At 57.6% G+C, this 56,876-nt stretch carries 55 protein-coding genes (2 of these 55 running past the window's edge); 15 read left to right on the top strand and 40 right to left on the bottom strand.

The window, feature by feature from the left end; all coding sequences use genetic code 11:
* Positions 1-476, bottom strand: the 5' portion of a protein-coding gene (locus ACMGG1_RS06525) for a YfbU family protein (RefSeq protein ID WP_020827855.1). The gene continues 19 nt to the left of window position 1, outside the view; 476 of the gene's 495 nt are visible here — the first part of the coding sequence; the start codon lies at positions 474-476; its stop codon lies beyond the left edge, outside the window.
* 146 nt (positions 477-622) lie between these two features.
* Positions 623-1,078, bottom strand: coding sequence for a terminus macrodomain insulation protein YfbV (yfbV, locus tag ACMGG1_RS06520; protein ID WP_020827856.1), 456 nt, complete (start codon positions 1,076-1,078; stop codon positions 623-625).
* Between the two features lie 354 nt (positions 1,079-1,432).
* Here yfbV and ackA point away from each other — a divergent pair, with 354 nt between their 5' ends.
* Both ackA and pta read left to right on the top strand, forming a co-directional pair.
* On the top strand, positions 1,433-2,635 hold the full coding sequence (gene ackA / locus ACMGG1_RS06515; RefSeq protein ID WP_020827857.1) for an acetate kinase: 1,203 nt from the start codon (positions 1,433-1,435) through the stop codon (positions 2,633-2,635).
* A gap of 74 nt (positions 2,636-2,709) precedes the next feature.
* Entirely contained in the window at positions 2,710-4,872 is a 2,163-nt protein-coding gene (pta, locus tag ACMGG1_RS06510) for a phosphate acetyltransferase (protein WP_414161231.1), read from the top strand.
* Between the two features lie 66 nt (positions 4,873-4,938).
* Here the strand turns inward: pta and yfcD are convergent, their stop codons facing one another.
* Both yfcD and yfcE read right to left on the bottom strand, forming a co-directional pair.
* Positions 4,939-5,496, bottom strand: coding sequence for an NUDIX hydrolase YfcD (gene yfcD / locus ACMGG1_RS06505; protein WP_414161230.1), 558 nt, complete (start codon positions 5,494-5,496; stop codon positions 4,939-4,941).
* Between the two features lie 90 nt (positions 5,497-5,586).
* Positions 5,587-6,138, bottom strand: a complete 552-nt coding sequence (gene yfcE, locus ACMGG1_RS06500; RefSeq protein WP_020827860.1) for a phosphodiesterase — start codon at positions 6,136-6,138, stop codon at positions 5,587-5,589.
* Between the two features lie 259 nt (positions 6,139-6,397).
* On the opposite strand from yfcE, the gene yfcG reads away from it, so the two are divergent.
* The 3 genes from yfcG to ACMGG1_RS06485 all read left to right on the top strand — a co-directional run bounded on the left by yfcG (position 6,398) and on the right by ACMGG1_RS06485 (position 8,446).
* A complete protein-coding gene (gene yfcG / locus ACMGG1_RS06495) occupies positions 6,398-7,027 on the top strand; it encodes a GSH-dependent disulfide bond oxidoreductase (RefSeq protein ID WP_020827861.1) in 630 nt (209 codons plus the stop codon).
* A 104-nt stretch (positions 7,028-7,131) separates the two neighbouring features.
* Positions 7,132-7,503 carry a dihydroneopterin triphosphate 2'-epimerase gene (folX, locus tag ACMGG1_RS06490; RefSeq protein WP_012146035.1) on the top strand — a complete coding sequence of 124 codons (372 nt, stop codon included), beginning with the start codon at positions 7,132-7,134 and terminating at the stop codon, positions 7,501-7,503.
* Between the two features lie 28 nt (positions 7,504-7,531).
* Positions 7,532-8,446 carry a TIGR01777 family oxidoreductase gene (locus tag ACMGG1_RS06485; RefSeq protein ID WP_046373050.1) on the top strand — a complete coding sequence of 305 codons (915 nt, stop codon included), beginning with the start codon at positions 7,532-7,534 and terminating at the stop codon, positions 8,444-8,446.
* 44 nt (positions 8,447-8,490) lie between these two features.
* Here ACMGG1_RS06485 and hisP read toward each other — a convergent pair whose 3' ends face one another.
* The 15 genes from hisP to ACMGG1_RS06410 all read right to left on the bottom strand — a co-directional run bounded on the left by hisP (position 8,491) and on the right by ACMGG1_RS06410 (position 22,928).
* Entirely contained in the window at positions 8,491-9,264 is a 774-nt protein-coding gene (gene hisP, locus ACMGG1_RS06480) for a histidine ABC transporter ATP-binding protein HisP (RefSeq protein WP_020827863.1), read from the bottom strand.
* Between the two features lie 18 nt (positions 9,265-9,282).
* Positions 9,283-9,987, bottom strand: coding sequence for an ABC transporter permease (locus ACMGG1_RS06475; RefSeq protein WP_020827864.1), 705 nt, complete (start codon positions 9,985-9,987; stop codon positions 9,283-9,285).
* The gene (locus ACMGG1_RS06470; protein WP_020827865.1) at positions 9,984-10,670 is read right to left on the bottom strand and encodes a histidine ABC transporter permease HisQ; all 687 of its coding nucleotides are present in this window, start codon (positions 10,668-10,670) and stop codon (positions 9,984-9,986) included. The genes ACMGG1_RS06475 and ACMGG1_RS06470 overlap by 4 nt, the downstream gene beginning before the upstream one ends.
* A gap of 85 nt (positions 10,671-10,755) precedes the next feature.
* Positions 10,756-11,538, bottom strand: coding sequence for a histidine ABC transporter substrate-binding protein HisJ (hisJ, locus tag ACMGG1_RS06465; RefSeq protein WP_020827866.1), 783 nt, complete (start codon positions 11,536-11,538; stop codon positions 10,756-10,758).
* A gap of 302 nt (positions 11,539-11,840) precedes the next feature.
* The gene (locus tag ACMGG1_RS06460; protein WP_130016460.1) at positions 11,841-12,413 is read right to left on the bottom strand and encodes a UbiX family flavin prenyltransferase; all 573 of its coding nucleotides are present in this window, start codon (positions 12,411-12,413) and stop codon (positions 11,841-11,843) included.
* 131 nt (positions 12,414-12,544) lie between these two features.
* Complete coding sequence (gene purF / locus ACMGG1_RS06455; RefSeq protein WP_020827868.1) at positions 12,545-14,062, bottom strand: amidophosphoribosyltransferase; 1,518 nt, start codon at positions 14,060-14,062, stop codon at positions 12,545-12,547.
* Positions 14,063-14,083: 21 nt separating this feature from the next.
* On the bottom strand, positions 14,084-14,584 hold the full coding sequence (cvpA, locus tag ACMGG1_RS06450; RefSeq protein WP_020827869.1) for a colicin V production protein: 501 nt from the start codon (positions 14,582-14,584) through the stop codon (positions 14,084-14,086).
* A gap of 232 nt (positions 14,585-14,816) precedes the next feature.
* Positions 14,817-15,581 carry a cell division protein DedD gene (gene dedD, locus ACMGG1_RS06445; RefSeq protein ID WP_122079910.1) on the bottom strand — a complete coding sequence of 255 codons (765 nt, stop codon included), beginning with the start codon at positions 15,579-15,581 and terminating at the stop codon, positions 14,817-14,819.
* Positions 15,582-16,847 (bottom strand): bifunctional tetrahydrofolate synthase/dihydrofolate synthase, encoded by a 1,266-nt coding sequence (gene folC / locus ACMGG1_RS06440; RefSeq protein ID WP_020827871.1) that lies wholly within the window; start codon positions 16,845-16,847, stop codon positions 15,582-15,584.
* 207 nt (positions 16,848-17,054) lie between these two features.
* Positions 17,055-17,963 carry an acetyl-CoA carboxylase, carboxyltransferase subunit beta gene (gene accD / locus ACMGG1_RS06435; protein WP_020827872.1) on the bottom strand — a complete coding sequence of 303 codons (909 nt, stop codon included), beginning with the start codon at positions 17,961-17,963 and terminating at the stop codon, positions 17,055-17,057.
* Between the two features lie 233 nt (positions 17,964-18,196).
* Positions 18,197-18,859, bottom strand: coding sequence for a DedA family protein (locus tag ACMGG1_RS06430; RefSeq protein ID WP_020827873.1), 663 nt, complete (start codon positions 18,857-18,859; stop codon positions 18,197-18,199).
* A 75-nt stretch (positions 18,860-18,934) separates the two neighbouring features.
* Positions 18,935-19,756, bottom strand: coding sequence for a tRNA pseudouridine(38-40) synthase TruA (gene truA, locus ACMGG1_RS06425; RefSeq protein ID WP_130016458.1), 822 nt, complete (start codon positions 19,754-19,756; stop codon positions 18,935-18,937).
* Positions 19,756-20,766, bottom strand: coding sequence for an aspartate-semialdehyde dehydrogenase (locus ACMGG1_RS06420; RefSeq protein ID WP_046373047.1), 1,011 nt, complete (start codon positions 20,764-20,766; stop codon positions 19,756-19,758). Before ACMGG1_RS06420 ends, truA begins: the two co-directional genes overlap by 1 nt.
* Before the next feature lie 89 nt (positions 20,767-20,855).
* On the bottom strand, positions 20,856-21,977 hold the full coding sequence (gene pdxB / locus ACMGG1_RS06415) for a 4-phosphoerythronate dehydrogenase PdxB (RefSeq protein WP_046373046.1): 1,122 nt from the start codon (positions 21,975-21,977) through the stop codon (positions 20,856-20,858).
* A gap of 177 nt (positions 21,978-22,154) precedes the next feature.
* Positions 22,155-22,928, bottom strand: a complete 774-nt coding sequence (locus ACMGG1_RS06410) for an AraC family transcriptional regulator (protein ID WP_149572623.1) — start codon at positions 22,926-22,928, stop codon at positions 22,155-22,157.
* Positions 22,929-23,045: 117 nt separating this feature from the next.
* Between ACMGG1_RS06410 and ACMGG1_RS06405 the strand changes: the two genes are divergently transcribed.
* On the top strand, positions 23,046-23,948 hold the full coding sequence (locus ACMGG1_RS06405) for a DMT family transporter (RefSeq protein ID WP_020827878.1): 903 nt from the start codon (positions 23,046-23,048) through the stop codon (positions 23,946-23,948).
* Here ACMGG1_RS06405 and ACMGG1_RS06400 read toward each other — a convergent pair.
* The 3 genes from ACMGG1_RS06400 to ACMGG1_RS06390 form a co-directional block, all read right to left on the bottom strand.
* Positions 23,945-25,363 (bottom strand): sensor histidine kinase, encoded by a 1,419-nt coding sequence (locus ACMGG1_RS06400; protein WP_122079914.1) that lies wholly within the window; start codon positions 25,361-25,363, stop codon positions 23,945-23,947. The genes ACMGG1_RS06405 and ACMGG1_RS06400 overlap by 4 nt on opposite strands.
* Positions 25,350-26,024 (bottom strand): transcriptional regulator TctD, encoded by a 675-nt coding sequence (tctD, locus tag ACMGG1_RS06395; protein WP_122079915.1) that lies wholly within the window; start codon positions 26,022-26,024, stop codon positions 25,350-25,352. The genes ACMGG1_RS06400 and tctD overlap by 14 nt, the downstream gene beginning before the upstream one ends.
* Positions 26,025-26,244: 220 nt before the next feature.
* On the bottom strand, positions 26,245-26,571 hold the full coding sequence (locus tag ACMGG1_RS06390) for a hypothetical protein (RefSeq protein WP_414161229.1): 327 nt from the start codon (positions 26,569-26,571) through the stop codon (positions 26,245-26,247).
* 299 nt (positions 26,572-26,870) lie between these two features.
* Between ACMGG1_RS06390 and ACMGG1_RS06385 the strand changes: the two genes are divergently transcribed.
* Genes ACMGG1_RS06385 through ACMGG1_RS06375 form a run of 3 tightly spaced genes read left to right on the top strand, consistent with a single transcriptional unit; the run spans position 26,871 to position 29,825 of the window.
* On the top strand, positions 26,871-27,851 hold the full coding sequence (locus ACMGG1_RS06385) for a Bug family tripartite tricarboxylate transporter substrate binding protein (protein WP_020827882.1): 981 nt from the start codon (positions 26,871-26,873) through the stop codon (positions 27,849-27,851).
* A 13-nt stretch (positions 27,852-27,864) separates the two neighbouring features.
* Positions 27,865-28,296, top strand: coding sequence for a tripartite tricarboxylate transporter TctB family protein (locus tag ACMGG1_RS06380; RefSeq protein ID WP_020827883.1), 432 nt, complete (start codon positions 27,865-27,867; stop codon positions 28,294-28,296).
* Positions 28,297-28,307: 11 nt separating this feature from the next.
* Positions 28,308-29,825, top strand: coding sequence for a tripartite tricarboxylate transporter permease (locus ACMGG1_RS06375; RefSeq protein ID WP_273854362.1), 1,518 nt, complete (start codon positions 28,308-28,310; stop codon positions 29,823-29,825).
* Between the two features lie 35 nt (positions 29,826-29,860).
* Here the strand turns inward: ACMGG1_RS06375 and ACMGG1_RS06370 are convergent, their stop codons facing one another.
* Entirely contained in the window at positions 29,861-30,490 is a 630-nt protein-coding gene (locus ACMGG1_RS06370) for a CatB-related O-acetyltransferase (RefSeq protein WP_128864618.1), read from the bottom strand.
* 155 nt (positions 30,491-30,645) lie between these two features.
* The gene (locus tag ACMGG1_RS06365) at positions 30,646-31,641 is read right to left on the bottom strand and encodes a DMT family transporter (RefSeq protein ID WP_122079919.1); all 996 of its coding nucleotides are present in this window, start codon (positions 31,639-31,641) and stop codon (positions 30,646-30,648) included.
* Positions 31,642-31,810: 169 nt separating this feature from the next.
* On the opposite strand from ACMGG1_RS06365, the gene ACMGG1_RS06360 reads away from it, so the two are divergent.
* Positions 31,811-33,268 (top strand): PLP-dependent aminotransferase family protein, encoded by a 1,458-nt coding sequence (locus ACMGG1_RS06360; RefSeq protein WP_122080656.1) that lies wholly within the window; start codon positions 31,811-31,813, stop codon positions 33,266-33,268.
* A gap of 8 nt (positions 33,269-33,276) precedes the next feature.
* Here ACMGG1_RS06360 and ACMGG1_RS06355 read toward each other — a convergent pair whose 3' ends face one another.
* From ACMGG1_RS06355 to ACMGG1_RS06340, 4 genes are read right to left on the bottom strand one after another with little or no spacing between them, the layout of a single operon-like run.
* The gene (locus ACMGG1_RS06355; protein WP_128864619.1) at positions 33,277-33,777 is read right to left on the bottom strand and encodes a protein disulfide oxidoreductase; all 501 of its coding nucleotides are present in this window, start codon (positions 33,775-33,777) and stop codon (positions 33,277-33,279) included.
* Positions 33,770-34,486 carry a DsbA family protein gene (locus ACMGG1_RS06350; protein WP_116690054.1) on the bottom strand — a complete coding sequence of 239 codons (717 nt, stop codon included), beginning with the start codon at positions 34,484-34,486 and terminating at the stop codon, positions 33,770-33,772. The genes ACMGG1_RS06355 and ACMGG1_RS06350 overlap by 8 nt, the downstream gene beginning before the upstream one ends.
* On the bottom strand, positions 34,483-36,519 hold the full coding sequence (locus tag ACMGG1_RS06345) for a protein-disulfide reductase DsbD family protein (RefSeq protein ID WP_414161228.1): 2,037 nt from the start codon (positions 36,517-36,519) through the stop codon (positions 34,483-34,485). The genes ACMGG1_RS06350 and ACMGG1_RS06345 overlap by 4 nt, the downstream gene beginning before the upstream one ends.
* 49 nt (positions 36,520-36,568) lie before the next feature.
* Positions 36,569-36,934: a copper resistance protein gene (locus tag ACMGG1_RS06340; protein ID WP_217331668.1), complete on the bottom strand. Its 366-nt coding sequence runs from the start codon at positions 36,932-36,934 to the stop codon at positions 36,569-36,571.
* A 305-nt stretch (positions 36,935-37,239) separates the two neighbouring features.
* Here ACMGG1_RS06340 and flk point away from each other — a divergent pair, with 305 nt between their 5' ends.
* A complete protein-coding gene (flk, locus tag ACMGG1_RS06335; RefSeq protein ID WP_046373034.1) occupies positions 37,240-38,268 on the top strand; it encodes a flagella biosynthesis regulator Flk in 1,029 nt (342 codons plus the stop codon).
* 95 nt (positions 38,269-38,363) lie between these two features.
* Here flk and ACMGG1_RS06330 read toward each other — a convergent pair whose 3' ends face one another.
* Positions 38,364-38,819, bottom strand: a complete 456-nt coding sequence (locus tag ACMGG1_RS06330; RefSeq protein ID WP_129983429.1) for a rhodanese-like domain-containing protein — start codon at positions 38,817-38,819, stop codon at positions 38,364-38,366.
* Between the two features lie 93 nt (positions 38,820-38,912).
* Here ACMGG1_RS06330 and ACMGG1_RS06325 point away from each other — a divergent pair, with 93 nt between their 5' ends.
* On the top strand, positions 38,913-40,346 hold the full coding sequence (locus ACMGG1_RS06325; RefSeq protein ID WP_414161227.1) for a PLP-dependent aminotransferase family protein: 1,434 nt from the start codon (positions 38,913-38,915) through the stop codon (positions 40,344-40,346).
* A gap of 32 nt (positions 40,347-40,378) precedes the next feature.
* Here the strand turns inward: ACMGG1_RS06325 and ACMGG1_RS06320 are convergent, their stop codons facing one another.
* Positions 40,379-41,275 (bottom strand): endonuclease/exonuclease/phosphatase family protein, encoded by an 897-nt coding sequence (locus ACMGG1_RS06320; protein ID WP_020827894.1) that lies wholly within the window; start codon positions 41,273-41,275, stop codon positions 40,379-40,381.
* 214 nt (positions 41,276-41,489) lie between these two features.
* Here ACMGG1_RS06320 and pepT point away from each other — a divergent pair, with 214 nt between their 5' ends.
* Entirely contained in the window at positions 41,490-42,722 is a 1,233-nt protein-coding gene (gene pepT / locus ACMGG1_RS06315; RefSeq protein WP_414161226.1) for a peptidase T, read from the top strand.
* A gap of 43 nt (positions 42,723-42,765) precedes the next feature.
* Here pepT and ACMGG1_RS06310 read toward each other — a convergent pair whose 3' ends face one another.
* Entirely contained in the window at positions 42,766-43,878 is a 1,113-nt protein-coding gene (locus tag ACMGG1_RS06310; RefSeq protein WP_046373030.1) for an SLC13 family permease, read from the bottom strand.
* A gap of 157 nt (positions 43,879-44,035) precedes the next feature.
* Between ACMGG1_RS06310 and apbE the strand changes: the two genes are divergently transcribed.
* Positions 44,036-45,067: an FAD:protein FMN transferase ApbE gene (gene apbE / locus ACMGG1_RS06305; RefSeq protein ID WP_046373029.1), complete on the top strand. Its 1,032-nt coding sequence runs from the start codon at positions 44,036-44,038 to the stop codon at positions 45,065-45,067.
* Between the two features lie 46 nt (positions 45,068-45,113).
* Here apbE and ACMGG1_RS06300 read toward each other — a convergent pair whose 3' ends face one another.
* The 7 genes from ACMGG1_RS06300 to fabB form a co-directional block, all read right to left on the bottom strand.
* The gene (locus ACMGG1_RS06300; RefSeq protein WP_414161225.1) at positions 45,114-48,233 is read right to left on the bottom strand and encodes an efflux RND transporter permease subunit; all 3,120 of its coding nucleotides are present in this window, start codon (positions 48,231-48,233) and stop codon (positions 45,114-45,116) included.
* The gene (locus ACMGG1_RS06295) at positions 48,230-49,681 is read right to left on the bottom strand and encodes an efflux RND transporter periplasmic adaptor subunit (protein ID WP_414161224.1); all 1,452 of its coding nucleotides are present in this window, start codon (positions 49,679-49,681) and stop codon (positions 48,230-48,232) included. The genes ACMGG1_RS06300 and ACMGG1_RS06295 overlap by 4 nt, the downstream gene beginning before the upstream one ends.
* Positions 49,678-50,937 (bottom strand): TolC family protein, encoded by a 1,260-nt coding sequence (locus tag ACMGG1_RS06290; RefSeq protein ID WP_201896170.1) that lies wholly within the window; start codon positions 50,935-50,937, stop codon positions 49,678-49,680. The genes ACMGG1_RS06295 and ACMGG1_RS06290 overlap by 4 nt, the downstream gene beginning before the upstream one ends.
* Positions 50,938-50,947: 10 nt before the next feature.
* A complete protein-coding gene (locus ACMGG1_RS06285) occupies positions 50,948-51,271 on the bottom strand; it encodes a copper-binding protein (protein WP_020827901.1) in 324 nt (107 codons plus the stop codon).
* 68 nt (positions 51,272-51,339) lie between these two features.
* A complete protein-coding gene (locus ACMGG1_RS06280) occupies positions 51,340-51,762 on the bottom strand; it encodes a hypothetical protein (protein WP_201896169.1) in 423 nt (140 codons plus the stop codon).
* Between the two features lie 204 nt (positions 51,763-51,966).
* On the bottom strand, positions 51,967-52,188 hold the full coding sequence (locus ACMGG1_RS06275) for a membrane protein (protein ID WP_020827903.1): 222 nt from the start codon (positions 52,186-52,188) through the stop codon (positions 51,967-51,969).
* A 210-nt stretch (positions 52,189-52,398) separates the two neighbouring features.
* The gene (gene fabB / locus ACMGG1_RS06270; RefSeq protein ID WP_020827904.1) at positions 52,399-53,613 is read right to left on the bottom strand and encodes a beta-ketoacyl-ACP synthase I; all 1,215 of its coding nucleotides are present in this window, start codon (positions 53,611-53,613) and stop codon (positions 52,399-52,401) included.
* A 170-nt stretch (positions 53,614-53,783) separates the two neighbouring features.
* On the opposite strand from fabB, the gene mnmC reads away from it, so the two are divergent.
* Positions 53,784-55,808 (top strand): bifunctional tRNA (5-methylaminomethyl-2-thiouridine)(34)-methyltransferase MnmD/FAD-dependent 5-carboxymethylaminomethyl-2-thiouridine(34) oxidoreductase MnmC, encoded by a 2,025-nt coding sequence (mnmC, locus tag ACMGG1_RS06265; RefSeq protein ID WP_414161223.1) that lies wholly within the window; start codon positions 53,784-53,786, stop codon positions 55,806-55,808.
* A gap of 46 nt (positions 55,809-55,854) precedes the next feature.
* Here mnmC and ACMGG1_RS06260 read toward each other — a convergent pair whose 3' ends face one another.
* Complete coding sequence (locus ACMGG1_RS06260; protein WP_020827906.1) at positions 55,855-56,136, bottom strand: YfcL family protein; 282 nt, start codon at positions 56,134-56,136, stop codon at positions 55,855-55,857.
* Between the two features lie 285 nt (positions 56,137-56,421).
* On the bottom strand, positions 56,422-56,876 hold the 3' portion of the coding sequence (locus ACMGG1_RS06255) for an elongation factor P hydroxylase (protein WP_020827907.1). It continues 103 nt past the right edge of the window; only the last 455 of its 558 coding nucleotides appear in the window; its start codon lies beyond the right edge, outside the window; the stop codon is at positions 56,422-56,424.

Raw genomic sequence — 56,876 nt, 5'->3', positions numbered from 1 at the left:
GCTATCTCAACGGCGCTCAAGTGATACTGGCGTGGGCATGACAGCCAGATAGCCAGCATACGCTGGTACTTTTCCCACATTTTGGTTTGGGCGTTGAAGCCGTGGCTGCCGGAATCGAAATGAGTATAGCGCCCCTCGGTGTTAACCAGGAAACGCACGTAGCTCAGATGGCGCGCCTCGGTCGCGGCGTCAAAGCCGAGAAACGCCAGGCGGCGGGCTTCAATACCTTGTTTGTCTTTCAGATTGTCCCAGGAAACCTGCAGCGCGTGGTGCATTTCCATCACGTTGATAATGGTGCGGCACACGTCTTCGCTCATTTCGCCGAAGTCGCGATCCAGCTCGCGCATCTGCAGGCCAAAACCGCGCTCGATAATGGTCTGCAAGCGACGGTAACGTTCGGCGTTATCCGGGTCCAGCAGGGTCATCATCTTGTATTGGTTCGACAGGATCAGGCGTTGGGCGTGGGTCATTTCCATTATAATTTCCTCGATAAATTACTCATGGCGAAAGCATCGCACAGCGCAATATCACAGGAAATCACAACTCGCCGGTTCTTTGATTTGAACGGGGGTTATTGGCCAGAACGCTAAAATGGCCGCCGGCAATACGGCCATTTTTAGTGTTAAAGGTCATCCAGGAAGGTTTTATCCAGCTGCTTGAAGGCGCGCTTCAGCAGGTCTGCCAGCGACTGGTAGGTTGGCGTGCCTTCTACCGGCGCGACGGCCTGACCGGCTTCCGTCAGCTTGTTGCGTACCTCATGGAACCACTGCAGCAGCGTGGGCGGCAACGGGGTAACCGAACGGCGGCCCAACCACCACAGACCCTGCATCGGCATGCTGCAGGCAAACAGTGCGGTGGCGATCGCCGGGCCCAGTTGGCCCCCCAGGGCAATCTGCCAGGTCAGGGTAAACACCGCCAGCGGCGGCATAAAGCGGACGGCAAAGCGGGTGGCACTCGCAACGCGATTCTCCGGAAAGACCGGAGCCAGACGTTTGTCTGACGGCCAGGTTTTCATGTAATGCTGCCCGCGCTGGAAGACCTGAAACCAGCTTACGGAACCGGACGGTTTGCTCGTCATCGCGTACCTCAACGTCACAAAGAAAAATAAGGACACGGCCAACACATACTAAAAAATTTGAAGCTTTAAATTTATTTTGTGTTTGCCTCGGGCTATCGGTATCCTAGGCCGGCCTTTTGGCCGGTAGAAGATGACAATAATTCTGTCAACTTTTAGCCCTATAAAAATCAAGATTATTTAAACCGCAGAGAAATCATCGGTTTTTTCATCGTCATGTGGTTTGTGCAATTCACATGATGTTAATCATAAATGTCAACGGCATTATGCGCTACGCTTGTTGTCTGATTGACGATTAATTCACCACGTGTTTTGGTATTTCCTTTAACAACACGAACTATTTAAGTAGGTACTTCCATGTCGAGTAAGCTAGTACTGGTCCTGAACTGCGGCAGTTCTTCCCTGAAGTTCGCTATCATCGATGCTGTCAACGGTGAAGAACACCTCTCCGGCCTGGCCGAATGTTTCCACCTGCCTGAGGCTCGCCTCAAGTGGAAGATGGACGGCGCCAAACACGAAGCGGCTCTGGGTGCCGGCGCTGCGCACAGCGAAGCACTGAACTACATTGTTAATACTATTCTGGCACAAAAACCGGAGCTTTCTGCACAGCTGACCGCTATCGGTCACCGCATTGTGCACGGCGGCGAGAAGTTCACTTCTTCTGCCGTAATCAATGACGAAGTCTTGCAGGGTATCAAAGATTCGGTGCCATTTGCACCACTGCATAACCCAGCGCACCTGATCGGTATCGCTGAGGCATTGAAATCCTTCCCTAAACTGGCGGATAAAAACGTTGCCGTGTTCGACACCGCGTTCCACCAGACCATGCCGGAAGAATCCTACCTGTACGCCCTGCCGTACAGCCTGTACCGCGACCACAGCGTTCGTCGCTATGGCGCACACGGCACCAGCCACTTCTACGTAACTCAAGAAGCTGCGAAAGTGCTGAACAAGCCGGTTGAAGAAGTTAACCTGATCACCTGCCACCTGGGCAACGGCGGTTCCGTAACCGCAGTGCGCAACGGCAAATGCGTTGACACTTCTATGGGTCTGACCCCGCTGGAAGGCCTGGTCATGGGCACCCGCAGCGGTGACATCGATCCGGCGATCATCTTCCACCTGCACGACTCTCTGGGCATGAGCGTTGATCAAATCAACAAAATGCTGACCAAAGAATCCGGCCTGCTGGGCCTGACCGAAGTCACCAGCGACTGCCGTTACGTTGAAGACAACTACGCAACCAAAGCCGATGCAAAACGCGCTATGGACGTATTCTGCCACCGTCTGGCCAAGTACATCGGCGCTTACAGCGCACTGATGGACGGCCGTCTGGACGCGGTGATCTTCACCGGCGGCATCGGCGAAAACGCCGGTATGGTGCGTGAGCTGACCCTGGACAAACTGGGCCTGCTGGGCTTCGAGATTGACCACGAACGCAACATGGCCGCTCGCTTCGGTAAATCCGGCGCCATCACCAAAGACGGCAGCCGCCTGGCGCTGGTTATCCCGACCAACGAAGAGTTGGTCATCGCGCAAGACGCATCCCGTCTGACCGCGTAACGCTCTCCGACACCGTCAGCCCAGGCTGACGGTGCTGTTTTAGCCTCATGTTAATTCGTGAAGAGGACTATTCTGTGTCACGTACAATTATGTTGATCCCCACCGGCACCAGCGTCGGCCTGACCAGCGTCAGCCTGGGTGTCATCCGCTCCATGGAGCAAAAAGGCGTTAGCCTGAGCGTGTTCAAACCTATCGCTCAACCACGCACCGGCGGCGACTCGCTCGACCAGACCACCACCATCATCCGCAGCAGCAACTCCACCATCACGGCGGCCGAACCGCTGCGCATGAGCTACGTTGAAGGCCTGCTGAGCTCCAACCAGCAAGACGTGCTGATGGAAGAGATCGTGGCGCGCTATCACGAGAACACCAAAGACGCGGAAGTGGTGCTGATCGAAGGCCTGGTGCCGACCCGTAAACACCAGTTCGCCAACGCGCTCAACTATGAAATCGCCAAGACCCTGAATGCGGAAATCGTATTTGTACTGGCACTGGGCAATGATTCCCCGGCTCAGTTGAAAGAGCGCATCGAGCTGGCTCGCAGCAGCTTCGGCGGCAGCAAGAACAAAAACATCACCGGCGTGATCATCAACAAGCTGAACGCCCCGGTTGACGAGCAGGGCCGCACCCGTCCTGACCTGTCCGAGATCTTCGACGACTCCACCAAGGCCAGCGTAACCAACGTTGACCCGGCGCAACTGTTCGCCAACAGCCCGCTGCCGGTGCTGGGCTGCGTGCCGTGGAGCTTCGACCTGATCGCGACCCGCGCTATCGACATGGCCCGTCACCTGAAGGCCACCGTGGTCAATGAAGGCGACATCATGACCCGTCGCGTGAAGTCTGTAACCTTCTGTGCGCGCAGCATTCCGCACATGCTGGAACACTTCCGTCCGGGTTCACTGCTGGTCACCTCGGCAGACCGTCCTGACGTGCTGGTTTCTGCCTGTCTGGCCGCGATGAACGGCGTGGAAATCGGCGCAGTGCTGCTGACCGGCGGCTACGCTATCGACGAGCCAATCAGAAAGCTGTGTGAACGTGCGTTCCAAACCGGCCTGCCGGTCTTTATGGTCGAAACCAACACCTGGCAGACCTCGCTGAGCCTGCAAAGCTTCAACCTCGAAGTGCCGGCGGACGACCACCAGCGCATCGAGAAAGTGCAGAACTACGTGGCCAGCCACATCAACGCCGAATGGATCGAGTCACTGACTGCGACCTCCGAGCGTTCGCGTCGCCTGTCTCCACCGGCGTTCCGCTATGAGCTGACCGAGCTGGCACGTAAAGCCAGCAAACGCATCGTGCTGCCGGAAGGCGACGAGCCGCGTACCGTGAAAGCGGCGGCTATCTGCGCCGAACGTGGTATCGCTGAGTGCGTGCTGTTGGGTAACCCGGAAGAGATCCAGCGCGTTGCCGCTGCGCAGGGCGTTGAGCTCGGCAAAGGCATCGAGATTGTTGATCCGGTCGCCGTGCGCGAGCAGTACGTTCCACGTCTGGTTGAGCTGCGTAAGAGCAAGGGCATGACCGAAGTGGTTGCGCGCGAGCAACTGGAAGATAACGTGGTTCTCGGCACCCTGATGCTGGAGAAAGGCGAAGTCGACGGCCTGGTTTCAGGCGCTGTTCACACCACCGCCAACACCATCCGTCCACCGTTGCAGTTGATCAAAACGGCACCGGGCAGCTCGCTGGTGTCCTCCGTGTTCTTCATGCTGCTGCCTGACCAGGTTCTGGTATACGGCGACTGTGCGATCAACCCGGACCCAACCGCAGAACAGCTGTCTGAAATCGCGATCCAGTCGGCAGATTCCGCTGCGGCCTTCGGTATCGAACCACGCGTTGCCATGATCTCCTACTCCACCGGTAACTCCGGCGCGGGTAGCGACGTTGAGAAAGTGCGTGAAGCAACCCGTCTGGCGCAGGAAAAACGTCCTGACCTGATCATCGACGGCCCACTGCAGTACGACGCCGCCATCATGGCCGACGTCGCCAAGTCCAAAGCGCCAAACTCTCCGGTTGCAGGCCAGGCTACCGTGTTCATCTTCCCAGACCTGAACACCGGTAACACCACCTACAAAGCGGTACAGCGTTCTGCTGACCTGGTGTCCATCGGGCCAATGCTGCAAGGCATGCGCAAGCCGGTGAACGACCTGTCACGTGGCGCACTGGTAGACGACATCGTTTATACCGTCGCCCTGACCGCCATTCAGTCTTCCCAGGCTGATGCAGCAGCAGTCAAAGCCTGATAATCCCCGAATTATCAGATAAAAAAAACCGGTCAATTGACCGGTTTTTTTATTTGCACGAACGCATCAGGCATTTTCATCGCTATCGCGCAACGGCTTGCCATAGGCCTGTTCGTTGTTGCGCGTCAGCCACAGCGACAGCGCTTTTAACGAGTCCGGTGTGAATTCGTCGCAGCGGGCGGTGATTTCTTCCGGCGTCAGCCAGCTAACCTCAACCACTTCTTCTTCCTGCAGTGCAAAGGGGCCATGCGAGACGCAGCTGAACAGCGCACCCCACACCCGGCACTGCTCTTCTTCAAAGTAGAACAGCCCGTGCTCGGCAAAAGGCACGCCGGCAATGCCCAGTTCCTCTTCCGCCTCGCGGCGAGCGGAGTCAAGCACGTTCTCCCCGCTTTGCACTACGCCACCGGCAGTGGCGTCCAGCCAACCCGGATAGAAATCTTTAATGTCGGTGCGACGCTGCACCAGAATTTTTCCCATTCCATCATGCACCACAATATAGGTAGCACGATGACGCAGCCGTTGAACACGCATCTGTTGGCGACTGGATTGAGCAATCACTTCATTTTGCTCGTTGACGATATCAACCCACTCGGTATCTGCAGCCTGACCCTGTTCCGCCATCCTCTAAAACCTTCTATTTTGGCGCGATGCATCCCGCGCACTGGTTAATCAATGAGTGTTTTTCAAAGATTTTTATTGTGTGTGTATAAATTAGTGCGTTAATGCCACCTCTGCAACAGCCTTGCCGCCGTCCAAAGTGACCACACTTAAAATGCCGTCCTCCAGTATGCCATAGCTGGCGGGAAAGCCCCCTTTCGGAATGCTGACCGACCCTGGATTAAAGCAGTAAATTTCGCCCTGCCGTTCCGCCTGCGGTAAATGGCTGTGCCCATAGACCAGCACATCACCGGCAGATAACGGCGGCAGTGCGGAAGGATGATAAAGGTGTCCGTGGGTTAAAAACAATCGTCTTTTTTGCAATAGCACCTGCTGCCAAGACGCGGTGATGGGAAATGACAATAACATCTGATCAACTTCACTGTCACAGTTGCCGCGAACGGCGATGATCTTGTCGCTATAGCGATTCAATTGTTCAGCAACCTGCGCCGGTTGATAGCCCGCTGGCAGCGCATTTCGCGGCCCGTGATTCAGCAAATCACCCAGCAGGATCAGCCAGTCGGCACCGCTTTGCTCAAAACGTTCCAGCACGCTTTCGGTGGCGGGTAGCGAACCGTGTATATCGGAGGCGAATATCAGCTTCATAACCTTTCCTTTGGCAGGGAAATAACGGCTATTTTATCGCAGTGGCCAGCGACGGCAAGGCTGCCGAGGAAGCGATTCCTGAAGACCCGGAATTGTGATGCATGTTGTAGAGATAGCATCAGACGAATCTCACATAGCCTGCTATTCTTAGCTGCTATTGTGGGTAACCCTATAGAAAGATCTCTGATATACCTTTGTGCGCGGCGAAGACCGCAACAACGTGTAATGACTTACAGATCACCTTACCGCAGGAGGCAACATGATTGACCTGTATTACGCGCCTACTCCCAATGGTCACAAAATTACCCTGTTTCTGGAGGAGGTTGGCTTACCCTACCGTATCCATCGCGTAAATATCAGCGCCGGCGACCAGTTCAAGCCGGATTTTCTGAGCATTTCACCCAACAACAAAATTCCGGCCATCGTCGACCAGCAGCCGGTTGATGGCGGTGCGCCGATCAGCCTGTTCGAATCCGGCGAAATCCTGCTGTATCTGGCGGAGAAAACCGGCAAATTGCTGAGCAAAGGCCTGCGCGAGCGTGCCGCTACGCTACAGTGGTTGTTCTGGCAAGTCGCGGGCTTTGGGCCGATGCTCGGGCAAAACCATCACTTTAACCATTACGCGCCGCAGCCGGTGCCCTACGCCATCGAACGCTACCATCTGGAAACCAAGCGTCTGTATGCCGTGTTGGAAGCCGAGCTGCAAAAGCACCCGTACCTGGGCGGCGACAACTACAGCATCGCTGATATTGCGACTTACCCCTGGGTGGTGTCTCACCCACGCCAGCGCATCGATCTGGCGGATTACCCGGCGGTACGCAACTGGTTTGAACGCATCAGCAACCGTCCCGCTACCGCACGCGCCTACAAGCTGGCCGAACAGGGCTAAATTTCCCGCTCCCCGACCCGCGGGGAGTTTCCTTTAGCTCGTTATCTTTTCCTTACTTTCCGTGTATTCTGAGCGGCAATAATCAGACCTGTGGAGATCTTCTGATGTCATTCAGTCAACCCGACGCCATTATTCGTATAAAAAACCTGCGGTTGCGTACTTTCATCGGTATCAAGGAAGAAGAAATTAACAATCGTCAGGACATCCTGATTAACGTAGTGATCCACTACCCGGCGGATAAAGCGCGCGACAGTGAAAATATCGACGACGCGCTCAATTACCGCACCATCACCAAAGCCATCATCCGCCATGTGGAAGATAACCGCTTCGCCCTGCTGGAAAAATTAACTCAGGATGTGCTCGATATCGTGAAACAACATGCCTGGGTAACCTATGCTGAAGTAGAGATAGATAAACTACTGGCCCTGCGCTACGCCGACTCGGTTTCGATGACCATGAGCTATCGCCGGGCCTGAAAACCACCTGTTTCAGGGAGAATCGACCATGCGGATCCTGATCACCGGCGCCACAGGATTGATAGGGAGCAGCCTGACGCGACGGCTGTTGGGCCTTTCTCACCAAGTCACGGTGCTGAGCCGTAACGTGCCCCGCGCTCGTGAGCGCTTCGGTGAACAGGTCAGCTACTGGTCAACGTTGCAGGATCAGCCTTCGCTCGATGGCTTTGACGCCGTGATCAACCTGGCCGGCGAGCCGATCGCCGACAAGCGCTGGAGTAAGGCGCAGAAAGAACGCCTGTGCCACAGCCGTTGGGATCTGACCGAGCAGTTGGTGAAATTGATTAACGCCGGCAGTACCCCGCCCAGCGTGCTGATTTCAGGTTCCGCGACCGGTTATTACGGCGATCAGGGCCAGGCGGTAGTCACCGAAGACGAAGCGCCGCATGACGAGTTCACCCATCAATTGTGTCAACGTTGGGAATCGTTGGCGTTGCAGGCGCAAAGCGATGCCACCCGCGTCTGCCTGCTGCGTACCGGCGTAGTGCTGGCGGCAAAAGGCGGCGCGCTGGCGAAGATGTTGCCGCCGTTCCGCTTCGGACTGGGCGGGCCCATCGGCAGTGGCCGTCAATACCTGCCGTGGATCCATCTGGACGACATGGTCAATGGCATTATCTATTTGCTGGAGCACCAGACCCTGCAAGGCCCTTTCAATATGGTTGCCCCCTACCCGGTCCACAACGAGCAGTTTGCCGCTCAGTTGGCCAACGTGCTCGATCGGCCGGCATTTTTGCGCGTACCGGCATTCGCCATGCATTTATTGATGGGGGAAGCGGCAGTGTTGGTCTTGGGTGGGCAACGTGCGGTGCCGAAACGGCTGGAAGAGGCAGGCTTCAGCTTCCGCTTTCTGGAGCTGGAGCAGGCGCTGGATGATGTGATCAATCAGCGGGACCCAGTCCGCTGAGGAAGAATATATCGGGGCCAGAAAAATCCGGCCCCGACAATCGATTATTTTAATGCGCCGGAAAGAAACTGCTGCAAACGCGGGCTTTTCGGATTGCCAAACAGTTCGGCCGGTGGCCCCTGCTCTTCAATCAGCCCTTTGTGCAGGAAAATCACGTGGCTGGACACGTGGCGAGCAAACTCCATCTCGTGCGTCACCACCACCATGGTTTTCCCCTCTTCCGCCAACTTTTGCATGATGCGCAGCACTTCCCCTACCAGCTCCGGATCCAGCGCCGACGTCGGTTCATCAAACAGTAAAACTTCCGGCTCCATCGCCAATGCCCGGGCGATCGACACGCGCTGCTGCTGCCCGCCGGACAGGTGCACCGGGTATTTGCCGCGGGCACGCTCATCGATGCCGACCTTATCCAGATAGCGTATCGCGCGCTCACGCGCCTCGGTCTTGCTCAACCCCAGCACCTGCACTGGCGCTTCCATCACGTTCTCCAGCACCGTCATGTGGCTCCACAGGTTGAAGTGCTGGAACACCATGGTCAGGCGGGTACGCAGCAGCTGCAGCTGTTTCTTGTCGAACACCTTAAGCTGCCCGTCCTTGTCGCGCACCATGCGGATATCTTCATTGTTCAGGCTAATGGACCCTTCACTCGGCTTTTCCAGGAAGTTAATGCAGCGTAAAAAGGTACTTTTACCGGACCCGGAAGAACCGATGATGCTAATCACATCCCCTGCGTTGGCCGCCAGCGATACGCCTTTCAACACTTCGTGTTCGCCATAGCGCTTATGCAGTTCGGTGACGGCTAATTTATTCTCAGACATAGTGTGTTCCCGTCATTATCAGTGATTAACGTGTGCCATCCAGCGCTTTTCCGCCTTGCGGAACAGGCTGATTAACCCGTAGGAGATGATCAGATACAGTACCGCCGCAATGCCGAAGGCATAAAACGGTTGATAGGTCGCCGCATTGATGTCTCGCGCTATCTTCAGCAGATCCGGCACGGTGGCGGTAAACGCCAGCGCGGTAGAGTGCAGCATCAGGATCACTTCGTTGCTGTAGGCAGGCAACGCGGTGCGCAGCGCGGAAGGTAAAATGATGCAGCGATACATTTTAAAGCGTGAGAAACCATAGGCATTGGCTGCCTCGATTTCACCGTGCGGTACCGCGCGAATAGCCCCGGCGAAAATCTCGGTGGTATAGGCGCAGGTGTTCAGCGTCAGCGCCAAAATGGTGCAGTTGAGCCCGCTGCGGAAGAAGGCGTTGAGGAAGTCCGTACCGCGCACGATTTCCAGGCTGTACATGCCGGAGTAGAACACCAGCAATTGCACATACAACGGCGTGCCGCGGAATATGTAGGTATACAGCCATACCGGGAAGCGCACCCAGCTGATGGAGGAAACGCGCGCCACCGCCATTGGGATCGCCAGCAAACCGCCCATCACCACCGAGGAGATCAGCAACCACAGCGTGACCGCCACGCCGGTAAAGCGATAACCGTCGCTCCACAACAACGACTGCCAATACTGTTGCAAAATTTCGATCATAGCTCAGCCCTCCGGACGCCGAGGGAATAACGCCGTTCAAGCCACAACAGCACGCCATTGGACACGGTGGTAAAGACCAGATAAACCACCCCGGCCACGATCGCGAAAAAGAACGGCTGATAGGTGCCTTTACCGGCCAACTGGGTGGCCTTCACCACGTCGTTCAGGCCTAGAATCGACACCAGCGCCGTCGCCTTGAGGATCACCTGCCAGTTATTGCCGATGCCAGGCAGGGCAAAACGCATCATGGCAGGGAACAGAATGCGGCGGAATATTTGCGAACCGGAAAAACCGTAGGCGGTGGCCGCTTCTATCTGCCCTTTCGGCACCGCCAAAAAGGCCCCACGGAAAGTCTCAGTGAAATAGGCACCGTAGATAAACCCAAGGGTGATGATCCCCGCGCTGAGCGGATCAATATCGATTTGCGAAAAACCAAGCAGTTCGGTGATGTTGTTAAGTGCAATTTGCAGGCCGTAGAAAATCAGCAGCATCAGTACCAGATCGGGTACGCCACGGATCAGCGTGGTATAAGCGCCAAACAGCGTGGAAAGCAGGCGGTTATGGGAAAGCTTGCCACCGGCGCCGATCAAACCAATCACCACCGCCAGCAGTACGGAACTGAGGGCCAGCTCCAGCGTCACCAGAGCGCCCTCAAATATCAATTGGGAGTAGCCTTGCAGCATTTACTTCACCCTGTCGTCATAGGATCCCGAACCATCGGGGCCGGCAGACCGGCCCCGTAGTCACAACATGGAAGGGTATGCGGCATTAACCGCCGTAGACGTCAAAGTCGAAGTATTTCTTCGCAAACTTGTCGTAGGTGCCGTCTTTGCGCATTTCGGCAAAGGCCTTATCCAGCGCCGCCTTGAGCTCGGTATCGGTCTTGCGCAGGCCCATGCCGGTGCCTACGCCAAAGAATTTGTCATCCTTCACCGATTCACCGGCGAAAGCGTAATCCTTGCCTGGAGGTTGTTTCAGGAAGCCATCACTCCCTGCGACTTCATCCTGGAAGGCGGCATCGATACGGCCTGATGCCAGGTCGGCGTAGACCAAATCCTGGTTCTGATAAGGCACAACGGTGATGCCCTTCGGCTGCCACATGGCGTTGGCATAGGCTTCCTGGGTGGTGCCCTGCAGCACGCCGACGCTCTTGCCTTTCAGCGCATCCACGGTAGGCAACAGTTTCGACCCTTTCGGCGCGATCAGGCGGGCGTTAGCGGCATACAGCTTGTCGGTAAAGGCAATTTCCTGCTGGCGTTTTTCGGTGATCGACAAAGAAGAGATGATGGCGTCAATTTTCTTCGCCTTCAGGGAAGGGATCAGCGCGTCAAAATCGCTTTCCACAAAGGTACATTGGGTATTTATGCGTTTGCACAGCTCTTTGGCCAGATCGATATCAAAGCCGACCAGCTCACCTTTGGCATTTTTGGACTCAAAGGGTGCATAGGTCGGATCGGTACCTATCTTCAAGGTCGATGGTACGGCGGCAAATGCGCTGCTTGCCGCGCTTAAAGCCAAGACTAAAGGAAGAACCTTAACCAGCTTTTTCATAAATTACCCTCAAATTGATTTTTTCGATGCCACTGCGGGCATTATTTTTCCACCAAATCAATTTGCAGTAATCGTGCCACATTGGTTGCTGTCGGCGGAGGGAACGGCTCCGACCTTCACAAAACTGTTTCCTGGGACGATAACCGCAAAATTAAATCGGCCTGGCTGGGCCGCGCCACGGGCAATGGAGAAATACCAGCGCCTTGAAACAGTGAACGTGATGAAGTGGGATCATTATGGTGCAGGTGCCGCCCTAATTCAGTGCGGTGTTGCACAAATGTGCCAAATTGGAGAGAAATTTGTTAATTGGCACCTTGCCAGCGGGAAAATAAATCTTTGGGTAATTCAATATCGAACTGATCGACCACCCGGTTCACCGTTTGGTCGATGATGTCTTCTACGCTTTCGGGGCGGTGATAAAACGCCGGCACCGGCGGCATAATGATGGCTCCCATTTCTGCCGCTTGAGTCATCAGGCGCAGGTGGCCCACGTGCAGCGGAGTTTCACGCACGCACAGCACCAGCCGGCGACGCTCTTTCAGCACCACGTCAGCGGCGCGCGTCAGCAGACCATCGCTGTAGCTGTTGGCGATACCGGACAACGTTTTGATTGAGCAAGGTAAAATCACCATCCCGATAGTTTTGAACGATCCGGAAGAGATACTGGCGCCAATATCGCGCGAGTCATGTACCACATCGGCCAGCGCCTGCACTTCGCGCAGGCTGAGCGCGGTTTCCAGCGACAGCGTTTGTCGCGCTGCATTACTCATCACCAAATGGGTTTCCACCTCTGCGACGTCACGCAATACCTGCAGCAGGCGCACGCCGTAGATAGCGCCGCTGGCGCCGGAAATACCGATGATGATTCGTTTCATAAAGCTGGCCTCTGCCACGGAAAAAATAGGATCAGGCAGACTTTGCCGCAATGGCGCTATATAAGCAAGTCAGGCGGGAATAATGCACCGCAGCGACCGCCGCGGCGCACCATTTTGGTCAGTGCGAAGGCTTAACCTTCGTTGTGCATTTCCAGATTTTCCGCTTCGGTCTGGCTACGCATTTCTTTGGCGTCGTCATTGCGCAGCGATTCCAGATACTCGAGGTAGCTCTGGTCGACGTCTTTGGTGACGTAGATACCGTTGAATACCGAGCATTCGAACTGGCTGATGTCCGGGTTCTCTTCACGCACCGCTTCAATCAGATCGTCCAGATTCTGGAAGATCAAACCGTCGGCGCCGATGATCTGGCGGATTTCATCCACTTCACGGCCGTGGGCAATCAGTTCGTTGGCGCTTGGCATGTCGATGCCGTACACGTTGGGGAAACGAATCTCCGGCGCTGCGGAAGCCAGATAAACACGCTTCGCCCCGGCGTCACGCGCCATTTCCACGATCTGTTCAGACGTGGTGCCACGCACGATGGAATCGTCCACCAGCAGCACGTTCTTGTCGCGGAATTCGGCGCGGTTGGCATTCAGCTTGCGGCGTACCGATTGGCGACGCGCCTGCTGGCCCGGCATGATGAAGGTGCGGCCGACGTAGCGGTTCTTCACAAAGCCCTGACGATACGGCTTGTCCAGGATACGGGCGATTTCCAACGCGATATCACAGGAGGTTTCCGGGATCGGGATCACCACGTCGATGTCCAAATCTTCCCATTCGCGGGCAATTTTCTCACCCAGCTTCTGCCCCATGCGCACGCGGGCGCTGTAGACCGAAATCTTGTCCATAAAGGAGTCTGGACGGGCGAAGTAAACGTATTCGAACAGGCACGGGTTGGTTTTTGGGTTCTCTGCACACTGACGAGTGAACAGTTGGCCCTTGTCGGTGATGTACACCGCTTCCCCAGGCGCCACATCGCGCAGGAACTCGAAGCCCAGCGTATCCAACGCCACGCTCTCGGAAGCCACCATATACTCGTTGCGGCCGTCTTCAAGCGTGCGTTTGCCAATCACCAGCGGGCGGATGCCGTTAGGGTCACGGAACGCCAGCAGGCCATGGCCGATGATCATCGCGACGCAGGCGTAAGCGCCGCGCAGCTGCTGATGCATGGCGGCAACGGCGGTGAAAACGTTGTCGGACTCCAGCGGATAGTGTTGGAAACGGTCCAGCTCGCTGGCCAGCACGTTCAGCAAAATCTCGGAATCGGAGGTGGTGTTGACATGGCGGCGACCGCTTTCAAACAGCGTTTGACGCAGTTCATGGGCGTTGGTCAGGTTGCCGTTGTGTGCCAGCGTAATGCCGAACGGTGAGTTTACATAGAAAGGTTGAGCCTCTGAGGCACTGGAGCTGCCAGCCGTCGGGTAGCGCACATGGCCAATACCCATGTTGCCCTGCAAGCGCTGCATATGGCGTGCCTCGAACACATCCTTCACCAGACCGTTTGCCTTACGCAGACGGAACCCGTTATGGGCATCGATGGTGACGATGCCTGCGGCATCCTGGCCACGGTGCTGTAGCACCGTCAACGCATCATAAATCGACTGGTTTACCGGCATAAAACCGGCGATACCGACAATACCGCACATGTTGTCTTTTCCTCATCAGCGCTACCGCCCCGGTAAATGGGTCGGTAAGAAACTCGACGTGCTCTGCAGGTAGTCAAAGAACCACCTGATGATGTAACTGAACTGGGGAATAAGCTGCGACTGTTTCCAGTCTGCGCTTTGTGAAAAGCCGGTAAAGGTATCCAGGAAAAACAGTATCGCCGAAACAATTAACACGCCGCGCAGTGCGCCGAAACAGACGCCCAGTACCCGGTCGGTGCCTGATAACCCGGTTTTCTCTACCAGTGAGCTAATCACATAGTTAACAATAGCTCCTACGATCAGGGTCGCGATAAACAAGATGGCAATCGCGATGCCGTTTCGCACCAGTTCATCTTCAAAACGAGTGAAGTAGACCGCAAGGTAAGAGTAGAAATGGCTGGCAACAAAAAACGCACATCCCCATGTCACAAGTGACAATGCTTCGCGAACAAACCCTCGGATCAGGCTAACCAGAGCCGAAAATCCAATCACCGCTATAATGACGTAATCAATCCAGACCATGAACTATTCCAATGATGAATCGCCCCTGCATCCAATTCGCGGCGAATTCTAACAGAAAAAGAAAACGTTTGCGTAGGGGTTTTCCTACCACGTTACAAATAAAAAGCGGCGATAAAAAAATTCCCAATCGCCGCGCCTACATAGGCCATTTCAGCTACGAAAGGCACAGTTTTTTTAATGATTATACCGTCATCTTTCGGTTCCGGGGCACAGCATGCTGTGCCCCCTGCGCTTAACGTACGCCGTACGGCTTCACCTGACCGCTCAAGCCGCTGATAGAATTCAGCGCGGGCAGCGAAGACTGCAGTTTCTGTTTCGAGGCGTCTGGCCCGACATAAATCCGGGTGATCTGCCCCTGTACCGGCGTTGACGGCACGGTAAAGGCACGATAGCCGGACAGCCTCAGCGACGCCACCACCTCATTGACCTTGGCGGCGTTCTTCAGCGCCCCGAGCTGCACCACATATGCCTGCCCTGCCGGCGCTTTCTCTTCCGCCGGTTTCTGCACGGGTGCAGGTTCAGGCTTCGGTGTCGGCGTAGGCTCCGGTTTCGGCTCTGGCTTAGGTTCAGGTTTCACCACCGGCTTCACTTCCACCGGTTTCGGCTGCTGCACCGGTTTCGGTTTCACTTCCACCGGCTTGGCTTCAACCGGTTTCGGTTTCGGCTGCTGTACCGGTCGGGTTTCAACCGGCGGCGGCGTAACCTGGGTCGGCTGCTGAGCCGGCTGGCGGATGGCCTGTTGCGTCGCCGCTTCATTGGCGGCCTGCTGCTCCACCATCGCGCCCGCGCCTTCCGGCGGTTGGGCCGGCAGCGTCTGGCTTACCGGCGGCACCACGTCGTTTTCTTCCACATCACCGGCCTTCGGCACCAAAGGGATGGCGGCGAACTCGTCCTCATAATGTTTCTTTTTACCGTCCAGCAGCCCTGGCAGGATAATCACCCCCAGCGCAACCAAAATGACGGTACCGACCAATCGGTTTTGAAATTTACTTGCCACTCACACTCCCCGCATCTCGTCTAACGCCGCCATTACCTGTGCAACGGTGTGGAACGATCCACAGACGATCACAATATCCTGAATATCAGCGTCCTGCATAGCCTGACGCCAGGCAGTTTCGACATCGGCGAACTGCCGCGGTTCCGTCAAATGTTGCGCCAACTGCTCGGCGCTGGCACCGCGCGGCCCTTCCAGCGGCGCACAATACCACTCATCGACCTGCTCACTCAGACAGGCCAGCGTACCGGCGATGTCTTTGTCCGACAGCATGCCCACCACCGCGCGCACTTTACCGCCATTGCGCGGCAGCGTCGCCAGACGCCCGGCCAGATAACCGGCTGCGTGTGGGTTATGCGCGACATCGAGGATCAACATCGGATCGCGGCGCACAATCTGGAAGCGCCCAGGCAACGTCGCCTGCTGCAGACCGGCGAAGATCGCACGTTCATCGATTTCCAGCGCAGAAAAATGCAGCGCCGCCAACGCCGTCGCGGCATTCGCCAGCGGCACATTTGGCATCGGCAAGTCGGTCAGCAAGGTGCCACCGCCCTCCCACTGCCAGCGTTCGCCCTGTTCGCTGAAGGTCCAGGCGTCGCCGCGACGATACAGCTGCGCCCCCAGCGTATCCGCCACCTGCTGAATGGTCGCCGGCATATCCGGTTCCCCCACCACCGCAGGTTTACCACCACGGAAAATACCGGCCTTTTCGCGGCCAATGCTTTCGCGATCGCTGCCCAGCCAGTCGGTATGATCCAGCGCGATGCTGGTTACCACCGCCACGCTCGGATCGACGATATTGGTTGCGTCCAGGCGGCCGCCCAGGCCCACTTCCAGGATCACCACGTCAAGCTTAGCCTGTTTGAACAGCTGCAACGCCGACAGGGTGCCAAATTCGAAGTAAGTCAGTGAGGTTTCGCCCCGGCCCGCTTCAATGGCGGCAAACGAACGGCTGTGTTCGGCCTCGCTCAGCTCATCGCCTTGAATGCGCACACGCTCGGTGTAGCGCACCAGGTGCGGCGAGCTATAAACGCCGACGCGCAGACCGGCCGCCATCAAAATGGCTTCCAGGGTGCGGCAGGTGGTGCCTTTGCCGTTGGTACCGGCAACGGTGAACACCGTCGGTGCAGGGGTGAGTAAATCAAGATGCGCTGCAACGCGCTGTACGCGTTCCAGGCCGAGTTCGATCGCCTGGCTGTGCAGACGCTCAAGATAGAAAAGCCACGAGCTCAATGGCGACGTGGCTTGGGGAATTTGGTGGTTTTGCATGAGTCCCGTCACTGAACTTGGGTTCATTAATCCATCAGGGCACCACCCTCACCGCGGTAAAGGCGATGCTCTGCATGATACCCGTTGTCTTCCAAGCGTCGGAATGGACCACTACGCTCAATCTACAAGGGTATTTCAACCGTCACTTAGCCACAAAATGACGGTTGAAACCCGCGAGACCTGCGCCGCGCGGGTGACTTATCAGCCTCAGGCGTCGGCCTGACTTTCCTGCCCGGCCACCGGCGCTACCTCATCGAAATGCGGCTGCGGCTGGTTGGTCAGCTTGGAAAGGATACTCGCCAAGGTCTGGCGCATTTCCGGGCGACGCACGATCATGTCGATCGCGCCTTTCTCAATCAGGAACTCACTGCGCTGGAAGCCCGGCGGCAGTTTTTCACGCACCGTCTGCTCGATGACGCGTGGGCCGGCAAAGCCGATCAGCGCCTTCGGCTCGGCGATATTGATATCGCCCAGCATGGCCAGACTGGCGGAAACGCCCCCCATGGTCGGGTCGGTCAGCACCGAAATGTACGGCAGACCGCGTTCCTGCAATTTTGCCAACGCTGCGCTGGTTTTCGCCATCTGCATCAGCGACATCAGCGCTTCTTGCATACGGGCACCGCCACTGGCAGAGAAACACACCAGCGGACAGTTGTCTTCCAGCGCCTGCTCAACCGCACGAACAAAACGCGCGCCGACCACGGACGACATGGAACCGCCGATGAAGGCGAATTCGAATGAAGCGGCAACGATCGGCATACCGTACAGCGTGCCTTTCATCACCACCAATGCATCTTTTTCACCGGTCGCTTTCTGCGCGGCAACCAGGCGGTCCTTATACTTCTTGGAATCCTTGAACTTCAGAACGTCTTTCGGCTCCAGTTCGCTGCCCAGCTCCACTTCACTGCCTTCATCAAGCAGGGTATGCAGACGCATACGCGCGGTCATGCGCATGTGGTGGTCGCATTTCGGGCACACTTCCAGATTACGCTCCAGCTCGGCGCGGTAGAGAACCTGGCCGCAGCTATCGCATTTGGTCCAAACCCCTTCAGGAATACTCGCCTTACGGGTTTGGGTAATATTGCTCTTGTTAAGAATTCGTTCAATCCAGCTCATCGATGACCTTTCTGTTTGAACCTGGCAGACGCCAGTCCGCAGTTCATGCTTTAACAATCCCCCCGAAAACAGACCCAATGAAAAAGTGCCCGAGCAAAACGCGACAAGCGCGCGACAGAGGCACTGGTTTCAAGGTTGTTAACAGGAACAGACCATAAATGTCGCTCATTAAACCATATCGGCCCGACACTGTGGATAAAAAACTGGTCGAACCGACAGGTTGAGCGATGTTTTTACTGTTTTTGCTGGCGGGCAGCCGCGCGCTTGTGGCGCCAAATTTCAATGATGCCCGGCAGAATTGAAACAATGATGATAGCCACGATCAACAGTTTCAGGTTTTCCTGCACGATCGGCAAGTCGCCGAAAAGGTAACCAGCATAGGTGAACAGCAGCACCCAAACCAGTGCGCCAATCACGTTGTAGGCAGCGAAATGGCGATAGGACATATGCCCCATACCGGCAACGAACGGCGCAAAAGTACGCACGATCGGCACAAATCGCGCCAGAATGATCGTCTTCCCGCCGTGTTTTTCATAAAACTGGTGGGTTTTATCCAGGTAGCTGCGGCGGAAGATTTTCGAATTCGGGTTACTGAACAGCTTTTCCCCGAACAACCGCCCAATAGTGTAGTTCACCGCATCCCCGAGTATCGCCGCGCCGATCATCAACGCCACCATGGTGTGCACATTCAGATCGTTGGTCGGCAATGCCGCCAGCGCCCCTGCAACAAACAGCAGAGAATCCCCCGGCAGGAAAGGCGTCACCACCAGGCCGGTTTCGCAAAACAGGATCAGGAACAAAATACCGTACACCCACATACCGTATTGCGCCACCAGCTCGGCCAGATGCACGTCAATATGCAGAATAAAATCAATCACAAACTTGATGATGTCCATAGGTTCTCTCTTTGACCGGGTGTCTCACCCACCCGGCAGGTACACAAGGGAGCAACGCGTCAGTCGCGCCGGCGTTTAATCGTCGGGTAAAAACAGTGGCCCCATCGGTGGCCGGGGTAAAGCAAAGTGCTCAGGATAATCAACGCTCACCAGGTATAACCCTTCGGCCCGCGCCGTAGCCGCAGCCAGATTGCGATCCTTCAGCGCCAGCAACTCGGCCATCCAGTTCTCGTCCTGATTGCCGCAGCCAATTTCCATCAGGCTACCGACAATGTTGCGAACCATATGATGCACAAAGGCATTCGCCTTGATATCTACCACAATATATTCACCGTGGCGCGTAACCTTAACGTGTTTTACGTTACGCCAGGGAGTACGCGACTGGCATTGCACGGCGCGAAACGACGTAAAGTCGTTCTCGCCCAGCAGCGCCTGCGCCGCCCTTTCCATCCGGTCGGCATCCAGCGGGTGATAAAAATGGGTCATCCCCTGCTGCAATACCGCTGGGCGGTAGCGGTGATTATAAATAATGTAGCGGTAACGGCGCGCGGTGGCGCTGAAACGCGCATGGAAATCTTCAGGCACGCCGGTTACCCAGCGCACGGCGATATCCGGCGGCAGATGGGTGTTGACCCCCATCGTCCAGGCGGCGTCCTTGCGCTGCGCGGTGGTTTCAAAATGCACCACCTGACCGGTAGCGTGCACTCCGGCGTCGGTACGTCCGGCGCACAGCACGTTGATCGGCGCGTTGGCCACCTTGCTCAAGGCCTGTTCCAGACAGGCCTGCACGCTGGCCACTTCCTGCTGACGCTGCCAGCCATAATAACGGCTGCCGTCATATTCAATCCCCAGCGCGATTTTCAGTGTCGGCTGGGTGGGCAAAGCAACCTCTGACATCAGTACATCTGCTCCTGCACCAGACGCTCTGCGGTTTCGATAGCCATCAGCGCGCCGCCGAAGCGTACGTTGTCGGCGACCGACCAGAACTGCAGAATTTCAGGAATGCCGTAGTCATTGCGCAAGCAACCCAGGCTCAGCGCATCGCTGCCGGAAGCTTCCGTGACCTGAGTCGGATAGTCGTCTTCTTCGCTCAGTTGGATATCGTCTACCTGCTCCAGCTCGCTGCGCGCTTCTTCCGCAGAAATTGGGCGCAGCGCTTCCAGATGCACCACCTGCGCATGGCCGTAAAACACCGGCGACTGCACGCAGCTCACCGAGATCGGCAGCCCTTCGTCCTGCAGCACTTTACGCACCTGGTCGACGATCAACCGTTCTTCGCGCACGCTGCCCTGCTCGTCGGTCATCAACGGCAGCAGGTTGAACGCCAGCTGCTTGGCAAACACGCCCGGCTCGGCCGGAATGCCGTTCAGCAGGCGAGCACTCTGACCGGCCAAATCGTCTACCGCCACTTTTCCGCGGGCAGAGACCGACATCAGGGTGGTGACGTGCAGACGGGAAAGCCCGGCCTGTTCGGTCAAAGGTTTGATGGCCGTCAGCAGTTGGCTGACCATGCTGTCGGCCACGGCGACGATATTACGATTACGGTAATCCGCCAGCACCTGCGGGTTAACCCCCGGTACCACCAGCGGAACGTCCGGCTCCAGCGCAAACAGGCCACTGGTGTCGATCACCAGGCAGCCCATATTGCCGGCTTCTTCCGCATAGCGGGCCGAGGCTTCGCTACCGGCGACGAAGAACGCCAATTGGGCCTGTGACCAGTCGAATTCTTCCGCTTTTTGCACCAGAACCGATTTGCCATTGAAGCGCACCGTGGCACCGGCACTGCGTTCGCTGGCCAAAGGATAGAGTTCGCCCACCGGGAACTGGCGTTCCTGTAACAATTCCAGCAACGCTTCACCTACCGCGCCAGTGGCGCCAAGCAGAGCGATATTCCAGCCGTCAGACATTGGGTTTCTCCAGAGTATTTTTCAAATGCAGATGGGCGACTGATTCGCCGCCCTGATAACAAAATTAGTCACTGTGGCTTAAGAAAGCCTTACGCGATCGAAAAGCCCAGCTTGTGCAGCAGCTCCGCACTGGCGCTATCATCACACTGGACGCGTAATGAAGACCATTCACGGCGCTCCTGATAATGTTTGCGCAGACGATCAAACTCGCCCGGTTGCCCGGCCACTTTACGCAGCGGCGCGTCGTCGCGGCGCACATCATACACCAAGTGCATCAATCGTTTTAATTTGCCTTCGTCCAGTGGCCCATTGAGCTGGATCTGGCTGAACTCGGGCACCGGCAACAATGAGGCCAGTTCGATCTGCTGCGGCTGTCCCAGGTGGCGGCTGAAGGCCTCGAAAACCTGCGTCGTGCCGCGCGCCTTGCCCTCCAGCGTGTAACCGGCGATATGCGCGGTACCGATATCGACCCGCGCCAGCAGCGGCAGAGACAGCTCCGGCTCAGGTTCCCACACGTCCAGCACCGTGCTCAGCTTTTTGCCTTTTTCCAGCGCCTGCAACAGCGCCGCGTTGTCGACTACCGGACCGCGGCAAGCGTTGATCAGAATGCGATTGTCCGGCAGTGCCGCCAGCAGTTCGGCATCCGCCAGGTGCAATGAATGATAAGGGCCGGATTTATTGAGCGGCGTATGGAAGGTCAGCACGTCAGCTTCCGCCACCAGCTTCTCCAATGGCCAGAACTCGCCGCTGTCACCACGATCGGCACGCGGCGGATCGCACAGTAAGGTACGCACGCCCAGGGCTTTCAAACGGGCATCCAGCCGTGAACCTACGTTGCCGACGCCGATAATGCCGACGGTTTTATCGCGCAGGTGAAAACCGTCACGCTCAGCCAGCAACATCAGCGCGGAGAAGACATATTCCACCACGGCAATGGCGTTGCACCCCGGTGCCGCAGAAAAACCTATGCCCTGCTGTTGTAGCCAGGCGTCGTCTACGTGATCGGTGCCGGCTGTCGCGGTGCCGACAAAACCAATGCGGGTGCCGGCCAGCAGCGCTTCATTCACTTTGGTCACCGAGCGCACCATCAACGCATCGGCATCCGCCAACGCATCACTCGGAATTGGGCGGCCAGGCACGGCCTGTACGTTCCCCAAGCGACTGAACAATTCAGTCGCGTACGGCATATTTTCATCAACCAGGATTTTCACTTGTTGCTCCGACGGTTTACGGCTATTTATACCCAAAATAATTGGCGCTGCATCAAGGCGGTAAGAGCAGGAGTCCCCAGAAGCTTACTCAAATAAGTGACTGGGGTGAGTGCTCGCAGCCAACACAGAGGCGGCGTCAAGTATGAAGAGTTATCTGTGAAATAGTGTGCCATTGAATCATGCCCGGCGAAAGCGCTCGGGGGTGGTGCCAGCGATTTGCTGAAACATGACGATAAACGCAGACGCAGAGCTATAGCCTACTTCCAGCGCAACCTCTTGTACGGTTTTACCCTGCTCCAACAGCGAAACGGCATGCAAAAAACGCAGGCGCTGGCGCCATTCGCTAAACGACATCCCCAAGTCCTGCTGGCAGCGGCGCGACAGCGTGCGTTCAGTGGTGTAGACCCGAGTGGCCCAGATGGCGAGCGAGGTATTGTCCGACGGACAGTGCTCCAGGGCTTCCAACACCGGTGCCAAAAATTTGTCTTCGGAGGTCGGCAGATAAGTTTGCTGCACCGGTGAGACATGCAGTTGGTCGATCAACGCGCGGCACAGGCGTAAATCCTGTTTGCTTTGCGGGATGTATTGTTTGCGAGCGTAAAAATCTTCGGCAATGGCGCGGAAAATCGGGGTAACGCTAACCAGACAAGGTTCTTCCGGCAAACCGGCGCACAGCGGCAGCGCAATATCCACCATGCGACACTGCGCCAAGCGCTGGTTATAGCAGGAGTGTTCAATCTCCGCTGGCGCCCACAACACAAATTCCGGCGGTGCCAAAAAGCGCTGGCCGCCGATACGCAGCACCATGACGCCAGCTTTTACCCACATCAACTGTCCCCAGCTATGACGATGTGGCTGGAACTCGGTACGAGCATTGAACTCTTCGCAGCGGAACTGCACCGGCCGCGGCGCCGGGATCAGCGCTTCGGGATAATGGCGGATTTCTGGCATGGTTTCGCCCCGTTACTTGTCTTGTTTGGCAGAAAATTTGTCTGAATATCGCTATATATAATAAACCGGACACGAGTAAACTAGCCAGCATGTTAGTCGTTAATGAGAATAATTATCATGAATATGCTCTTCCCTTTGCTGGCGGTTCTGATTTGGTCAATCAACGCCGTGGTCAGCAAGCTCTCGGCCACCGCTATCGATCCGGCCGCGATCTCCTTCTACCGCTGGTTGCTGGCGCTGATCACCCTGACGCCGTTCGTGCTGCCCGGCGTGATCCGCCACTGGTCGGCGATACGCGCCAACTGGTGGAAATTGCTGGTTCTCGGCATGCTGGGCATGGTGCTGTATCAGAGTCTGGCCTATTACGCGGCGCACAGCGTCAGCGCGCTGTTTATGGGCATTATTGTCTCACTGATCCCATTACTGACCATTCTGATCAGCATCGTGCTGTTGCGGGTCGCTCCCACGGTAGGTATTGCCATCGGCAGCCTGTTGTCTTTGGGCGGCTTGATCTGGCTGGTGAGTGCCGGTAACCCGGGTGAGTTGCTGCAGCACGGCATCGGCAAGGGGGAATTGATGATGTTCGCCGCCACCGCCTCTTATGCGCTGTACGGCGTGCTGACCAAACGTTGGGCGATTGCCCTGCCGAACTGGCAGTCGTTGTATGTGCAGATCCTGTTCGGCGTGGTGCTGTTACTGCCGAACTTCCTGATGGCACAAGACGTGTCTCTGACCAGCCAAAACATCCCGCTGGTGCTGTTTGCCGGCATTCCGGCCTCGATTGTCGCACCTTATCTGTGGATCCACGGCGTTATGCGTCTGGGGGCCAATACCGCGTCGATCTTTATGAACCTGGCACCGGTATTTACCGCCATCATTGCGGTGCTGTTCCTGCATGAACATCTGCACAGCTACCATCTGATCGGCGGCGGCATTACCCTGCTGGGCGTGATCCTGTCGCAGCGTCTGCGCACGCCGCTAGGGCGCAAGGCCAAACAAGCCGCGGAATGTCAGAGCTAAGATAACAATTGAAAACGCACCCGCACCAGCAGGCCACCCAGCGTGGCCGAGGTCAACAGCTCCGGGCGGGTGCCGTGATAACGGGTGATATCGCTGACCAGCGCCAGTCCCAGCCCTGCACCGGGTTGATCACCCACGTTATCCAACCGATGAAACGGCTGCAGCGCCTGCGCGGTATCCTGTTGGGCAATGCCCGGGCCGCTGTCTTCAATTTCCAATATTCCCTCCCCGGCCTGCTTGTCCAGGGTTAAACGTGCGGTGACCGTGCCCTGATGCGGCGTATATTTCAGTGCGTTATCCAGCAAGTTGGCGCACAGTTCGGTTAGCAACAGCGTTTCTCCGCCGACCCAACAGACCGATTCTCCCTCGTACCCCAAATCGATGCGCTTGCTGCGGGCCTGGGGTAAACGTGAAAAACAGGCATCGCGCAGCACCTGCGCCAGGTTTACCGGCTGCAGTTGGCGATCGGCGTGATGCTCATGAGCTTTGAGCCGTGAGAGATAGAGCAGGCGATCAGTCAGCGCCACGGTGTTATCCAGCGTTGCGCTCATGGCCAGTAAGCTTTCCCGCCACTGCTCCGGCTTATCGCTGGCCAGCGCCACCCCCACCTGGGTTTTCAATACGGTTAACGGCGTGCGCAGCTGATGTGAAGCGTCGGCGCTAAAACGTTCCTGTCGTGCCACCATCACCCGCAGCCGTTCAATATAGCGGTTGAACGCCAGCAACAGCGGCTGCATTTCCGACCAGGGCAATACCATCGGCAACGGCGTCAGCTCACCCGGGTCACGCCGCAGCATAATGCCGGAAAGCTTGCGCATCGGCTTAAGCACCCGCTTGAGCAACGCAAAGGCCAGGATCATGGTCAGTACCACCACGGTTCCCTGGCTGAGCAAAGCGGAAAGCATCATCTGCCGTGCCAAATAGCGGCGCGACTCCAGGGTTTCCGCCACCAGAATGGTGGCCATGCCCATCACTCCGGATTCGTTGACCGGCTGGTACAGGGCAGCGACGCGGATCGGCCGCCCGCGGTATTCGGCGTCATAGAAATGCACCAGCGCCGGGTACAGGCTTGAGCGCAAAATATGCGGCGGCATCGTCGGCAAATCGTCATAGCCGGAGATACTTACGCCCTGCGGGGAGATCACTTCGTAGTAAAGCTGATCGTTCATGTTGCGCTCAAAGCTGTCGAGCACCACGTAGGGCACATCCACCTCAAGCCGGCCATTTCGCACCACCAGCCGTTCCGCCACGGTACGCGCTGACGCCAGCAACGTGCGATCGTAAGCCAGCGTAGCGGCATTCATCGCGCTGAAGTAGTGGGTATAAATCGAGATGCCGCCTAACACCAGCAGCGGCAGGCCAAAGAACAACAGCAGTTGATAAAATAGCGATTGCGGCGCGTTAAACCACCTCATTGCAAAGCTCCAGGCTGTAGCCCAGACCGCGCAGAGTGATTATCGCCACGTTGCTGCCCTGCAGTTTTTTTCGCAGCCGGTGTACATAGAGTTCAATGCTTTCCGGATTGGCCTCGTCGGCCAAAGTAAACACCTGTTCAAACAACTGCTGTTTGGCCACCGGCCGGCCACGGCGGTGAATCAACGCGGTCAGCACCGCCAACTCACGCGGCGTCAATTGCAGCGGTTTGTCGTCCAGCTGAAAATAGCCTTCATCGAGATAGGTCAGCGCGCCATATTTCAGCGCCTGCTGGGTCACGCCAACGCTGCGGCGCAGCAACGCGCGAATGCGCGCCTCCAGTTCATCCAGTTCGAAAGGCTTGGTGAGATAATCGTCCGCCCCCAGGTTCAGCCCTTTAACCCGATCGGCAACGTCGGTTCTGGCCGTCAGCAACAGCACCGGTAAGTCCTGTCCTCGCTTGCGCAGACGCGCCAGCAGATCCAGCCCGTTCAGCCGCGGTAACGCCACGTCCAGCACCACCAGCGCATAGGATTCGTTTAACAGCAAATGATCGGCCGCCAGCCCGTCCGGCGCGACGTCGACGGCAAAACCGACGCCGGTTAACGCCTTTTGCAGCCAGTGGGATAACTCGGGATGATCCTCAACCAATAACAGACGCATGTTTCCATTCCATTGATTTTTCTATGCCCGCAGGCCGAATGCTGAGCGATGACGTCAGCATCCGACTTATTGTCAATTAACATCTTTATAACAGCAGGATGGCACGGAAGACGCAGTGATAGAAGGGTTGCTCCCATTCCGTTTTGGGAGCTGGAACACAAATGCGACACGGAATAACCCGTGAGCCGTCGGCAACAGGGCTAATTCGGTTAGTCAGCCACTACATTTCGATTTCGCAGTCGGCCAGGGCGATTTCCAATACCGGTTTCAATTTGGCGGGGGTAAACGGCGGAGACACCAGCACCGAGCGGTTGTTGGCGGCGAAGACCAGATCAATACCGGTGATACAGGCCGTCATGTGGCAAGCGTATTTTTCACCTTTGTCATTCGAAAAATGCAGTTCAAAAACGCCGATATCTGCTCGCAGGCGCTTAACACGACAATGGCCTTCTTTCCCAACAGCCTCGGCATAAGCCGCGGGCAACATCTTGATGGCACTCACTTTATTGCCGTCCTTGCTGCCGAATAACTTCCCTAATGAAAACATAATAATGCACCTTCATTCATTTTATTTTTCGGCATTTTATCGCAAGACGAAACCGATAAAACTGATATTACGCAGGCTTTACGCCAGGTTTATGCGCTGTTATTCCTTCATCGCATGTGTTAACCGGCGGGCAATCAGGACGATGGTCAGTCGTGTAATTCTCGCTAACAGGAGACACGTATCACATCCCGGAAACTTTTCCCTCGGTTGAAAGGTAAATGAAAGGTTGTTGATTTAACAATCCAGCAACCCGTATCGGCGGGGATCTACACCGACTGAAAAATACCTTGGGGAAAGCAATGAAAAAAATAATCACCCGCACACTGACCGCTACCGCTCTGCTGCTGGCCACCCATCAGGCTTTTGCCCTGGAAGCGCCGAAACGCACCGAATGCATCGCTCCTGCCAAGCCTGGCGGGGGATTTGACCTGACCTGCAAGCTGATCCAGGTCTCGCTGCAAGAAACCAAAGCCATCGACAAACCGATGCGCGTGACCTATATGCCTGGCGGCGTCGGCGCGGTGGCTTACAACGCCATCGTGGCTCAGCGCCCGGCGGAATTCGGCACGGTAGTCGCCTTCTCCGGCGGTTCGCTGCTGAATTTGTCACAGGGAAAATTCGGCCGTTACAACGTCGATGACGTCAAATGGTTGGCCGCTGTCGGCACCGACTACGGCATGATCGCCGTGCGTGCCGACTCACCGTACAAAACCCTGAAAGACCTGATGAACGCCTTCCAAAAAGATCCCAACAGCGTGGTGTTCGGCGCAGGCGCTTCGATCGGTAGTCAGGACTGGATGAAAACCGCCCTGCTGGCGCGCGAAGTCGGCGTCGATCCGCACAAGATGCGTTACGTGGCGTTCGAAGGCGGCGGCGAGCCGGTTACCGCCCTGCTCGGCAACCACATCCAGGCAGTTTCCGGCGATCTGAGCGAAATGGTGCCTTACCTGCAGGGTGACAAAATTCGCGTGCTGGCGGTGTATTCCGAACAGCGCCTGCCGGGTCAGTTAGCCGATGTTCCGACCGCCAAAGAGCAAGGGTTCAATCTGGTCTGGCCGATCATTCGCGGCTTCTACGTTGGCCCGAAGGTCACGGAAGAGGAGTACCAGTGGTGGCTCGATACCTTCAAGAAAATGATGGCGACCGAGGAATTCAAGCAACAGCGCGATCTGCGCGGCCTGTTTGAATTCGACCTGACCGGCAAGGAATTGGACGCCTACGTGAAAAACCAGGTCAATCAGTACCGCGAACAGGCCAAAGTTTTCGGCCTGGCAAAATAACCGGGGGCATACCATGAGCGATCGCATTTTTGCCGGGTTCTGGCTGCTGCTGTGTATCGGCGGCCTGTTTATCGGCTGGGGCATCCAGAGTGAATACAGCTACGAGCCACTGGGTCCGCGGCCCTTCCCACTGGCTATCCTCAGCCTGATGGCGCTGTGTGCGGCACTGCTGCTGTTGAACAAACCGCAGGCCGTTGAATGGCCACATAACAAGGTGATGCAACGTCTGCTGGTGCTGGTGATCACGCTGGTGCTGTACGCCTGGGGCTTCGAGTGGCTGGGCTTTCCGCTGGCGACCGCACTGCTGACCTTCAGCATTGGCCTGCTGTTCCAGGCCAGCCTGATAGCGGCGTTGGTGTCTGGCGCGATCATGGGCGTTGCGCTCTATTACGCCTTTGACCGCTTACTTGATGTGACACTGCCACTCGGCGTTTGGCTGAGTTAACGGGGGCGATGATGGAAACCTGGATGTATTTGTCTCAAGGGTTCGAGGTGGCGCTGGTGCCCCAGAACCTGATTATCGCCCTGATCGGCTGCTTCGTCGGCACCATTGTCGGCCTGCTGCCGGGCCTGGGACCGATCAACGGCGTGGCGATCCTGCTGCCGCTGGCGTTTGCCCTCAAATTACCGGCCGAGTCGGCACTGATCCTGCTGGCGACGGTGTATATCGGCTGCGAGTACGGCGGCCGCATCTCCTCGATATTGCTCAACGTACCGGGAGACGCTGCTGCGATCATGACCGCACTGGACGGTTACCCCATGGCACAACAAGGCCGTGCCGGCGTCGCGCTGTCGATTTCGGCGGTCAGCTCCTTTGTCGGTTCGATGATTGCCATCGGCGGGATCATTCTGTTTGCCCCGCTGCTGGCCCGTTGGTCACTGGCATTTGGTCCGGCAGAATATTTCGCCCTGATGGTATTCGCTATCGCCTGCCTGGGCAGCATGATGAGCCAAAACCCGTTGAAATCGCTGCTGGCGGCGCTGATTGGTCTGGGGCTGGCGACGGTCGGGGTGGACGCCAATACCGGCGTTTATCGTTTCACCTTCGACAGCGTCCACCTCTCCGACGGCGTGCAATTTATCGTGGTGGTGATTGGCCTGTTCTCGGTCAGTGAAATCTTGCTGATGCTCGAAAGCACCAGCGCCGGGCAAAAGCTGGTGCGTAAGACCGGCCGCCTGCTGTTTAACCGTAAAGAGGCCGCCGAGTGCGTGGGCCCCACGCTGCGTTCTTCGGTGATCGGTTTCTTCGTCGGCATTCTGCCGGGTGCCGGGGCCACCATCGCCAGCGCCCTCACCTACATGACCGAAAAGAAAATCAGCGGCAACAGTGAAACCTTCGGCAAAGGGGATATCCGCGGCGTCGCTGCGCCCGAAGCGGCCAATAACGCCTCGGCCTGCGGTTCGTTCATTCCGATGCTGACGCTGGGCGTACCGGGTTCCGGCACCACCGCGGTAATGATGGGAGCGCTGACGCTGTACAACATCACGCCAGGTCCGGCAATGTTCACCGAACAGCCGGATATTGTCTGGGGGCTGATTGCCGCGCTGCTGATTGCCAACGTGATCCTGCTGATCATGAACCTGCCGTTGGTGGGCCTGTTTACCCGCATGCTGACCATCCCTTTGTGGTTCCTGGTACCGGCGATTGCCGCGGTGTCGGCGGTCGGCGTTTACGCGGTACACAGCACCACCTTTGACCTGCTGTTAATGGTAGGGCTGGGGGTGTTCGGTTACATACTGAGGAAGATGCACTTCCCGATGTCACCGCTGATCCTGGGCTTCGTTCTGGGAGAAATGCTGGAGCAAAACCTGCGCCGCGCGCTGTCGATCAGCAACGGTGAGTTCAGCATCCTGTGGGGTAGTGGCATCGCGCAAACGCTGCTGGTGCTGGCGGTATCCGTGCTGGTGCTGCCGCTGCTGTTGCGCAGAATACGCAAACACCGCCTGACGGCGGAAGCGGCCAAGGCCGAATAAGCAAAAGGGCGGAGTATTAACTCCGCCCTTTTCATTTAACGTTTAATTTCGCTTATCGCCCGTTCAAGGGCCGCAATATCGTCATTGGCCAGCAAAGGCTGCACCTGAGCAAAATCCTCGGCCGACAGATCATAAATACGCAAAGCGAGTAACCTGGCTACGATCTGCGGAGCAAAGCGCAGTCTTATTGGTCGCGCCGGATTGCCCCCCACCAGGGTGTAAGGCTCAACATCCTTCGTCACAACGCTACCGGCGGCGACTATCGCTCCTTCCCCAATCGTCACGCCCGGCATCAGCATCGCCCGCATGCCTATCCAGCAGCCGTCCCCCAAACGGGTATCGCCCTTCGGCTGATAGGAAGCCAGAATGCTTTCCATCATCGGATACAGGCAGAACCAATCGGCACGATGGGTATGGTTGCCCCCCATCAGGATCACCGCCTCGGCGGCAATGCAGACATAATCGCCGATCAGCAGTTGGTCTATCGTTCCTAGCGGCTGCCACTGTTGGCTGACCTCGTCGCCGTGCAAATAACGCACCACGGAGCGCTCAAAGCCGTCATCCAGGTAGTCGCTGTAATAGCTGTGAGTCCCTTTGACGATAATATTGGGGTTGGTCACCGTTTGGTGTAACAGTTCTGTTTTTGACCAGTGTTTTTCAGTCATGGCGCTTTCTCTATATTCATTGCAAGAGCCACAGCCAAATGTCTGTGGCAGTGTTTTTTGGTCGTAAAACACTGCCGCTTTAAGCGATTAACGCCCGTTTTAATCTTGGGTTATTGGTCATTGTTGCCTCCACATCCGGCCCTAATGTTAACAAATCACGTCGCAGCCGTCTTGCTCTTCAGCATCAGCACCCCGCCCATCACCAACGCACTGCCCAGCAGCTGTAACTGATTCATGCTTTCCCCCAGCAGGAAGTAAGCGATCGCTGCCGTGAACACCAGCTCCAGCGACAAAATCAGGTTTGCCACCGCCAGCGGCAAGCTTTTCAAACTGATGTTGTACAGGCCGAACCCCAACAGCGTTGGGCCGGCAGCCAGGGTCAGCAGCAACCACCAGCCCCCCCACTCGATACCCTGAACGCCTTGGGACAGGAACCACAATGACCCCGTCATGCCGTGGAACGCCTCCAGTGGGTAAAAGGTCAGCGCGGCATTGAACAACCATTGATAGACAGCCGAAAAGCCGAACACGTACAGGATGGTGTTCCACACCGGGTAACGCCGTTCGGTCGCGACCCGCCCACCCAGCGTATAGAGGGTGTATCCGATGCCGGACAGCATGCCCACCACCAGCCCCAACAGGTTAAAATGGCTGTTGCCCAAGCTGTCGCCGTTGCTGACCAGAAAACAGCCGCCCAGGCTGACCACAATCACCACCAACTGACGCAGGCTCAGGCGCTCGCTGTACATCATCCAGCCGAGAAACACGGTAAAACCGACCGAGCAGTAGGTCAGGATAGTCGCCACCGACGCACCGTTCAGCGCCACCGACAGCGTCCACAGGCTGTTGAACACTGCCAGCAGCAGACCATAGCAGGCATAAAAGGGGATCTGCGCGCGCTGTAAACGCGCCCATTCGGGTTTGAACAGCAGCAGTACCGGCAACAGCACCAGAGCAACCAGCGCCGCGCGCCAAAAAGCCAGCACAAAGGTCGGCAGGTGATAATACTCCGTCAGCACGCGGATAATAATGGCGGTAAAGGCCAGCAACATGGCGCTGATGATAGCAATCACATACCCCTGACTGCTGCCCTGTAAAATGTGCGCCCCCGGGAAAACCGGCCTGGCTGAGATACCCGATGGTAATGACATGACACCCTCAAAAAACGGCAATAGTGGACTCAGGCGAGATTCTAACGCCGCGTAACTTTACCGCCAGAGCCACTTTCCCCCGATGTTATATAGGCCACTTTTATCCTCTTTAAGCCCTGTAACTATGGGGTATAGTAAAAAACATCATCGTCAACCGGGCCAATTTTGCATGCATATTCCCTTAGACCGTCAGCAAAACATTCCTTTATATCTGCAAATTGAGGAAGCGCTGCGGCGGGCGATCCTCAGCGGCGCATTTGTCGACGGCGATAAGCTGCCCTCCACGCGCACGCTTGCCGCCAAGCTGGCGGTCAGCCGGTTGACGGTGGAAAACGCCTATGCCGAACTGGCGGCAAAAGGTTTTTTGCACCAGCGGCGCGGCAGCGGTGCCTATGTCTTGCACCCTCTGATCCAGCCAGCCCAGCCACGCCCAACAAGCGATGCGCCCTTCCCGGCGGAGCGTTTCACTACCCTTACCTCTCGGCTGGATGGCTACCCCGATACGCCGTTGCCGGACAACATCATCAACTTTGCCGCCGGCGTCGGCAGCCCGAAAGTCTTTCCGCAGGAGGAGTTCCGCAAGATATTGCTGTCGGTACTCAGCCGCCATGCGGAAGAGGCCTTCAGCTATGGCGAATACTGCGGCTATTACCCGCTGCGCGATACTCTGGGGCGGATCCTCACCGCTCAGGGTATTCCGACCCATGCAGAGCAACTGCTGATCACCAACGGTTCGCAACACGCCATCAGCCTGATAGTGCAAAGCCTGCTGGAGCCGGGCGACACGGTGATTGTCGAACAACCGACCTACGCCGAAGCGCTGGGGCTGCTGCGCCAGCACCGCATCAATATCGTCACCGTCGCCAGCGACCGGCACGGCATGTTGGTTGAACAGCTGCCCGCACTGATCGAAAAACACCAACCGAAGTTGATTTACACCATTCCCAATTTTCATAACCCCACCGGCCGCTGCATGAGTGAAGCGCGCCGTCGACGCCTGCTGGCACTGGCCCAGCAGGCCGGTGTAGTGATATTGGAAGACGATTTTGTCGGCGATCTGCGCTACAACGGCAAACAGCTGCCGTCGCTGCGATCGCTGGCGCAACCGGGGGCGGTGATTTACGTCAGTACCTTTTCAAAAATGCTGCTGCCCAGCATGCGCATCGGTTACCTGGTGGCGGACAGCGAACACTATCAGCGACTGGCTCGTCTGAAACACGTCGACAGTTTTACCAGCTCCAACCTGATCCAGCGGGCACTGGACGCATTCGTCACTATCGGTCGTTACGACAAGCAACTGCGGCGCGCCGGGCGGTTATATCGCCAGCACAGAGACGTGATGGTGGCAGCCTTGCAGCAGCAACTGCCGCCCGGCTGTCAGTTTGAAACGCCGGAGGGTGGACTGTTTATCTGGCTGACGCTGCCTGCCGCCGTCAGCACCGAGGCACTGATGCCGCTGGCCTGGCGACACGGCGTAACCTTTGCGCGAGGGGAGTGCTTTTATGCCGAAGAACAGCAAGGCGCACATGGCCTGCGATTGAATTTCGCCGCCAATACGCCGCCGCAGATAGAGGAAGGTATCGCCCGACTGTGCCGGGCGATTAATGAGGTCATCACTTCAGAATAGGCCGCGGTTCAGAGCCCGGCCCACCATAGCCGCAGCTTCATTCCCCAATAGCTGGTCCAGCCGGTGGTGCTTTGCACCACCTTGCCCTGGGAAATGACCACCAAGGTGGGCGTGACGCCGATCTGCCACTGCGCCGACAGCTCGCCACGGGGATCGTTAACCACCGGCAACGTCACACGCTTGCCCGCCAGCCACTGTTCCACCTGACGATCGTCGCCGGAACGCAGCGCCACGGTCAATACGTTGCCGCCCTCGCCGACCAGTCTGGCAACATACGGCGTGGTAAACCGGCAAACCCCGCACCAGCTGGCCCAGAAATAAACCAGCAGCGGCTTGTCCTGGCTGAGCTGCGCCAGCGAGACGTGTTCACCGTTCAACGTCGTCAACGGTTGCGAATCGAACGCCGCCGGTGGCTGCGGCGCGCGTAACCAGTCCATCCCGAACGCAACCGCCAGCACAATCAGCAACAGGATCAGCAGTTCGCGGCCCCAACGCCGCAGCTTAGCCATTGTTAACCTTCGCAAGCTGTTGTTTCACTACCGCCTCCAGATCCTCATACGACACCGCGCCTGGCAGCATTTGATCGCCGATCAGGGTGGCCGGCGTTCCTTGTACTCCAAGCTGCTCCGCCAATGCCATATTGGTGCGCAAGGTGGTCATGCTCTGTTCGCTTGGTGCAACGGCTTTCACCCCGGTTTTCTGCTGTGCGGCAGCGATGCTGGCCGTGTCATGGAAGCCTTTTTTCGCCATCAGCCGCTGATGCAGCGCCCAGAATTGGTCCGGGTGTTGCTGCCAGGTCGTCAGCGCCACGCGTGCAGAACTGACGGAGCTCTCTCCTTTGAACGGCAGCAGTTTTACCACCAGCGCCACATCAGGATACTGTTTGACGATTTTTTCCAGCATCGGGTCAAAACGCTTGCAGTACGGGCAGTTGTAATCGGTAAAGGCCACCAGCGTCAGTTTGGCGTTGGCCGCTCCCAAACGTGGGCTGGCCGGATCTTCGTATAGGGTTTTGGCGTTTTGCTTGATCGCCTGGCTGATTTGCTGACCGGCGGTCTGTTGCTGCCAGGCATCCACCGCCTGCGCCAGAATATCCGGGTTCGACACCAGCGTTTCGCGGATCAGCTCTTTAATCCGCACCTCTTGTTCCGGGGTAAAAGGAGCCGCAGCCCAGACCGGAGTAACCATCAGCATCAGTAACATCAGTAATTTTTTCATTGTGAATTTCCTTTGGCGGCGGACAGGGTTTGCAAGACGGCATCGCGGGTCAACAGCGGGGATAACACCACGCCGTCAGGGCTGCCGGGGCCATAAATCTGGTTAAAAGGCACGGCAACGCTGCCGTGTTTTTGCAGGAAAGCGCTAATCTCGGCCGAAGGACGGCTCCAGTCTCCTCGCAGGGCGACAACGTCGCCGGCACTCAGCGCTTTTTGCACGTCATCACGCAACAGCACGTTGAATTTGTTGGCTTTACAGGTTACGCACCAGTCTGCGGTGACGTCGACAAACACCCGTTTGTTCTGGGCGAGTGCCTGGGCGATCGCCTGCTCACTTAGCGGTTGCCAGGTGACATTGTCGTGCAGCGGCTGACGCCACAGCCCGGCGGTCAGCGAACCGGCCAGTAACACCACACCGACCAGCACCAGCGTGCCGGCCGCCAGCTTGGCCGCCAGACGAACCCCATGTTGCCAGCCTACCGCCAACAACAAGGCCAACAGTGCGATACCGCCCAATGCCAGCGTCGGCAAGGTGCCAATATGATTGACCATCAGGCTCAGCAGCCACAGTGAAGAAGCCAGCATCAGCAGCCCCATGGCCCACCGTAAAGTGTTCATCCAACGCCCCGGACGCGGCAGGCGCAGCGCTAAAGCAGGCCATGCGGCAATCAGCAGCCAGGGCAGGCTCATGCCGATACCCAAGGCGACAAACATGCCCCACAGCACCGGCAGCGGCGCAGCCAGTGCAAAGGCCACGGCAGTGCCCAGGAAGGGAGCCGAACAGGGCGTCGCCAGCAAGGTGGCAAATGCGCCCTGCCAGAAATGCCCGCTCAGGCCACGGCCGTTATGGGTCGCCAATTTGGTATTAAGGGAGGAGGACAGCTGCAAATGGAACAGGCCAAACAGGTTGGCGCTGAACAGGAACGTCACCAGCACCATAAAGCCGATAAACCACGGGTTTTGGAACTGAATACCCCAGCCCAGCGCCTGATTGCTCAAGCGCAGCAGCGTCATCAGCAACGCCAGCGCCATAAAGGACGCCACAATGCCAAACGAGGACGCAAGGAACTGCAGCCGAATGCTGTGTCGGTCGCGCTGCTCCACCTGCAAAATCGATCCCAGTTTGATGCCCAGAACCGGCAGCACACAGGGCATCAGGTTGAGGATCAGGCCCCCCGCCAACGCCATCAGCACCGCTTGCCACAGAGTGAAACTGGCGGCGCTCGGCAGCGTCAGCGGCCCGCCAATCGGCAGCGTCACCTGCTGCGCCATGCCGCCGTCGCCGATTACCAACGTCAGGGTTTTACCGCGCAGATCCGGGGCGCTGTCACCCCAGCCATCGCTGACCGGTACCCGCGCGGTCATCAGTGAACCTTCGCTACTGACCCGTGGCTTGCCGAGGTCTGCGTCCTCCAAGGTGTCGAAGAACAGCTCCGGCCGTTGCCAACCGGCGGCTCGCTCGGCGCTGATCTGTAATTCGCCATTGAGATAACCGGCCTTGATGCTCTCCACCAGGCCCTCGGCGATCGGCACCTGACCCATCGCCTGGGCAAAGTCATGGTCAAACTGCGCGTCAGACGGCGCGGCAAGATCCAGACTGAACGGATAGTCGGTCAAAATACAGACGTTGCTGCAGGTGGACAGCGTCAGCGTCCCCGCTAACTGGCGCGGTGCCGTTCCTTTCATCACCATCGGCAGCTCTACCCGATCGTGGTAGCCCTGCGTGGAAATACCGGCCACCTCAAAACGCTGCGGCGTAGGCCAATACCAGGTCACCGGAGGCGGATTGCCTTGCCAGGTTATTGCCGGCGCAATGCCACCTTCCCCCGGCGAACGCCAGTAGGTTTTCCAGCCTTTTTGCAGCTCAATAGCCAACAGCAGCCGGGTTTCTCCTGGCTGCGAGGTGTCAGCGCGGAGTCGCACCTTGGCATGATCGTTGGTCGGGCTTTGCAACCAGCCGCTGTCCGCCGCCTGCAAAGCGGGCAGCCACAGCATTAACAGGCAGACAAACGTCGACCTGATGATATTCAACATGTTTTTTCTCCATAAATAAGACAATCACCAAAACAAACGGGCGATTAACTCATTCACGGAAGACGCATAATCGGAGATGCACCCTGAGGGTGGGAGGGGAAATCACTCTGGGAGGAGGAATGCGCAAGCGCGCAGCCACGGTAGGCGCCAACAGCGCCAGCAGCAGGCCAAGCCCGAACAGCACGGTTTCAAACATCACCGGCGGTGAGGCCAATAAGGATTTAGCGCTCAGTTCACAGGGGGTAGGTTGCAGTTCGGCGGCATCGTCGCCGGCGGATGGCGCAGCGCTGGCAGCAGGAATCCCCATCGCTTGCTGCAACGCATGCAGGCTCGCCATGCGCTGAGTCATGCAGGTCAGTACCACCAGGCAAGCCAGGCATAAAAACCATTTCGCAATCCGCTGCTGTTTAACCATGCCGCCCTCAATTCCAAGTCTGCGCTTATCTTAGCGGCGCAGGCGCGTTTAGCAATGTTTTGCCTGTAAAGAAATGTCTTACGACGGTATTGATGGCGGGCATTTACGGGTATCATAGGCGCACACCTGCGCTTTTCGCCGGGTACGACGATTATTCTTTCCCCAAAGTCATGGGTGTTGCGGCAAGGCGGCAAGCAAGCGAGTCTCGATGAGCTTACTCAGGTAAGTGTTTCGAGTGAGATTGCGCAGACCACACCGCGGCAACGCCAGCTAAACTGGGGGATACACAGCGAAGGACAGGTGATATGCAACCTTTGAGTGGACCGGGCACCCCGATCGCCAGCGATCGTCCTTCAACCCCGGGCAAAACCACCCCCACAGACGATAGCCCGCTCTCCCCGGCGCAGCGTACGACGCTGGAGAAGCTGGTGGTCAAAATCATGGCGCTAAGCCCGGCCAAATCCGCAGAGATTTGGGTCACGCTGCGTCACGATCTGCAGACAGACAACAGCAGTGAATTGCTGGCGCGTCATTTTCAGCCGGCCGAGCAACTGCTGCAAAACCGTCTGACGCAGGTACAGCAAAACCATGCCAGTCGCCAACTGATGCAGCAGCTTACCGAACTGTTGCCGCAGGGCAATAACCGCCAGGCGGTGAGTGATTTCATTCGCCAGCAGTTTGGCCACACGGTACTGAGCCAGTTGAGCCACTCGCAGTTGCAGCAGGTACTGAATCTGTTACAGACCGGCAGCCTGACGATCCCTCACCCGCAGCAAACTGCCACCAGCGATCGCCCGCTGCTGCCCGCCGAGCATCAAAGCCTGCAACAGCAGGTCACCAAGCTCAGTGCCGCCACCGGCGAGTCGCCGGCCAAGATCTGGCAAACGCTGTTTGATCTGACCGGGGTTAAAACCAACGATCCGCTGCCGGCGCGCCACTTCCAACTGCTGAACCAGTTTTTGCAGGTGAAGGTCGCGCTGAGTCCACAAACCGCGCCGACGCTGAACAACCTGCTCGCCGTGCTCAAACAGCCGGCGGATGCGCAGGAGCAGCAGCAGTTGAATGACTACTGCCAGTCCCGCTTCAACTGCAATGCCAGCGCCCCCTTGACCCACCCGCAGATGAGCGACGTCATCAACCAGCTATTTGCACGTCGTCTGGAAAAAGCCGGTCATGCTCAGCCGATCATCGGCAACGCTACCGAGCCGCAACCGCTGCTCAATCCGCTGATTGCCGCCCTGCCCCAGCCGCTACAAAAAGCGCTGAGCAAACCGGCGGTGACGCTTATCCTGTTCATTTTGGTGCTAGCTCTGGTATTGGCGCTGGTGTTTTAACGCTTTCCCTTCCCAAACGATTTCTGGCCTGTGGATGCCCTGTCCAGGGCCAGACTCGAATGCTGATGTTAACTTCGCGGTAACTCCGGCCAACGTCAGGCGCAGCCACAGTCCTCTCCACTGGCACTTCCCACCAGCGAGCCCGGCTGTTCACCGGTGGCCAGGGGATGACCATCACGTATCCAGAAGTCCAATCCACCAATCAGCTCTTTCACCCGCAGCCCCTGTTGAGCCAGTTTGTAAGCCCCTTTGGTCGAACCGTTGCAGCCGATGCCATCGCAATAAGTGACGTAAACCTTGTCGCGATCCAGATGCGCCGTGCCCGCCTCGTCCATCAAGCGGTGCGGCAAACTGATAGCGCCGGGAATATGCCCGGCCGCATAGAGCGCCTCTGCACGGGTATCGATCACCAGGATCTCACTGACCCCGTTGCGCAGATCCTCCGCCACGTCCCACGCATCCGCGTAATAACTCAGCTTAGCGGCCAGATAATCCAGGCTCTGGGCCGCGCTGCCCGGTGGAAAAGCCAAAACCAATGAAGATACCGCCATGGAATTCACTCCTGTAGAGAAAGACTGATGACAATATTGCCTGATTTTGGTCTTATGCTTGATACCCATTTTCGCCCATGGATAAGTCCCATTATGGCTAACGCATTGCCCACTCTGTTTCATCAACCGGAACACGCCGGTGGCACCTTGCGTGAACGCGTCTGCAGCACGCTGCGCCGGGCTATTCATCATGGGGCTCTTGGCCCTGGGCAACGCTTGCCCTCATCGCGGGTTCTGGCTGAAGATTTGGGCGTCTCGCGCGTAACCACCGAAGCAGCCTATGCCCAGTTGGAAGCCGAAGGCTATCTGCAGCGCCGCGTTGGTCAAGGCACCTTCGTGGCGATCAACATCGTCAAGTCGCCATCCGCCGCCAAAGTCAGCGGCGAACCCCGCCTTTCACAACGCGGCACGCAGATCGCGCAAACCGGTGGCTGCCACGATCCACTGCAGCCTCTGCCCTTCGCTGCCGGTTCGCCGGATTTACGTGCTTTCCCGCTAAAACTGTGGAAACAGCTCACCGCTCAACAACTGCGTCTGCGTGGGGAAGCTCTGATGCGCTATGGCGATCCTCAGGGCTACTTTCCGCTACGCGAAACCATTGCCGGCTATGTCAGCCAGACGCGCGGCGTTAACTGCGATGCGCAGCAGATCGTGGTGCTGACCAGTTCGCAGCAGGCCCTGCAGCTGATTGCCACCCTGCTGTTGGATAGCGGTGACAAAGTGTGGATGGAAGACCCCGGTTATCGCGGTGCCAGAAACGCCTTTAGCAGCGTCGGAGCCGAACTTGTCCCGGTCAAGGTGGACGACGCCGGACTGATGCCCGATGAACACCTGCCTGCACCTCGACTGATTTACCTGACGCCCTCGCATCAATACCCCACCGGCGTAGCACTCAGCCTGCCACGCAGGCTCGAGCTGCTGGCGCTGGCACAACGGCAGCGGGCCTGGATTATTGAAGATGATTACGACAGCGAGTTTCACTATGACGGCCAGCCGATGCCGGCGATGCAGGGGTTGGATCGGCACGGCAACGTGCTTTATCTGGGCACCTTTTCCAAGGCGCTGTTTCCTTCCCTGCGGCTGGCTTATTTGGTGTTGCCACCGGCGTTAGTGGAGCCTTTTACCACCGCACGCACGGTATACGACGGCCACAGCGCCCAATTGATGCAGGCGGTGACCGCCGAATTTATCCAGCAGGGGCACTTTGCCGCCCATATCCGCTATATGCGCCAGCTGTACCGCAGCCGACGTGACCTGTTACTGGTGGAGGTGCAGGAAAAGCTTGGGCATTTCGCCACCCCGCAACCGGCAGGGGGCGGCTTGCAGCTCAGCGTTTGGCTGCCGCCCGGGCAGGAGAGCGCCCTGACTCAGCAGGCGCAGCGCCTGGGCGTAGTCACGCCCGGATTGGCGGCACAGTACCAAACCCCGAGCCTGCGGCGCGACGGCTGGCTGCTGGGCTTTTCCGCCCTGACACCGGGCGAGATCCGCGCCGCCGTCGAGCGGTTGACGCGGATCTCGCCTGCTTGACCTTGCGGGACGCTTGGCGGCCCCGAGTCAGGTTACTGCTCGGTCAACCGCAGCTCGGCCACCAACGGCAGGTGATCGCTGACTGCCGGCCAGTGAATGCCGTTCCAGTCGCCGCTGGCGTTCGGCACCGTCAGGCTGTCCAGATGCCAGCGCTGGGCATTGCCGCTAAAGATATAATCGACCTTGATTTCGGCGTTTTCCGCCGGCCAGCTGCGGCCATCCTGCTGCTTGGGCATGATGTCGTTCCAATAGCGGCTCAGCTCAGTCCAGGTGACGCTACCCGGCACGTCGTTCATATCGCCGAACAACAGCTTGATACCGCGCATTTCAATCGTGCGGTCATTCAGTTCGCGCACCTGATCCAGCCGCATCGCCGGATCTTCCTTGGTGTCCAGATGGGTATTGATCAGGGTAATCGGCGCCGGGAACTCGGGCACGTCGGTCTGGGCGCTGAATGCAATTCGCTGTTCGCGCTGACCGGAAGGCAACGGGTAAATTTTGCTGTCATGCAGCGGGTATTTCGATAAAAACGCCAGCCCATATTCGCCGCCGTCAAAATCAATCGCGCGGCCGAACGCGACGTGCATACCGGTCAGTTTGGCCAGTTCCTCCGCCTGATCGAGCTTGCCGCTGCGGCCGGTCAGTTTATCCACCTCCTGCAGCGCCACCACATCGACATTCATCGCCTTGATCGCTTTGGCGATTGCGGTCATGTCGCTGACCTTGCCGGCGGCGATATTGAAGCTGGCTACGCGGATCTTCGGTGCCTGCTCCAGGCTATAGGTTTTGTTTTTCAGACCGCCAAGCGCACTGGCCACTTCACGGCTATTGGCGTTGCTGTTGGCATGGCCACCATCGGTGGATGACCAGGCCGTATGCGATATTCCCAGGGATAACAAAGTGATAAGTAAAGCATGACGTGAGCGCATGTATTCTCCTTTAACGATCCTATTATTTGGGGGCACCCGTTCCCCCACAGCTAACAACGATTTTGCCGCAGTTACCCGAGACTATTTCCTAGTTGTGCCGCTATTTTTTTATTCTGCGCGGCATCTCGCATTCCGGCAGCGAAAGCATTGCACCATTGGACAACCGGCTGATTTAGCTTTAAAACCGTTAGACCGCTTATCGAGAGGAACCCGCATGACCAGCGCCATTGCCGAACAGCTCACCGAACGTTTCTTCCGCTATCTGGCGGTGACCAGCCAGAGCGACGCCGCCGCAACCACCCTGCCCAGCACGCCGGGCCAACATGATATGGCCAAGCTGCTGGCGACCGAACTGCGCCAGCTAGGCATGCAAGACGTGCAAATCGACGAGCACGCTACCGTGACCGCACGCAAACCCGGCAATCAGCCAGGCGCTCCGCGTATCGGCTTTATCACCCATATCGATACCGTTGACGTTGGCCTGTCGGCCCATATTCACCCGCAGCGCCTGCGCTTTACCGGCCAGGATTTGTGCCTGAATGCCGAACACGATATCTGGCTGCGCACCGCCGAACATCCGGAGATCCTGGCCTATCCGAATGAAGAAATTATTTTCAGCGACGGCACCAGCGTGCTCGGCGCCGATAACAAAGCGGCGGTCACGGTGGTCATGACCCTGCTGGCCAACCTGAGCGCCTCCGATCGCCACGGCGACATTGTGGTGGCCTTTGTCCCGGATGAGGAAATTGGCCTGCGCGGCGCCAAAGCGCTGGATCTGACGCGTTTCGAGGTGGATTTTGCCTATACCATCGACTGCTGCGAGTTGGGGGAAGTGGTGTATGAGAACTTCAATGCCGCAGGTGCGGAGATCCGTATCGAAGGGGTCACCGCGCACCCCATGTCGGCGAAGAACGTGCTGATCAACCCGATTCGCATCGCCAACGACATCATCAACCAATTCGACATCAAGGACACGCCAGAACATACCGAGGGGCGCGAAGGCTACTTCTGGTTCAACGATCTGACCGCCAATGCCAACCTCGCTACGTTAAAAGTGTCGATCCGCGATTTTGACCTGGCCGGGTTCAATGCGCGTAAAGAGCGTATTCAGGAAGTGGTGCAACAGGTGGCGGCAAACTACCCGCGCGCCAAGGTCAGCTGCAAGGTGACGGATATCTACAGCAATATCAGCAACTCTATCGGGGAAGACCAGCGAGCCATTGAGCTGATTTTCGGTGCCCTGGCCGCCCACGGCATTCCCCCCAAGGTGATCCCGATGCGTGGCGGCACCGACGGCGCCGCACTCTCCAGCCGTGGGCTGCTGACGCCGAACTACTTCACCGGCGCGCACAATTTCCATTCGCGCTTTGAGTTTCTGCCGATCAGCGCCTTTGTGAAATCCTATCAGGTGACTCGCAGCATCTGCTTGCTGGCGGCACGCGGTTAGACGCCATAGTTAACAAGCGCGGTATGGCAGGAAAATACCGCGCTTAAGCCAACAGCCAGCCAAGCAAACCGGCCCAGACCAGTAACGGCAACGAAAAGTAATGAAATTTCAGCCAAATTTTGCGCTCGTCCGCCATACGCAGCGCAATCAGGTTCGCCAGCGAACCGATCGCCAGCCCAAAGCCACCGGCGTTGACCGCATAGGCCAGCAGTTGGCTGGAAGGCACGTAGTTGAGCATTAAAATGGTCGCCGGCACGTTGCTGATCACCTGCGACAGGCCAATCCCCAAAGCGTAAATGCCCCCGTTACCCAGCGTAGCGATATCGGCAAACCAAGGCTGGATCGCCTGCAAGCGGGTAAACAGCCCCACGTCGATGAACATGGCGATAAAGACGAAAATCAGGCTCCAGTCGATCTGCAGCAATACCCGACGCGCCAGCAGCAAAAAACCGACGAACACCGCCAACAGGCCATACAGCGGCAGATCAAGATCCAGACACAGCAGAAAAATCACGTACAGCGCCACACAGCTCAGCAACAGGCGTAGCTGATACGGATAACCTTCGGTGTGCGGCGCTTTAACGATATCCCGCGCCGGGAAGCAGAACCCGGTCAGCAGCAGCAAACTGACCAGCATCACTACGCCAAACGGTGCCATTTGGCCAATGAACCCCAGGAAAGAGAGTGAAGACTTGCTCCACAGCAGAATGTTTTGCGGGTTGCCAATCGGCGTCAGCAATGAACCGGCATTGACCGCCAGCGCCTGGAAGATAATCAACCGGCCAATCGGTAACGACGACAGTTTTTTCAGCGTGATGGTCAGCGGAATGACGATAAACAACGCCACGTCGTTGGTCAGGAACGACGACAGCAACGCGGCGGAAAACACCAGAAACAGCGCCAATCGCCGCTCGCTGTGCAGCGTATTGATGATTTTGCGACCGACAAAATCGAAATAACCGCTGACCTCGACGCCCTTGGTGAGTAACATCAATCCAAGCAGCGTAATGATGGTGCGCCAGTCGATAAAACTGTTTAACGCAGGCAGCTGTTGCGGGTTAAAGGCCGCCATCAGTACGCCGACTAACAGCAAAATATGCAAAAAACGATCTTTCAGGAACGGCTGAATCAGCCGGGAAACGGCGTTTGAACTCATGTTGAGCGCTTCAAAAAAACAACCAGGGATCAGGAACCAGACGTTAGCCCAAGCACGGCGGCAACGCCAGCAAAATGCTCTTTTACCGTTAACTGCTTTTCATTTGCCGCGCTTTACTTTATTTGTAGCGCCTTTCTCTGTTTCAAAGGATGTTTTCATGGCTAACGTTTTTGCCAAAGGGCTGTTGCTGAGTGTGACCATCGGCTTACTGGCTGCCTGTAATGACCCGGATACCCGCCCACAGATCGACATTGAAGGCAAAACCATGGGCACCTTCTACAGCGTCAAGGTCAGCGGTGACGTGGCGGTCAATAAACAGCAGTTGCAACAGCAGATTGACGCCGTGCTGGAACGCGCCAATGACGATATCTCCACCTATCGCAATGATTCTGTGCTTTCGCGTTTTAATCAAACCCAGAGTACCGAGCCACAGCCGATCCCGCGCGGAATGGCGGATATTATCCTGATGGCTCAGCGCATTGGCCGCGACACTCAGGGCGCGATGAATATCACCGTGGGTCCGCTGGTGAATTTATGGGGCTTTGGCCCAGACAAGCGTGTGGTCAAGGTACCGAGCCAACAGCAAATAGAGGCGGCACAAAAAAATATTGGCCTGCAGCACCTCAAGCTACTCAGCGACAGCCGTGGCGAATGGCTGCAAAAGGACTTGCCCGGGATGTATGTTGATCTCTCGACGTTGGGCGAAGGCTATGGCGTCGATCAGTTGGTGCAGCTGATGGCCCGTAATGGTATCACCCATTATCTGGTGTCGGTCGGTGGTGCAGTATCCTCGCGCGGCGTTAACGGGCAGGGCAAACCCTGGCGCGTGGCGATCCAAAAACCGACCGACCGCGAAAATGCGGTTCAGGCACTGGTTGATTTGCAGGGTTACGGCATCAGCACCGCCGGCAGCTACCGCAACTATTTTGAACAGGACGGGCAGCGCTATTCGCACGTGATCGATCCCACAACCGGCAGGCCGATTACTCATCGCCTGGTCTCCGCTACGGTGATAGCGCCCACCGCGCTGGAAGCCGACGGTTGGGATACCGGGTTGATGGTGTTGGGGACGGAAAAAGCGCTCAAACTGGCGGAAGAAAAAGGCTTGGCGGTTTACCTGATCAGCAAAACCGATGATGGGTTCAGCGCCGTAATGACGCCGCAGTTCAAGGCGTTTCTGGTGAAATAGTTTCTGTGCGGTAAAGACGGGGCGCAGTGCACTGCGCCCCGCTTGCTTATCCTTTTCGGTGCAGTAACAGGTAAACCACAGGAACCACCAACATCGACAACAGCGGTGCACTGAGCATGCCGCCAATCATCGGTGCCGCAATGCGCCGCATTACCTCAGAACCGGCACCGTTACCCCACATGATCGGCAATAGCCCGGCCATAATGGTGGCAACGGTCATCACTTTTGGTCGCACCCGCAATACCGCCCCCTCGGTGATGGCATCCATCAGCTGTTTTTGCGTGAGCGGTTGTCCCGGCTGGCGATGTTTTTCCAACGCATGGTTCAAGTAAAGCACCATTATCACGCCGAACTCCGCCGCCACACCCGCCAGCGCGATAAAGCCAACTGCCCCGGCCACCGACAGGTTGTAGTTCAGCAAATACAGCAGCCATACTCCGCCGATCAGCGCAAACGGCAGCGTCGCCATGATCAACAACGCATCACGCACGCTGCTGAAGGTGACAAACAGCAGCACGAAAATGATTGCCAATGTTACCGGCAGTACGATTTTCAACTGAGCGCTGGCGCGTTCAAGATATTCAAACTGCCCGGACCAGCTCAACGACACCCCGGCCGGCAGCTTGACCTGCTGCGCGACGGCCTGCTGCATCTCTTCCACCGCCGATTTGAGATCGCGCCCGCGCAGATCGACATAAATCCAGTTGGAGAGCCGCGCGTTTTCACTTTTCAGCATCGGCGGCCCTTCGCTAACCCGAATATCCGCCAGCATCGACAGCGGCACCTGGCCACCGCTGGCGGTCAGTACCGGTAACGCCTGCAACTGCTGTACCGAATCACGCACCTCACGCGGATAACGCACATTGATCGGGTAACGCGCCCGGCCCTCGACGGTTTCGCCAATGTTTTCGCCCCCCACCAGCGTCGCCACCATGGATTGCAGCTCTTTCACCGAAACGCCGTAGCGCGCAGCCCGCTGACGGTCGATATCGATATCCACGTAGCGGCCGCCGGTGATGCGTTCTGCCAGCGCCGAAGTGACGCCCGGCACCTGCTTCACCACCTGCTCAATCTGCCCGGAAATCCGTTCGATATCGGCCATGTTATTGCCGTTCACCTTGATGCCCACCGGACTTTTGATTCCGGTGGCCAACATGTCCAGCCGATTGCGGATCGGCGGAACCCAGACGTTGGCAATACCCGGCACCTTGACCACCGCATCCAGTTCCGCCACCAGCTTGTCCATGGTCATGCCCGGTCGCCACTGGTCACGCGGTTTGAAACGAATGGTGGTTTCCAGCATGGTCAGCGGCGCGGGATCGGTAGCGCTTTCCGCCCTGCCGGCCTTACCGAACACCGTCGCTACCTCCGGCACGGTTTTGATCAACCTGTCGGTCAGTTGCAGTAGCCTGCTGGCCTCGCGCGCCGACATCCCCGGCAGCGAGGAAGGCATATACAACAGGTCACCTTCGTCGAGCTGCGGCATAAATTCGCTGCCCAACCGGCTAAGCGGATAGGCGGTTAACAGCAACAGCAGGCACGAAATCCCCAGCGTGGTTTTTGGCCGTGCCAACACCGACGCCAGCACCGGCTGATACAGGCGGATCAGCCAGCGGTTGATCGGATTAGCATGTTCGTCGGGAATGCGGCCGCGGATAAAGTAGCCCATCAGCACCGGCACCAGCGTAATGCCCAGACCGGCCGCCACCGCCATGGCGTAGGTTTTGGTGTAGGCCAGCGGGGAGAACATCCGGCCTTCCTGCGCCTGCAGGGTGAACACCGGAATGAAGGACAGCGTGATAATCAGCAAACTGCAAAACAGCGCCGGCCCCACCTCCACCGCCGCCTGCTCTGAAATGCGCCAATAATCCGTCGACGTCGGCTGCAGTCCGGGATGGCGTTGCCGCCACTGCTCCAGCACCTTATGCATGTTCTCAATCATGACGATGGCCGCATCCACCATGGCGCCAATGGCGATGGCGATTCCCCCCAGCGACATGATATTGGCGTTTACGCCCTGGTAATGCATCACCACAAAGGCGCCAAGAATGCCGAGCGGCAGCGTGATCATCGCCACCAGCGCCGAACGAAAATGGAACAGGAACAGCGTGCACACCAAAGCCACTACGATAAACTCCTCCAGGAGCTTGTGGGACAGGGTTTCAATAGCATGCTCAATCAGTTGGGAGCGGTCGTACACGGTCACAATTTCCACACCCGGCGGCAGGGTCTGCTGAACCTCCTGCAGCTTGACCTTCAGCGCGTTGATGGTTTCCAGGGCATTTTTGCCGTAGCGCATCACGACGATGCCGCCCGCCACTTCGCCCTCGCCGTTCAGCTCCGCCACGCCCCGGCGGATCTCCGGCCCTTCGCGCAGTGTTGCCACTTGCGACAGCAGGATCGGCACACCGTCACGCACGGTGATTACCACGTTGGCAAAATCGCTGAGTTTTTTCAGGTAGCCCGAGGTGCGAACCATATACTCCGCCTCCCCCATTTCCAGCAGCGCCCCGCCGCCTTCCTGGTTGGCGTCCTGAATGGCACTGACTACCTGTTGATGGGTGATGTTCAGCGCGCGCAGGCTGGGTGGATCCAGCACCACCTGATATTGGCGTACCATGCCGCCCACGCTGGCCACTTCCGCCACGTTGGGCACGGTTTTCAGTTCAAACTTCAGCGTCCAGTCTTGCAGCGCGCGCAGGTCGGCCAGGCTGTGCTTGCCGCTTTTATCCACCAGGGCATACTCGTACACCCAGCCGACGCCGGTGGCGTCCGGCCCCAGTGCCACCTTCACCTGCGGCGGCAGTGAGGATTGCACCTGGCTGAGCGCCTCCAGCACCCGCGAACGCGCCCAGTACAAATCGGTGCCGTCCTCGAACAACACGTAAACGTAGGCGTCGCCAAACATGGAAAAACCCCGTACCGTTTTGGCCCCCGGCACCGAGAGCAACGTGGTGGTCAGCGGATAGGTCACCTGATCTTCAATTACCTGCGGAGCCTTGCCCGGATAGGTGGCACGGACAATCACCTGTACGTCGGAAAGATCCGGCAGCGCATCCAGCGGCGCTTTCTGCAATGCCCAGATCCCCCAACCGGCCAACAGCACCGAAGCCAGCAGCACCAAGAGCCGGTTGCGCAGCGACCAGCGGATCACGAAAGCAATCATAAGTGGCCCCCATGTTCAGCGCTTGTCGGCACGATTTGGCTGATATGTGAACCTTGTTCATCAACGCTAAAGTGGATTTTTACGCTATCACCGGGTTTGATACCGGCAGGTATTCCCCCTGGCGGCAGGGCAAAATCCATGGTCATCGCCGGCCACTGCAGCTCCGGCACGGGGCCGTGGGACAGCGTGATGGTGCTCTCGTTCACGGCATCCACCACCCCCTCGGCCTGATATTGTTTCACCTCGTTTTGCGCCGCCATTTGTGGCAAGGCACTGCGCATGCTGGCCTCGGAATCAATCAGGAATTGGCCGGAGGTCACTACCCTTTGCCCAGCATTCAGCCCACGTTTGATTTCTACCCAGCCGTCCTGCACACGACCGGCCACCACGTCAACCGGCGTGAAGTGCCCATTGCCTTCGGCGATCAACACCCTATTGCGATCGCCGCTGTCGATCAGCGCCTCCTGCGGTATCGCCAACACCGGTTGGCCGAGGTTGCTGTGTGACAATGTCAGTTGCAGGTACATGCCCGGTCGAAGCTTTTGTTGAGGGTTTTTCAACAGGATGCGCGCTTTGAAGGTTCGGGTCAGCGGATCGACATTGGCCAGCAGTTCGCTCACCTCGCCTTCAAATCGTTCACCAGGCCAGCTGGCGGAAGCGGCCTGCACCTTATCGCCCACTTTCAACAATCCGGCCTGCGCCTGCGGATAATCGGCAACGATCCACACCGGATCGAGGCTGGCTAGTTCAAACAGCCCCTGCGCGGCCGTCACCTGAGCGCCTTCGAGCACGCTCAGCTTATTCACAAAACCATTTTCCGGTGCCGCTATCTGCACCCGCGGTTCGGGTTTACCTGAACGTTCCACCTGCCGGATCACCGCCTCGGGCATAAACAGCAGCTGCAACCGCTGACGTGCAGCGGCGGTCAGTGCGCTATCGCCCAGTTTGCGTATTGCCAGATATTCCTGCTGTGCCGCACTCCAGTCGGGGATCCACAGCAATGCCAGGGCTTCGCCCTTTTTCACCTGTTGCTGACTGGCACGCACGTAGAGTTTTTCCACCAGTCCGTTGGCGCGGGCGGCGACAATCTGAACCCCGCGTTCATCGGTGGCGACGCTGCCGAAAGCGCTCAGTTGTGGCTCCAGTTGGCGCAATTGTGCAGCTTCGGTGCGAACGCCCAGGTTCTGCTGTTGCCGGGCGCTGATGGTCACGCCCCCTTCCGGTTCAACCTCATCGGCATAGCGCGGCACCAGTTGCATATCCATAAAGGGCGATTTACCCGGTTGGTCAAAACGCTGCCCCGGCATCATCGGGTCGTACCAATAAAGCACCTGCCGCTCACTCTTGATGGCCGGCGCAGGCGCTTCTCCCGCTGCGCCAAACCAGTATCCCGCCAGCCCAGTGCCAATCAGCGCCGCTAACAGCGCCAGCTTGAATTGTATTTTCATTGCATTGATTCCTGAGGGGTGAGATAGCGAATGGCGGCCCAAATCTGTGCCAGTTCCCTGGCAGCCTTGCCGGCGCTGAGGCGACTGTCGAGCAGCGCCCGCCGAGCTTCCAGTACCGCCGACAAATCGCTTTTACCGCTGCGGTACTGCGCTAACAGCAAAGTGACCCGCTGTTGTTGCAGGGGAATAGCCTGCTCCTGTTGGCGTTGCCACTGCGCCTGAGCCGCCTGATATTGCGCCAACAGCGTATCGAGCTGTGCCTGATGATCACGGATCAACAACGTGAGCCGATCGTTGGCCTCCATGCTGCGGGAAACATCAGCGGCATAGTCCTTATCCTGCCGCTGCGAGCGGAACAACGGCAGATCGACGGTAAACATCACCCCGGCCAAATCCTCGTACTCGTCGGCCCGTTTGCCGTAATACACCTCGACGCCGACGTCCGGTATCGCCGCCACCTCTGATTGCGCCGAACGTGCCTTGGCGACGTCCGCCTCACGGCTGGCCTGCAACACCTCGGGGTGTTGCCTGATGGCCTGCCGCAATACTTCGCTGTCCGCCGGTAAACGTTCAAAGCGCGGCATGGCCCCGGCGGTATCCGTCGCAGACAGGCCGGTCAACTGCGTCAGACGCGCCTGCGCGACAGCAACATCACGCTGCGCCTCGCTGATGCGATCCTGCATGCTTAGCAGCGTCAGCCTGGCATCCAGCACTCCACTCGCTGGGGTTCCCCCACCGGCTACCGCAGAACGCTGAGTGGCAATCTGGCGTTCACTCTCCGTCACCAGGGCTGAGGCATCCCGCAGGGTTTGCCGACTCAGCGCCAGCGCCAGCCAGGCCTGTGCGGTTTGCTGTTGAAGGCGAGCGCGAATGGTGGCGCTGCCCGCATCCGTCTGGCTGGCTTCGGCGCGCAGGGTATCCGCTTTACGCTGACGTTTGGTGCTGCTGACGTAATCCTGCATGATGCCGATTCGTCCCATGGTCATGCCTTCGCGGGTAAAACGCCGAGCGTTGCCGCCCTGCACCGGCACGTTTTCAATGCCGAACTTCAGCTTGGGATCGGGCAACTGCATTGCCGAATCCGCCATGTTCTGCAAGGCGTCAACCTGATGACGATTGGCGGATAACTCCGCCGAATAACCTTCGGCCGCCGTCAATGACTGTTGCAGCGTCAGACCCGCCGCCAGGGTGGCCGGTGCCCAACAGGCAAGCAGCAGCCAGCCCACCCGCCAAGGGTGAGAAAGGATAATGGTCATAACGCCTCCGTTATGGTCGAGCGGCGGCGATGGCGATCAGCTGATAACCGCCGTCGATCGGCAGGAAGCTGAAATCAACCTCGGTACCCACCGGCAAGACGGCGAATGAAGGCGATGAAGGGAGCAGGAAGCTCATGGTCATTGGCGGCCAACTGAGTGCAGGAATGGCCTGGTGCGCGATAGACACCTTTCGCTCGTCCCAGCTTTTGACGACGCCCTGGCTGTGGATTTCAACGGCAGTTCTTGCGGCAGGATCCTGCATTGCCATATCGGCAGCGCTGGCGCTAAAAGAGAAAAACAGGGCGATCACTACGGCAGCAAATACATTACGCATAACGGGTACTCCATAAAATAGTTAACAAACGCGGAAAACCGTCGGGGACGGCAAAGCGGTTGTCAGAACTATTCACGGAACCGGCAGAAAACGATCTCTGCCGGCGGACCTGTTATCGGGGGCGTTTGCCAGGTATTGGAGGGGACTGAACGAGACGGGAAAGGCGTAATAACGGCCAATTCGCTGCTGGTGGGCAGCGCAGCCAACGCCAGGTTGCTGTGATCCTGTTGGGCTGACTCCGGAACGCAGTGTTTCTCACACAGCGGCTCTTGGGTCTGCATCTGCTGCTGCGACGGCACGCTGTTTTGCATATGCATCATATGCTGAGCCATCGGCGCTTCACCGCTGAACTGCAGGTTGCAGTTGTGGCTGGCCAACGCCAGTTGAGTATTCAACAACAACCAGCTGACGACCAATAACCATGCGCAGGCCCGCTTTTTAGCAAAGCGCAGGCGGTGCATGGATAAGGAGATGGACGCCAAAGCCGACATCAGATCGTTCCAGAGTGGGAGATAGCGGGAGTATATCGACCCGGACCGGGCGCAGGAATGGAATTTACATCCGCTGACAAAGAACTGCCCATCTGTGGGCCAGTAATATAAATGCCATGACTTCAATCAACTGGCGGCGGATTACCCAAACAAAAAGCCCAGCAGATGCTGGGCTTTTAAACCGGGAGACTCTCCGACGGAAGGTTATTTGGTCAACGCGATAATACCCAGCGTCAGACCGGCAACTGCCGCCGCCCCACCGGCGATGGCGCCAGCGGTTTCCCAGTTGTCCTGCGTGGTGCCTTTCATGCAGGTATTGGTGTGCACCAGACGGCCCTGGTCGTCATAGACCGGGACACAAGGGGAATCGGTCGCGCACCCAGCCAGAATGACCGACAGCAATCCAACCGCAATTAACTTTTTCATACTCTTGCCTCAATGTTCGATCACTCTGAAACGCTACGCCGAGTGATATTCGCGCTATTGAGCCATTGTATGCGCAAAAGGCTGAACAAAGCGTTAATGATCCGTCAGGAGATGTAATTTGGGATAACTCCTAGCGGCCCGTCGGCAGGGATTGCAGGCATTAAAAAGCCCGCAAAAATGCGGGCTTGATCCAGAACCTTGAGGCCGGAATTACTTCTGCAGCTTACGCATCACCAGCGTGGCGTTGGTGCCGCCGAAGCCAAAGCTGTTGGACATCACGGTGGTCAACTCGCGTTGAGTTGGCTCAGTCACGATGTTCATGCCAGCGGCTTTCTCATCCAGGTTATCGATGTTGATGCTCGGCGCGATAAAGCCGTGCTCAACCATCAGCAGGCTGTAGATCGCTTCCTGCACGCCCGCGGCACCCAGTGAGTGACCGGTCATCGCCTTGGTGGAAGAGATTGCCGGGGTGTTGTCACCAAACACTTCGCGAATGGCACCCAGCTCTTTCACGTCGCCCACCGGCGTGGAGGTGCCGTGAACGTTCATGTAGTCGATTGGGGTATCAACGCCCTGCAGAGCCATCTTCATGCAGCGCACCGCGCCTTCACCTGATGGAGCCACCATGTCGGCACCGTCGGAGGTCGCACCGTAGCCGATGATTTCAGCATAGATGTGCGCACCACGCGCCAAAGCGTGTTCCAGCTCTTCAACCACCACCATACCGCCGCCGCCGGCGATGACGAAACCGTCACGGGCAGAGTCGTAAGTACGAGAAGCTTTTTCAGGGGTGTCGTTGTAGCTGGTGGACAGTGCGCCCATCGCATCGAACTCACAGGCCATTTCCCAGCACAGCTCTTCGCCGCCGCCGGCAAAGACCACGTCCTGCTTGCCCAGTTGGATCAGTTCAACCGCGTGACCAATGCAGTGTGCAGAGGTTGCGCAGGCAGAGCTGATGGAATAGTTAACGCCACGAATTTTGAACGGGGTTGCCAGGCAAGCGGAAACGCCTGAAGCCATAGCCTTGGTCACCATGTACGGGCCAACGCCGCGCAGGCCTTTGGCACGCATGCCATCGGATCCGGCAACCTGGTTGCGCGGAGAACCACCACCTGAGCCAACAACCAGACCGGTGCGATCGTTGGAAACCTGATCGGCAGCCAGACCTGAGTCCTTGATGGCTTCTTCCATGGAAAGATAGGCATAAACGGACGCGTCGCTCATAAAGCGCATCACTTTACGGTCAATCAGACCCGTAGTGTCCAGTTTAACATCGCCCCATACGTGACTACGCATGCCGGAATCTTTCAGCTCCTGGGAGAAAGTGATCCCAGAACGTCCTTCCTGCAGGCTCGCCAGGACCTCCTGCTGGTTGTTACCAATGCTGGAGACGATTCCCAGGCCAGTAATCACTGCACGTTTCATTCAATACCTCTTCCACAATTTTACATTCGGGATTTTGCATCGCACTTTAGCGTACAGATGTACGCCGAACAAGTCCGATCAGCGTTTTTCAGCTTTATTCTTATCCAGTTTGCGCCATAGCGCCAGCGCCGTTAGAATCCCGTCACCCCTTGAGTTACGAGCAACTAACCGTGAGCCACGCCCCGATCCAAACCGCAGCGTTATCCTGGAATGAACAGGGTACACCTGTTTCGAAACAGTTTGATGACGTCTACTTTTCCAATCAGGATGGGCTGGAAGAAACCCGCTATGTGTTTCTCATGGGCAACCGACTGCCGCAACGTTTTGCCGACCACCCTCGCCCGCTGTTTATCGTGGCGGAAACCGGCTTCGGCACCGGGCTTAACTTTTTGACGCTGTGGCAGGCCTTTGCCGGTTTCCGCACGGCGATGCCGGACGCCCCGCTTCAGCGCCTGCACTTTATCAGCTTTGAAAAATTCCCGCTGCTGCAGGCCGATTTGGCGGCGGCGCATGCCCGCTGGCCGGAACTGGCGCCATATGCCGATGAATTACGCGCTCAATGGCCGTTGCCGCTGCCGGGCTGCCACCGCCTGCTGCTGGCCGAAGGGCGCATCACGCTCGATCTGTGGTTTGGCGACGTGAACGCGTTGCTGCCTCACTTCGACGCCAGCATGAACCGTCAAATCGATGCCTGGTTCCTCGATGGCTTCGCCCCGGCAAAGAACCCGGATATGTGGACGGAGCAGCTGTTCAGCGCCATGGCGCGCTTTGCCCGGCCGGGCGGCAGCCTTGCCACCTTTACCGCCGCAGGCTTCGTGCGTCGCGGCTTGCAGCAGGCCGGGTTTGATGTCATCAAAACCAAAGGCTTCGGCCAGAAGCGAGAGATGCTGACCGGCGAGTTGCCTGCCGATGCGCCGGCCGTCGCTCACCCTGCTCCCTGGCTGAAGCGCCCGGTGGCGGAGAATACCGATGATATCGCCATCATTGGCGGCGGCGTCGCCAGCGCGCTAACCGCCCTCGCCCTGTTGCGACGCGGCGCAAAAGTCACGCTGTATTGCGCAGATCCGCAGCCGGGCGAAGGGGCATCAGGCAACCGTCAGGGCGCACTCTACCCTTTGTTGAACGGCCGAGCCGATGCGCTGGAAAATTTCTTCAGCGCCGCGTTTCCGTTTGCCCGTCGTCAGTACGATGCACTGGTGCGACAGGGCGTGGTATTCGACCATCAGTGGTGCGGTGTGAGCCAACTGGCCTTTGACGAGAAGAGCGCCGGGAAAATTGCCAAGATGCTGGCGGTTGAATGGCCGCAGGCGCTCGCCATGCCGGCCGACCGCGCTACGCTCAGCGCCTTGTGCGGCGTCGACAGCGGTTTTGGCGGCATTAACTACCCGCAGGGTGGCTGGCTGTGTCCGGCCGAGCTGACGCGCAGTGCGATTGCGCTGGCGCAACGTCAAGGGATGCGCTGCCATTATGACGCTACGCTCAGCGCTCTGACCGTCCAAGAATCAGGTTGGCAACTCAGCTTTAGCCAGGGTGAAATTCGGCAGCATGCGACGGTGATTCTGGCCAACGGCCATCGGTTGTCCGAACTGACGCAAAGTGAAGCGCTGCCGGTTTATGCGGTGCGCGGTCAGGTATCCCATATTCCTACCACGCCGCAGCTGAGTGCATTGAAGCAGGTGCTGTGTTACGACGGCTACCTGACGCCGGTGAATGCCAATAATCAGCAGCACTGTATCGGCGCCAGTTACCAGCGCGGCGAGACCGCCACCGAATACCGCGAAGAAGAGCAGCAGGAAAATCGGGCTCGCCTGCTACGTTGCCTGCCGGATCAAACCTGGCCGCTGGAGGTGGACGTCAGCGACCGCCAGGCGCGCTGCGGCGTACGCAGCGCCACTCGCGATCACCTGCCAATGGTAGGTGCAGTGCCCGACTACCAGGCCACGCTAACGCAGTACCAGGATTTGCAACGTCAATACCAACGCGGTGAAGCTATCGCCAATGCGCCGAGCTACCCCAATCTGTTCATGATTGGCGGGTTAGGCTCTCGCGGGTTGTGCTCGGCCCCGCTGGCGGCAGAGATTTTGGCGGCGCAGCTGTTTGGCGAACCCTTGCCGGGCGACGCAGACCTGTTAGCGGCGTTGAACCCGAATAGAATGTGGGTAAGGAAATTACTGAAGGGACGTGCGGTAGCGTAAGAAAAATCACGCAGGGCGCCGGCGACAGCGCCCTGCAGAAGCACTATCAGGCAGTAGGCAATGCCGTTTTGTACAGCGTTTCCCACATGCCATACACCAGTGCCTGATCCGGTGGTGACAGTTCACCGGCGGCAATGGCTTTATGCAGGCTGCCCTCCACCTGCGCCTTCAGCGCTTCAGCGGAGTGTTCACCCAGCTCTTCGACCTCGGCAACCGCCAACGTCAGATGACCGCGCAGGTAGCCACCGGCAAACAGTTCATCATCGCTGGCGTGCTCTACCATGTCATCAATCAGCGCCAAAATGCGCGCTTCAAATTCTGCGATCATCAAATTTCCTCTCATACCCTTCATCTTTCAAACTCTAGCGTTGTTGGCTGCGCTCACGCACCCCAGTCACTTACCTGAGTAAGCTCCTGGGGATTTGTTTGCTTGCCGCCTAGCTACAGCTTAGAAGCTATTGGGTATCTATTTTCAGTTAAACATATATACCCGTCATACTTGAAGCTGCTTCTTTCTTGACTGCGCCGACTCGCCCCGGTCACATAGTGGACTATGCTCCCAGGGACTCGCAGGCTTCCCGCCGCGATGCAACTCCAAGTATTTAGGGTATAGTCAGTTGAGATCTTCCGGATAGGGAAAATGCTCCGCCGCCAGCGGTGGCGTATTGTAAAACGATTGTAACGCCTGAATAAAGCGCGCAGGTCTTGTGGGTATTCCCTGCTCCAACAACAGCAGCACCCGTTCGCGTACCTTGCGTTGGAAGGCAATGCGGTCCGGCTCGCAGTCACCGTTGAGGTTGTCGCAACTGACATTGAACGGGAAACCGGCGGCGACGCAGAACATCCATTCCAAAGATTGCGGTTTAATTTCCACCGCTTCAAATTCACTTTGCGTCTGTGCGTCTCGCCCGTCCGGGCAGTACCAGTAACCGAAATCTACCAACTTGCGGCGCTGTTCGCCGGCGATGCACCAGTGCGAGATTTCATGCATGCCGCTGGCGTAATAGCCATGAGCAAAAACGATCCGGTTATACGGCAGTTGATCGTCGGCCGGCAAATAGATCGGTT

Source organism: Serratia sp. BNK-12, assembly GCF_047456085.1.
GTDB lineage: Bacteria > Pseudomonadota > Gammaproteobacteria > Enterobacterales > Enterobacteriaceae > Serratia > Serratia liquefaciens.
Note: the sequence above shows the minus strand (reverse complement) of the source record. Positions and strands in the feature narration are given on the sequence as shown.

Coding starts and splice junctions, on each gene's coding strand:
- yfbV (WP_020827856.1), bottom strand. CDS start 1,078: ATGACGAGCAAACCGTCCGGTTCCGTAAGCTGGTTTCAGGTCTTCCAG.
- ackA (WP_020827857.1), top strand. CDS start 1,433: ATGTCGAGTAAGCTAGTACTGGTCCTGAACTGCGGCAGTTCTTCCCTG.
- yfcD (WP_414161230.1), bottom strand. CDS start 5,496: ATGGCGGAACAGGGTCAGGCTGCAGATACCGAGTGGGTTGATATCGTC.
- yfcE (WP_020827860.1), bottom strand. CDS start 6,138: ATGAAGCTGATATTCGCCTCCGATATACACGGTTCGCTACCCGCCACC.
- yfcG (WP_020827861.1), top strand. CDS start 6,398: ATGATTGACCTGTATTACGCGCCTACTCCCAATGGTCACAAAATTACC.
- folX (WP_012146035.1), top strand. CDS start 7,132: ATGTCATTCAGTCAACCCGACGCCATTATTCGTATAAAAAACCTGCGG.
- ACMGG1_RS06485 (WP_046373050.1), top strand. CDS start 7,532: ATGCGGATCCTGATCACCGGCGCCACAGGATTGATAGGGAGCAGCCTG.
- hisP (WP_020827863.1), bottom strand. CDS start 9,264: ATGTCTGAGAATAAATTAGCCGTCACCGAACTGCATAAGCGCTATGGC.
- ACMGG1_RS06475 (WP_020827864.1), bottom strand. CDS start 9,987: ATGATCGAAATTTTGCAACAGTATTGGCAGTCGTTGTTGTGGAGCGAC.
- ACMGG1_RS06470 (WP_020827865.1), bottom strand. CDS start 10,670: ATGCTGCAAGGCTACTCCCAATTGATATTTGAGGGCGCTCTGGTGACG.
- hisJ (WP_020827866.1), bottom strand. CDS start 11,538: ATGAAAAAGCTGGTTAAGGTTCTTCCTTTAGTCTTGGCTTTAAGCGCG.
- ACMGG1_RS06460 (WP_130016460.1), bottom strand. CDS start 12,413: ATGAAACGAATCATCATCGGTATTTCCGGCGCCAGCGGCGCTATCTAC.
- purF (WP_020827868.1), bottom strand. CDS start 14,062: ATGTGCGGTATTGTCGGTATCGCCGGTTTTATGCCGGTAAACCAGTCG.
- cvpA (WP_020827869.1), bottom strand. CDS start 14,584: ATGGTCTGGATTGATTACGTCATTATAGCGGTGATTGGATTTTCGGCT.
- folC (WP_020827871.1), bottom strand. CDS start 16,847: ATGCAAAACCACCAAATTCCCCAAGCCACGTCGCCATTGAGCTCGTGG.
- accD (WP_020827872.1), bottom strand. CDS start 17,963: ATGAGCTGGATTGAACGAATTCTTAACAAGAGCAATATTACCCAAACC.
- ACMGG1_RS06430 (WP_020827873.1), bottom strand. CDS start 18,859: ATGGACATCATCAAGTTTGTGATTGATTTTATTCTGCATATTGACGTG.
- truA (WP_130016458.1), bottom strand. CDS start 19,756: ATGTCAGAGGTTGCTTTGCCCACCCAGCCGACACTGAAAATCGCGCTG.
- ACMGG1_RS06420 (WP_046373047.1), bottom strand. CDS start 20,766: ATGTCTGACGGCTGGAATATCGCTCTGCTTGGCGCCACTGGCGCGGTA.
- ACMGG1_RS06410 (WP_149572623.1), bottom strand. CDS start 22,928: ATGCCAGAAATCCGCCATTATCCCGAAGCGCTGATCCCGGCGCCGCGG.
- ACMGG1_RS06405 (WP_020827878.1), top strand. CDS start 23,046: ATGAATATGCTCTTCCCTTTGCTGGCGGTTCTGATTTGGTCAATCAAC.
- ACMGG1_RS06400 (WP_122079914.1), bottom strand. CDS start 25,363: ATGAGGTGGTTTAACGCGCCGCAATCGCTATTTTATCAACTGCTGTTG.
- tctD (WP_122079915.1), bottom strand. CDS start 26,024: ATGCGTCTGTTATTGGTTGAGGATCATCCCGAGTTATCCCACTGGCTG.
- ACMGG1_RS06390 (WP_414161229.1), bottom strand. CDS start 26,571: ATGTTTTCATTAGGGAAGTTATTCGGCAGCAAGGACGGCAATAAAGTG.
- ACMGG1_RS06385 (WP_020827882.1), top strand. CDS start 26,871: ATGAAAAAAATAATCACCCGCACACTGACCGCTACCGCTCTGCTGCTG.
- ACMGG1_RS06380 (WP_020827883.1), top strand. CDS start 27,865: ATGAGCGATCGCATTTTTGCCGGGTTCTGGCTGCTGCTGTGTATCGGC.
- ACMGG1_RS06375 (WP_273854362.1), top strand. CDS start 28,308: ATGGAAACCTGGATGTATTTGTCTCAAGGGTTCGAGGTGGCGCTGGTG.
- ACMGG1_RS06370 (WP_128864618.1), bottom strand. CDS start 30,490: ATGACTGAAAAACACTGGTCAAAAACAGAACTGTTACACCAAACGGTG.
- ACMGG1_RS06365 (WP_122079919.1), bottom strand. CDS start 31,641: ATGTCATTACCATCGGGTATCTCAGCCAGGCCGGTTTTCCCGGGGGCG.
- ACMGG1_RS06360 (WP_122080656.1), top strand. CDS start 31,811: ATGCATATTCCCTTAGACCGTCAGCAAAACATTCCTTTATATCTGCAA.
- ACMGG1_RS06355 (WP_128864619.1), bottom strand. CDS start 33,777: ATGGCTAAGCTGCGGCGTTGGGGCCGCGAACTGCTGATCCTGTTGCTG.
- ACMGG1_RS06350 (WP_116690054.1), bottom strand. CDS start 34,486: ATGAAAAAATTACTGATGTTACTGATGCTGATGGTTACTCCGGTCTGG.
- ACMGG1_RS06345 (WP_414161228.1), bottom strand. CDS start 36,519: ATGTTGAATATCATCAGGTCGACGTTTGTCTGCCTGTTAATGCTGTGG.
- ACMGG1_RS06340 (WP_217331668.1), bottom strand. CDS start 36,934: ATGGTTAAACAGCAGCGGATTGCGAAATGGTTTTTATGCCTGGCTTGC.
- flk (WP_046373034.1), top strand. CDS start 37,240: ATGCAACCTTTGAGTGGACCGGGCACCCCGATCGCCAGCGATCGTCCT.
- ACMGG1_RS06330 (WP_129983429.1), bottom strand. CDS start 38,819: ATGGCGGTATCTTCATTGGTTTTGGCTTTTCCACCGGGCAGCGCGGCC.
- ACMGG1_RS06325 (WP_414161227.1), top strand. CDS start 38,913: ATGGCTAACGCATTGCCCACTCTGTTTCATCAACCGGAACACGCCGGT.
- ACMGG1_RS06320 (WP_020827894.1), bottom strand. CDS start 41,275: ATGCGCTCACGTCATGCTTTACTTATCACTTTGTTATCCCTGGGAATA.
- pepT (WP_414161226.1), top strand. CDS start 41,490: ATGACCAGCGCCATTGCCGAACAGCTCACCGAACGTTTCTTCCGCTAT.
- ACMGG1_RS06310 (WP_046373030.1), bottom strand. CDS start 43,878: ATGAGTTCAAACGCCGTTTCCCGGCTGATTCAGCCGTTCCTGAAAGAT.
- apbE (WP_046373029.1), top strand. CDS start 44,036: ATGGCTAACGTTTTTGCCAAAGGGCTGTTGCTGAGTGTGACCATCGGC.
- ACMGG1_RS06300 (WP_414161225.1), bottom strand. CDS start 48,233: ATGATTGCTTTCGTGATCCGCTGGTCGCTGCGCAACCGGCTCTTGGTG.
- ACMGG1_RS06295 (WP_414161224.1), bottom strand. CDS start 49,681: ATGAAAATACAATTCAAGCTGGCGCTGTTAGCGGCGCTGATTGGCACT.
- ACMGG1_RS06290 (WP_201896170.1), bottom strand. CDS start 50,937: ATGACCATTATCCTTTCTCACCCTTGGCGGGTGGGCTGGCTGCTGCTT.
- ACMGG1_RS06285 (WP_020827901.1), bottom strand. CDS start 51,271: ATGCGTAATGTATTTGCTGCCGTAGTGATCGCCCTGTTTTTCTCTTTT.
- ACMGG1_RS06280 (WP_201896169.1), bottom strand. CDS start 51,762: ATGTCGGCTTTGGCGTCCATCTCCTTATCCATGCACCGCCTGCGCTTT.
- ACMGG1_RS06275 (WP_020827903.1), bottom strand. CDS start 52,188: ATGAAAAAGTTAATTGCGGTTGGATTGCTGTCGGTCATTCTGGCTGGG.
- fabB (WP_020827904.1), bottom strand. CDS start 53,613: ATGAAACGTGCAGTGATTACTGGCCTGGGAATCGTCTCCAGCATTGGT.
- ACMGG1_RS06260 (WP_020827906.1), bottom strand. CDS start 56,136: ATGATCGCAGAATTTGAAGCGCGCATTTTGGCGCTGATTGATGACATG.